Annotated in this window: 45 protein-coding genes and 3 pseudogenes (2 of these 48 cut by a window edge); 22 read left to right on the top strand and 26 right to left on the bottom strand. The window is 51.7% G+C overall.

Going from position 1 to position 57,671, the window contains the following annotated elements:
• From ACFQ2I_RS10160 to ACFQ2I_RS10145, 4 genes are all read left to right on the top strand, one after another.
• Nucleotides 1–909, top strand: the 3' portion of a protein-coding gene (locus ACFQ2I_RS10160; RefSeq protein ID WP_377564000.1) for an NAD(P)/FAD-dependent oxidoreductase. Its footprint begins 282 nt before the window's first position; only the last 909 of its 1,191 coding nucleotides appear in the window; its start codon lies off the left edge, out of view; its stop codon occupies nucleotides 907–909.
• A 226-nt stretch (nucleotides 910–1,135) separates the two neighbouring features.
• The gene (locus tag ACFQ2I_RS10155) at nucleotides 1,136–2,626 is read left to right on the top strand and encodes an ABC transporter ATP-binding protein (protein ID WP_377563997.1); all 1,491 of its coding nucleotides are present in this window, start codon (nucleotides 1,136–1,138) and stop codon (nucleotides 2,624–2,626) included.
• 229 nt (nucleotides 2,627–2,855) lie between these two features.
• Nucleotides 2,856–3,719: a VOC family protein gene (locus ACFQ2I_RS10150; RefSeq protein ID WP_377563995.1), complete on the top strand. Its 864-nt coding sequence runs from the start codon at nucleotides 2,856–2,858 to the stop codon at nucleotides 3,717–3,719.
• A gap of 26 nt (nucleotides 3,720–3,745) precedes the next feature.
• A complete protein-coding gene (locus ACFQ2I_RS10145; RefSeq protein WP_377563993.1) occupies nucleotides 3,746–4,351 on the top strand; it encodes a nitroreductase family protein in 606 nt (201 codons plus the stop codon).
• 102 nt (nucleotides 4,352–4,453) lie between these two features.
• Here ACFQ2I_RS10145 and ACFQ2I_RS10140 read toward each other — a convergent pair whose 3' ends face one another.
• Nucleotides 4,454–5,110: an SIMPL domain-containing protein gene (locus ACFQ2I_RS10140; protein WP_377563991.1), complete on the bottom strand. Its 657-nt coding sequence runs from the start codon at nucleotides 5,108–5,110 to the stop codon at nucleotides 4,454–4,456.
• 300 nt (nucleotides 5,111–5,410) lie between these two features.
• On the opposite strand from ACFQ2I_RS10140, the gene chrA reads away from it, so the two are divergent.
• Both chrA and ACFQ2I_RS10130 read left to right on the top strand, forming a co-directional pair.
• Entirely contained in the window at nucleotides 5,411–6,625 is a 1,215-nt protein-coding gene (chrA, locus tag ACFQ2I_RS10135) for a chromate efflux transporter (RefSeq protein ID WP_377563990.1), read from the top strand.
• A gap of 183 nt (nucleotides 6,626–6,808) precedes the next feature.
• Nucleotides 6,809–6,982, top strand: a complete 174-nt coding sequence (locus ACFQ2I_RS10130; protein WP_377563989.1) for a hypothetical protein — start codon at nucleotides 6,809–6,811, stop codon at nucleotides 6,980–6,982.
• A gap of 252 nt (nucleotides 6,983–7,234) precedes the next feature.
• Here ACFQ2I_RS10130 and ACFQ2I_RS10125 read toward each other — a convergent pair whose 3' ends face one another.
• From ACFQ2I_RS10125 to ACFQ2I_RS10115, 3 genes are all read right to left on the bottom strand, one after another.
• Nucleotides 7,235–7,681 carry a hypothetical protein gene (locus ACFQ2I_RS10125; RefSeq protein ID WP_377563988.1) on the bottom strand — a complete coding sequence of 149 codons (447 nt, stop codon included), beginning with the start codon at nucleotides 7,679–7,681 and terminating at the stop codon, nucleotides 7,235–7,237.
• A 79-nt stretch (nucleotides 7,682–7,760) separates the two neighbouring features.
• The gene (locus ACFQ2I_RS10120; RefSeq protein ID WP_377563987.1) at nucleotides 7,761–8,159 is read right to left on the bottom strand and encodes a bactofilin family protein; all 399 of its coding nucleotides are present in this window, start codon (nucleotides 8,157–8,159) and stop codon (nucleotides 7,761–7,763) included.
• Entirely contained in the window at nucleotides 8,146–9,162 is a 1,017-nt protein-coding gene (locus tag ACFQ2I_RS10115; RefSeq protein WP_377563986.1) for a peptidoglycan DD-metalloendopeptidase family protein, read from the bottom strand. Before ACFQ2I_RS10115 ends, ACFQ2I_RS10120 begins: the two co-directional genes overlap by 14 nt.
• A 178-nt stretch (nucleotides 9,163–9,340) precedes the next feature.
• Between ACFQ2I_RS10115 and hisJ the strand changes: the two genes are divergently transcribed.
• Nucleotides 9,341–10,168 carry a histidinol-phosphatase HisJ gene (gene hisJ / locus ACFQ2I_RS10110; protein WP_377563984.1) on the top strand — a complete coding sequence of 276 codons (828 nt, stop codon included), beginning with the start codon at nucleotides 9,341–9,343 and terminating at the stop codon, nucleotides 10,166–10,168.
• A 154-nt stretch (nucleotides 10,169–10,322) separates the two neighbouring features.
• Here hisJ and ACFQ2I_RS10105 read toward each other — a convergent pair whose 3' ends face one another.
• The 4 genes and pseudogenes from ACFQ2I_RS10105 to ACFQ2I_RS10090 form a co-directional block, all read right to left on the bottom strand.
• Nucleotides 10,323–10,454, bottom strand: coding sequence for a hypothetical protein (locus tag ACFQ2I_RS10105; RefSeq protein WP_377563982.1), 132 nt, complete (start codon nucleotides 10,452–10,454; stop codon nucleotides 10,323–10,325).
• 385 nt (nucleotides 10,455–10,839) lie between these two features.
• Nucleotides 10,840–11,407, bottom strand: a pseudogene (locus tag ACFQ2I_RS10100) (IS1595 family transposase); the annotation flags it as partial.
• A gap of 120 nt (nucleotides 11,408–11,527) precedes the next feature.
• Nucleotides 11,528–11,956, bottom strand: coding sequence for a DUF2500 domain-containing protein (locus tag ACFQ2I_RS10095; RefSeq protein ID WP_377563981.1), 429 nt, complete (start codon nucleotides 11,954–11,956; stop codon nucleotides 11,528–11,530).
• 83 nt (nucleotides 11,957–12,039) lie between these two features.
• Entirely contained in the window at nucleotides 12,040–13,860 is a 1,821-nt protein-coding gene (locus ACFQ2I_RS10090) for an ABC transporter substrate-binding protein (RefSeq protein WP_377563979.1), read from the bottom strand.
• A gap of 114 nt (nucleotides 13,861–13,974) precedes the next feature.
• On the opposite strand from ACFQ2I_RS10090, the gene ACFQ2I_RS10085 reads away from it, so the two are divergent.
• Genes ACFQ2I_RS10085 through ACFQ2I_RS10075 form a run of 3 tightly spaced genes read left to right on the top strand, consistent with a single transcriptional unit; the run spans nucleotide 13,975 to nucleotide 16,796 of the window.
• Nucleotides 13,975–15,462, top strand: coding sequence for a DUF4153 domain-containing protein (locus ACFQ2I_RS10085; RefSeq protein WP_377563978.1), 1,488 nt, complete (start codon nucleotides 13,975–13,977; stop codon nucleotides 15,460–15,462).
• Between the two features lie 49 nt (nucleotides 15,463–15,511).
• Nucleotides 15,512–16,369: a metallophosphoesterase gene (locus tag ACFQ2I_RS10080; protein WP_377563977.1), complete on the top strand. Its 858-nt coding sequence runs from the start codon at nucleotides 15,512–15,514 to the stop codon at nucleotides 16,367–16,369.
• Nucleotides 16,370–16,418: 49 nt separating this feature from the next.
• A complete protein-coding gene (locus ACFQ2I_RS10075; RefSeq protein WP_377563976.1) occupies nucleotides 16,419–16,796 on the top strand; it encodes a hypothetical protein in 378 nt (125 codons plus the stop codon).
• Nucleotides 16,797–16,959: 163 nt separating this feature from the next.
• On the opposite strand, the gene ACFQ2I_RS10070 is transcribed toward ACFQ2I_RS10075, so the two are convergent.
• Nucleotides 16,960–17,676, bottom strand: coding sequence for a DUF421 domain-containing protein (locus tag ACFQ2I_RS10070; protein WP_377563975.1), 717 nt, complete (start codon nucleotides 17,674–17,676; stop codon nucleotides 16,960–16,962).
• A 179-nt stretch (nucleotides 17,677–17,855) separates the two neighbouring features.
• Between ACFQ2I_RS10070 and ACFQ2I_RS10065 the strand changes: the two genes are divergently transcribed.
• Nucleotides 17,856–19,469, top strand: a complete 1,614-nt coding sequence (locus ACFQ2I_RS10065; RefSeq protein WP_377563974.1) for a Na/Pi cotransporter family protein — start codon at nucleotides 17,856–17,858, stop codon at nucleotides 19,467–19,469.
• A 139-nt stretch (nucleotides 19,470–19,608) separates the two neighbouring features.
• On the opposite strand, the gene ACFQ2I_RS10060 is transcribed toward ACFQ2I_RS10065, so the two are convergent.
• Nucleotides 19,609–20,814, bottom strand: coding sequence for a ParB/RepB/Spo0J family partition protein (locus tag ACFQ2I_RS10060; RefSeq protein ID WP_377563973.1), 1,206 nt, complete (start codon nucleotides 20,812–20,814; stop codon nucleotides 19,609–19,611).
• A gap of 132 nt (nucleotides 20,815–20,946) precedes the next feature.
• Complete coding sequence (locus ACFQ2I_RS10055) at nucleotides 20,947–21,465, bottom strand: TlpA family protein disulfide reductase (RefSeq protein WP_377563972.1); 519 nt, start codon at nucleotides 21,463–21,465, stop codon at nucleotides 20,947–20,949.
• A gap of 257 nt (nucleotides 21,466–21,722) precedes the next feature.
• Between ACFQ2I_RS10055 and ACFQ2I_RS10050 the strand changes: the two genes are divergently transcribed.
• Nucleotides 21,723–23,582, top strand: coding sequence for an FAD-dependent oxidoreductase (locus ACFQ2I_RS10050; RefSeq protein ID WP_377563971.1), 1,860 nt, complete (start codon nucleotides 21,723–21,725; stop codon nucleotides 23,580–23,582).
• A gap of 206 nt (nucleotides 23,583–23,788) precedes the next feature.
• Here ACFQ2I_RS10050 and ACFQ2I_RS10045 read toward each other — a convergent pair whose 3' ends face one another.
• Nucleotides 23,789–24,598 carry a WYL domain-containing protein gene (locus tag ACFQ2I_RS10045; protein ID WP_377563970.1) on the bottom strand — a complete coding sequence of 270 codons (810 nt, stop codon included), beginning with the start codon at nucleotides 24,596–24,598 and terminating at the stop codon, nucleotides 23,789–23,791.
• Nucleotides 24,585–25,904, bottom strand: a complete 1,320-nt coding sequence (locus tag ACFQ2I_RS10040) for a helix-turn-helix transcriptional regulator (protein ID WP_377563969.1) — start codon at nucleotides 25,902–25,904, stop codon at nucleotides 24,585–24,587. Before ACFQ2I_RS10040 ends, ACFQ2I_RS10045 begins: the two co-directional genes overlap by 14 nt.
• Before the next feature lie 250 nt (nucleotides 25,905–26,154).
• Between ACFQ2I_RS10040 and ACFQ2I_RS10035 the strand changes: the two are divergent.
• The 3 genes and pseudogenes from ACFQ2I_RS10035 (at nucleotide 26,155) to ACFQ2I_RS10025 (ending at nucleotide 29,333) form a co-directional block, all read left to right on the top strand.
• Nucleotides 26,155–27,580 (top strand): annotated as a pseudogene (locus tag ACFQ2I_RS10035) (RtcB family protein).
• 314 nt (nucleotides 27,581–27,894) lie between these two features.
• On the top strand, nucleotides 27,895–28,131 hold the full coding sequence (locus ACFQ2I_RS10030) for a hypothetical protein (protein ID WP_377563967.1): 237 nt from the start codon (nucleotides 27,895–27,897) through the stop codon (nucleotides 28,129–28,131).
• Between the two features lie 78 nt (nucleotides 28,132–28,209).
• A pseudogene (locus ACFQ2I_RS10025) lies at nucleotides 28,210–29,333 on the top strand (slipin family protein).
• 140 nt (nucleotides 29,334–29,473) lie between these two features.
• Here the strand turns inward: ACFQ2I_RS10025 and ACFQ2I_RS10020 are convergent.
• Together ACFQ2I_RS10020 and ACFQ2I_RS10015 are read right to left on the bottom strand one after the other, a co-directional pair.
• Nucleotides 29,474–30,127 carry a hypothetical protein gene (locus tag ACFQ2I_RS10020; RefSeq protein ID WP_377563966.1) on the bottom strand — a complete coding sequence of 218 codons (654 nt, stop codon included), beginning with the start codon at nucleotides 30,125–30,127 and terminating at the stop codon, nucleotides 29,474–29,476.
• Nucleotides 30,111–30,878: a hypothetical protein gene (locus tag ACFQ2I_RS10015; RefSeq protein ID WP_377563965.1), complete on the bottom strand. Its 768-nt coding sequence runs from the start codon at nucleotides 30,876–30,878 to the stop codon at nucleotides 30,111–30,113. Before ACFQ2I_RS10015 ends, ACFQ2I_RS10020 begins: the two co-directional genes overlap by 17 nt.
• 363 nt (nucleotides 30,879–31,241) lie before the next feature.
• Here ACFQ2I_RS10015 and ACFQ2I_RS10010 point away from each other — a divergent pair, with 363 nt between their 5' ends.
• Both ACFQ2I_RS10010 and ACFQ2I_RS10005 read left to right on the top strand, forming a co-directional pair.
• Nucleotides 31,242–31,751 carry a CYTH domain-containing protein gene (locus tag ACFQ2I_RS10010; protein WP_377563964.1) on the top strand — a complete coding sequence of 170 codons (510 nt, stop codon included), beginning with the start codon at nucleotides 31,242–31,244 and terminating at the stop codon, nucleotides 31,749–31,751.
• A gap of 107 nt (nucleotides 31,752–31,858) precedes the next feature.
• The gene (locus tag ACFQ2I_RS10005; RefSeq protein WP_377563963.1) at nucleotides 31,859–32,644 is read left to right on the top strand and encodes an AAA family ATPase; all 786 of its coding nucleotides are present in this window, start codon (nucleotides 31,859–31,861) and stop codon (nucleotides 32,642–32,644) included.
• Nucleotides 32,645–32,652: 8 nt separating this feature from the next.
• Here ACFQ2I_RS10005 and ACFQ2I_RS10000 read toward each other — a convergent pair whose 3' ends face one another.
• Nucleotides 32,653–34,062, bottom strand: coding sequence for a hypothetical protein (locus ACFQ2I_RS10000; RefSeq protein ID WP_377563962.1), 1,410 nt, complete (start codon nucleotides 34,060–34,062; stop codon nucleotides 32,653–32,655).
• A 90-nt stretch (nucleotides 34,063–34,152) separates the two neighbouring features.
• Here ACFQ2I_RS10000 and ACFQ2I_RS09995 point away from each other — a divergent pair, with 90 nt between their 5' ends.
• Nucleotides 34,153–35,136 (top strand): Gfo/Idh/MocA family protein, encoded by a 984-nt coding sequence (locus ACFQ2I_RS09995; RefSeq protein ID WP_377563961.1) that lies wholly within the window; start codon nucleotides 34,153–34,155, stop codon nucleotides 35,134–35,136.
• 895 nt (nucleotides 35,137–36,031) lie between these two features.
• On the opposite strand, the gene ACFQ2I_RS09990 is transcribed toward ACFQ2I_RS09995, so the two are convergent.
• Complete coding sequence (locus ACFQ2I_RS09990; protein ID WP_377563959.1) at nucleotides 36,032–37,006, bottom strand: aldo/keto reductase; 975 nt, start codon at nucleotides 37,004–37,006, stop codon at nucleotides 36,032–36,034.
• 188 nt (nucleotides 37,007–37,194) lie between these two features.
• Between ACFQ2I_RS09990 and ACFQ2I_RS09985 the strand changes: the two genes are divergently transcribed.
• The 3 genes from ACFQ2I_RS09985 (at nucleotide 37,195) to ACFQ2I_RS09975 (ending at nucleotide 41,012) form a co-directional block, all read left to right on the top strand.
• Nucleotides 37,195–38,184: a lipoate--protein ligase gene (locus tag ACFQ2I_RS09985; RefSeq protein WP_377563957.1), complete on the top strand. Its 990-nt coding sequence runs from the start codon at nucleotides 37,195–37,197 to the stop codon at nucleotides 38,182–38,184.
• A 159-nt stretch (nucleotides 38,185–38,343) separates the two neighbouring features.
• Nucleotides 38,344–39,546 carry an MFS transporter gene (locus ACFQ2I_RS09980; RefSeq protein WP_377563956.1) on the top strand — a complete coding sequence of 401 codons (1,203 nt, stop codon included), beginning with the start codon at nucleotides 38,344–38,346 and terminating at the stop codon, nucleotides 39,544–39,546.
• A gap of 65 nt (nucleotides 39,547–39,611) precedes the next feature.
• The gene (locus tag ACFQ2I_RS09975) at nucleotides 39,612–41,012 is read left to right on the top strand and encodes a sulfatase (protein ID WP_377563954.1); all 1,401 of its coding nucleotides are present in this window, start codon (nucleotides 39,612–39,614) and stop codon (nucleotides 41,010–41,012) included.
• Nucleotides 41,013–41,198: 186 nt separating this feature from the next.
• Here the strand turns inward: ACFQ2I_RS09975 and ACFQ2I_RS09970 are convergent, their stop codons facing one another.
• The 9 genes from ACFQ2I_RS09970 to ACFQ2I_RS09930 all read right to left on the bottom strand — a co-directional run bounded on the left by ACFQ2I_RS09970 (nucleotide 41,199) and on the right by ACFQ2I_RS09930 (nucleotide 52,951).
• Nucleotides 41,199–41,807, bottom strand: coding sequence for a Uma2 family endonuclease (locus ACFQ2I_RS09970; RefSeq protein WP_377563953.1), 609 nt, complete (start codon nucleotides 41,805–41,807; stop codon nucleotides 41,199–41,201).
• 152 nt (nucleotides 41,808–41,959) lie between these two features.
• On the bottom strand, nucleotides 41,960–43,408 hold the full coding sequence (locus tag ACFQ2I_RS09965; RefSeq protein WP_377563952.1) for an extracellular solute-binding protein: 1,449 nt from the start codon (nucleotides 43,406–43,408) through the stop codon (nucleotides 41,960–41,962).
• Between the two features lie 62 nt (nucleotides 43,409–43,470).
• The gene (locus ACFQ2I_RS09960) at nucleotides 43,471–44,511 is read right to left on the bottom strand and encodes an alpha/beta hydrolase family protein (protein ID WP_377563951.1); all 1,041 of its coding nucleotides are present in this window, start codon (nucleotides 44,509–44,511) and stop codon (nucleotides 43,471–43,473) included.
• A 4-nt stretch (nucleotides 44,512–44,515) separates the two neighbouring features.
• A complete protein-coding gene (locus tag ACFQ2I_RS09955; RefSeq protein WP_377563949.1) occupies nucleotides 44,516–46,393 on the bottom strand; it encodes a hypothetical protein in 1,878 nt (625 codons plus the stop codon).
• 19 nt (nucleotides 46,394–46,412) lie between these two features.
• A complete protein-coding gene (locus ACFQ2I_RS09950) occupies nucleotides 46,413–47,654 on the bottom strand; it encodes a DegT/DnrJ/EryC1/StrS family aminotransferase (protein WP_377563948.1) in 1,242 nt (413 codons plus the stop codon).
• Between the two features lie 22 nt (nucleotides 47,655–47,676).
• A complete protein-coding gene (locus ACFQ2I_RS09945) occupies nucleotides 47,677–49,374 on the bottom strand; it encodes a hypothetical protein (RefSeq protein WP_377563947.1) in 1,698 nt (565 codons plus the stop codon).
• 82 nt (nucleotides 49,375–49,456) lie between these two features.
• The gene (locus ACFQ2I_RS09940) at nucleotides 49,457–51,067 is read right to left on the bottom strand and encodes an extracellular solute-binding protein (protein WP_377563945.1); all 1,611 of its coding nucleotides are present in this window, start codon (nucleotides 51,065–51,067) and stop codon (nucleotides 49,457–49,459) included.
• 73 nt (nucleotides 51,068–51,140) lie between these two features.
• Nucleotides 51,141–52,019 (bottom strand): carbohydrate ABC transporter permease, encoded by an 879-nt coding sequence (locus ACFQ2I_RS09935; RefSeq protein ID WP_377563943.1) that lies wholly within the window; start codon nucleotides 52,017–52,019, stop codon nucleotides 51,141–51,143.
• 29 nt (nucleotides 52,020–52,048) lie between these two features.
• Nucleotides 52,049–52,951 carry an ABC transporter permease gene (locus tag ACFQ2I_RS09930; protein WP_377563941.1) on the bottom strand — a complete coding sequence of 301 codons (903 nt, stop codon included), beginning with the start codon at nucleotides 52,949–52,951 and terminating at the stop codon, nucleotides 52,049–52,051.
• A 228-nt stretch (nucleotides 52,952–53,179) separates the two neighbouring features.
• Between ACFQ2I_RS09930 and ACFQ2I_RS09925 the strand changes: the two genes are divergently transcribed.
• Nucleotides 53,180–57,671, top strand: partial view of an S-layer homology domain-containing protein gene (locus tag ACFQ2I_RS09925; RefSeq protein WP_377563940.1) — the 5' portion only. It continues 773 nt past the right edge of the window; 4,492 of the gene's 5,265 nt are visible here — the first part of the coding sequence; the start codon lies at nucleotides 53,180–53,182; its stop codon lies beyond the right edge, outside the window.

Raw genomic sequence — 57,671 nt, 5'->3', positions numbered from 1 at the left:
CTCGGGGTTAGCCGCTATAGATTGGATGCGGCGCTGCATCGACATGCCGTTGCGGAAGGGGCATTCCTTCTGCAAGGGGGGACCGTCACGGCCGTCGTGCCCTATGAGCACGGCTATATCCTTCATGTCAGACAAGGACGAGAGTCGACGGAGATCACAGCCCGTGCCGTAGTGGCTGCCTGGGGCGCTGGCGGACAAGGGCGTATCCTTGGGAGACATGACCATCGCGTCGATGACGGTAGCTGGCGCAAGCGGCGCTCAGGATCGGCGCATGAACGCGGTGCGATCGGGGTGAAGTCGCATTTCGCATGGAGCGCCGGCGCGAGCTCTCCAAGTGATGCGGTGGAGCTGTATTTCTTCCCGGGCGGCTACCTGGGCATTAACGGAATCGAGTGTGGACACTACAATATGGCGGCTCTGCTGGATAGCGAGGATATTCCCCGAAGCCATTCCACTGTGGAGGGGATGCTGATGGAAGCTGTCAGCCGGAATCCCGCTCTGCATAGCCGAATGGTCGACGCCCAGCCTGTACATGGAACAGAATCTGCTGTCGCTCCGGTCCATATTAGCAAGCATCCCGTGCCTTGGAGCGTCATTCCCCATATTGGAGACGCCATCGGCCGCATTCCTCCGCTATGCGGGGATGGCATGTCGATGGGGTTGCGCTCGGCGCAGTTATGCGCTGCAGATGCTCATCGCTACCTGGCGGGAGAATGGACGTATGAACAATGGCGCATCGCTTATACCCAGGCGATCTATTCGCAATTCAGCGGCCCGTTGAGGTGGGGGAAGGTCGTTGAAGGAATGCTGCGCCATCCGGCCGCTTCACGCCTCCTTCCGGGATTGGCCCGACTAAGTCCCCGGCTTGCATGCAAGTTCGTAGAAGCTACCCGGCTGCGTCCCGGTTAGCTGATGCGCCGCATACACCGTTATATCCTTTAAGCCGCCCTTTGATCTTCGTCATAACGATGATCGAAGGGCGGCTTCCTGCCGTTCCTTGTGCTGTTTGCCCAGGTATGACGAATGCCTCTGCTTAAATACGATTAGCCAATCTTAAAATAGGTATGTTACATTTTTCCAATCCATTCGGTATGATGTTGAAACACGCATGTACACGAGGGGAAGGTGATGGCTTATGACATCTATTTATTCGGTGTATCGTTGGATTATTTCGTTCTTGCAGCCCTATAAGCTGCTTGTATCGGGATTGGTAGCAGTAATGGGTGCTGCAGCTTGCGTGGAACTGGTTATTCCGAAGCTGATTCAATATTTCATTGATGACATTGTGCCGGCGAAGGACAGAAGCTCATTCCTGTGGTTAGTCATCCTGCTCGTTTTGCTGATTGTGATTTTGATCAGTCTTTCCATGGCTAGGAACTGGCTTCAGCGTCATGTGCAAGAGAAGGCTTCCCGCGATATGCAGTTGTCCATTTTTCGTCATCTTCGAACACTTGGTTTTGCTTACTATGAGCAGCATCCTGTAGGAGAGACGCTGGCTTTTCTCAATACCGAAGTGGCGTCGATTCAGAAGCTGTACCGGGAATTGTTCCCTTCCATGATTTTCAGCCTCCTATTCTCGATGATCGCTCTGGGCGCCATGGTGTCATCCAGCTGGCAGCTTACGCTCGTCGCCGTTCCGTTCTTCGCGCTATATTATTTGTATGGTCCCGCGATTGAACGAAGGGCGGCGGTTGCAGGCAAAGCGCTGGCCGGGGCCAGAATTGAAGCGAATCAGAAAGCGCATGAAAGTGTATCCGCGATTCGGGAACTGCGTTTATTCACGGCGGAGAAGTGGGATCTGAAGCGTTATCTGAATAAGGTGGACGCATGGAATGCTCAGGTGGTAAAGGCGTTTTTCCTCTCTTACTTGCGCGGAAGCGGGCGGATGTTCAGTTATTACGCAGGCGCATTGGGGCTGTTCGTCATTGGCAGCTGGCTTCTCCAGAAGAATATGCTGACGGCAGGAGAATTCATCGGCTTTCTACTGCTATACTTCGTGTCGATGCAGCAAATGACCCGCCTCATTGTAGATCTGCCTATTGGCCGGAAGCTGGCCGTGATCGGAACGAGCGGAGGAGGCAAGTCCACTTTATCTACATTGTTGGTTCGATTCTATGAGCCGGAGCAAGGAGCGATTCTGGTTAATGGGAAGCCGCTGTCTGCGTGGAAGCGGGAGGATTGGCTGCGCAAGGTCGCGCTGGTGTCTCAGGAGCCTTATTTCTTCCCGGATACGATACGGATGAACTTGATGATGGGCAATGAGGACATCTCTGAAGAGGAGATGATCGCTTATTGTCAGAAAATGCTTATTCATGATACGGTGGCGGCGTTGCCGGATGGATACGATACCGTTCTGGGGGAGCGGGGCGTCACTTTGTCAGGGGGACAGAGACAACGGCTGGCTATCGTAAGAGCGCTTCTTCGGGAGCCGGAAATTTTGCTGCTGGATGAAGCGACATCTGCCCTTGATCTGGAGACGGAGCGCGTCATTCAGCGAAATCTGGATGAGCTCCGGGCAGGGAAGACGACGATCATTATTGCGCATCGTTTGTCAACGATTCGTAACGCCGATCATGTGTATGAGGTGCAAGAAGGGAATATGGCGGAGAATGTAGTCGTTGCCTGAAAGAACGGGCTAGTATCAACTATTTAAGCGTCATTGGAGACGAAATAAGCATAATAACGTTAAGTGTCTGATCGCATGATGCGATGAGGCGCTTTTTAATATGTTCGGGCAATTAGGGAACACTTGTTAACGAGAAAGTTCGCTAACAAACTTGACGATAGTAGTTTTTGAATATATACTTAATAACAAATAGTAAGTAACATTAAAAAGTGGATTGAGGTGATGATTCGTGTCGGCTACGCTGCATCCCGGGATTGCTCTGGGCGAGGTTGAACTGCGGGTGAGTAATCTGAAGCGTTCTATCCAATTTTATAAGGACATTATCGGTCTTCAGGTGATGGAAGAAAGGGAGGACAGCGCCAGTCTGACGGCAGACGGTCAAACAACGTTAGTCGTACTGCGAGCCGTTCCAGGCGCAACAGTGACGCCTCCTAGATCGTTCAGCGGCTTGTATCACTTCGCCATATTGTTGCCAGAGAGGAAGCATCTCGGATTGATGGCTCGGCATCTGATGGAACGAGACGTAGCCATTGGTCAGGCCGATCATGCCGTTAGCGAAGCGCTGTATTTGTCCGATCCGGATCACAACGGCATTGAAATTTATCGCGATAGGCCAAGATCCGAATGGAAATATGACGCCCAAGGCGGCCTGAAGATGGGTACGGATCCGATTGAATGGGAAAGCTTACTGGAAGAAGCGGACGGTTATGAGTGGGAAGGACTTCCTTCCGGCACGACAATCGGTCATGTCCATTTCCATGTTGGCGATATGACTGAAGCGAAGCGCTACTTCTGTGATGCGCTCGGTTTCTCCGTAGAAGCGGACATGATGAGAAGTATGGGCGCCATGTTCCTTGCTGCAGGAGGTTATCATCACCATATCGGGTTGAATATATGGGCCGGACTGCACGCTCCCTCTATTCCCGATCATGCAACGGGCATGTCATCTTTTACGATTACTTTCCCGGATCATGCGGCGCTGATGGACACCGTCGAGCGGTTGCAGCGTTCAGATGTCGGAGTGAGGCAGTCAAGTAATGGCTGGGTGGCCAGTAGTCCATGGGGATTCGCGATCAAACTATCTGTACAATAATAACAACTTAGTGGAGGGATTTTGTAATGGAAAAACAAAGGGGTTTTTATGCAGCAGTAGAAGGAAGACGTTCCTTGTATGCGATCAGCAATGAGCAGGTCATCTCTGACGAGAAGCTTCATGAAATTATCAATCACGCTGTAAAACATACGCCATCTGCATTCAACTCTCAGAGCGCCCGCGTCGTGGTACTGTTGGGAGATCATCATAAAAAGCTGTGGAGCATGACGACGGATGCGCTGAAGGCGATTGTTCCGGCGGGGGATTTCGAATCGACACAGCAGAAGATGGATATGTTCGGAGCGGGATATGGCACAGTGCTGTTCTTCGAGGACGAGGACGTTATCAAGGGATTGCAGGAGCAATTCGCACTGTACGCAGACAACTTCCCGGTATGGTCGCAGCAATCTAGCGGCATGCACCAATTCGTGGTGTGGACATCTCTGGAGCTGGAGGGCTACGGCGCTACGCTGCAGCACTATAATCCGCTCATTGATGATGCGGTGAAAGCGGAGTGGAGCATACCCGCCAGCTGGAAGCTGCTCGCACAGATGCCGTTCGGCAAGCCAGTTGCGCCAGCTGGCGCGAAGGAGTTCAAGCCGCTGGAAGATCGCGTGAAGTACTTCAAGTAAATTCCAGCTAATTCAGGTTTGCATTGGCAGCTCCGCAGCTTCGCTGCAGTAAGACCCTGTCCGGGTGAAAGAGACGTTTCGTTTCTTCAACCGGGCAGGGTTTTATGCGTATACATACCATACACGAACAGCGGCATTGTAGGTCAGTTGGCCAGGTTGAATGGAGGGGCCTCCTTCCATAGCCATGCTTGCTTTGAAGACTGCGGGAGGAGCAGCGTCCGTTAGCTCTTGAATTTGGCAGGGGATAGAGGATAATGACAAACCTTGCGACTCCGCAATCGTTATGGCTTTCGCTTCTGCATTTTTCATAGCAGCTGCAAGGGCGTTTTGCTGTACTTGCTCGATATCGCGGTTGACGAACGTAATGCCGGACACAGAGTTTGCTCCATTGGTAACGGCCTCATCAATGATACGTCCTATCTGCTCCAGATCATCGATCGTAATGCGCAATAAGTGCGTCACTTTATAGCCTTTGAATATTTGTTGCCCATTCGAGTAGTCGTATTGAGGCTGAACGGAGTAAGTAACCGTCTGAATTTGATCTTGGGGTATTTGCTGTGCTTGCAATCCTTGCTGAATCGTCGCGATGGCGGCATCATTTTTCTCCTGCAGCTCTTTGAGAGATTCGCCTTCTGTGACGGTTCCTAGTTCAATGACAGCTCTATCCGGAGCTGCTGAGGCCATCCCTTCTCCCGTAACTTCAATGGTGAATGAACGATCTCTCTCAAGAGTGCGGTCTGTATGTAAGCTATTCGTCAATCTCGATCTCCCCTTCCAATTAGAGTAAAGTGAGCTGGAACGCCGGGCATCTGCCGAATAGGCTGTGTCTTCAAATCTACTTTATGCTCATTGTATCACACTCATTCTGTTCCAGCTCACCCTAAGCAGGTAATATCGTATACGGGAATAATTAGACGCTTGATCGTTTACATAAGCAATACTTTTCATGATCAGACGATTTAAGCTACAATATTTTTATAAGATGCGAAGAGACAAGGAGGGTGACCGCATGATGCGGCCATTCTCTTTAAGTATCGGGGATAAGTGGGGGATGGAGACGTGGGTAATACAGTTGGCAGGCGGTTGTTGGAGATCGCCGGAGTTTCGTTAAGGTTGGGGTTGACCTCCTTCGGAGGCCCTGTTGCCCATCTGGGCTATTTTCATGAGGAGTATGTGAAGCGCCGCAAGTGGCTGGACGAGCGGAGTTATGCCGATCTGGTGGCGCTCTGTCAATTCTTGCCCGGCCCGGCTAGCAGCCAAGTCGGCATTGGCATCGGACTTATGCGCGGAGGCATGCTAGGCGGACTTCTTGCCTTTCTCGGCTTCACACTCCCGTCCGTGGTTGCATTGGCGCTGTTCGCCTTGCTCATGGAAGGAATGGATCTTCAGCACGCAGGCTGGCTGCATGGCTTGAAGCTGGTTGCAGTCGCAATCGTAGCGCAAGCGATATGGGGAATGGGGCAGAAGCTGACGCCCGATCGAAGCCGGATGACGATAGCGGTTATGGCGGTATCCGCAGCCTTGCTGTTGCCGACTTCGGTTACCCAGATCGTCATCATTGTTGTGGCAGGACTGATCGGATTATGGCTCTACCGAGGACAGAAGGGAGTGGAAGAGGCTGCTGCTGTTGAGGCAGCTGGGTCTGCTGCTGCCCATGGGACTGCCGTCCCGGTAACGCGAACTACTGCCGTTATTGCGCTGCTGACATTCGCTCTGCTTTTAATCGTTCTTCCTTTGGCCAGAATATGGGCGCCGGACGGCGGCTGGCTGGCGATGTTCGAGAGCTTCTATCGCTCGGGCTCGCTTGTATTCGGAGGCGGTCATGTCGTCTTGCCGCTGCTGGAGCGGGAAGCGATTCCTGCCGGATGGGTGACGGAGGAGCAGTTCCTGGCCGGATATGGCGCCGCACAGGCCGTTCCCGGCCCATTATTTACATTCGCGGCTTATATCGGTGCTGTTGCCGGCGGATGGTGGGGAGTGCTTATTGCCACAGTTGCGATATTCCTTCCGGCGTTCCTGCTCGTCGTCGGCACGTTGCCATTCTGGAACGCGCTGCGAGGCTTGCCTAAGGTGCAAGGCGTGCTGAAGGGCGTGAATGCTGCAGTCGTCGGTATTTTGCTGGCGGCATTCTATGACCCGATCTGGACGAGCTCGGTGACGACACCCGCGGACTTCGTGATGGCGCTTGCGCTATTCCTGCTGTTGGTCTACTGGAAGCTGCCACCTTGGTTCGTTGTGCTGGCAGGAGCCGCGGGGGGCATGCTGATCGGCTAGCCATGCCATAAGAGAAAAAAGAAATCAGCTCGTCCTCTTGAAGGGGCGGGCAACTCGCGCACGCAGTTCTCTGCGGGGCGATGATAATAGCGGAATGCCAGTATATGATCTGACATGAAGGTATATTGTCGCCGAATTAAGACAGACTGTTGAGGAAACCATCTAAGGAAAGGAGTCATGGCGATGGAAAACACTCTTGGTCCGGATGAGGTATTGCGGCGCATTAAGCACATGCGTACGGCAGGAGGCTCGCTGAGCAAGAAATATGTCAAGCAGCACGATCCTGAGCTAATGAGAAACGCACTGTTCTACTTTCCCAGCTGGGATCATGCGTTGAAAAATGCGGAAGACTTGTAACGAAGAAAGCCGTCTCTACATAGAAGCATTGCTGTAATACGAATAACCATGACCGAGGAGAGCATTTTTGCTTCACTTGCCAGTCATGGTTTTTTTTGTTATCTATGCGTCGGGCATCCCTTCAACGCGCTAACGGTTGCTGAAATCCGGCTTCAGTTCCGACTTCCCGCCAAGTCGCTAACGGTTGTGAGCGAGCTTAATTGGCCGGAGAAAATGGGGCTAAATTCGCTCCAATAGCATCCATGGCACCCGTTAGCGAACTGCCAAATTCAGCTTGCTTAGCTTCGCCGCTTGCTCCACGGACAAGTAGACGTCGCCATTGTCGGCGATATAGAAGTCGCCGGGAATTTCATAACCGTTGCTCATGATCGCCTGCTCCCGTAGCAGCAGGGAGAACGGCATATCGTTCATGACGATATCGACAGTGTCGTTCTCATTGTTGTAAGAGATGAAGCCGTCCGTCTGCTTCATAAGCGCATCAAGCGCGATATAGGCCTGATTGTCGTGCATGCTCGTATCTTTCAGAACGATACGCTCCAGTGGCTGGACCGTCTGACGATTCGAGACTGCTTCTGCCGATTGCCTCTCCAGTGTCAGGTCAGTGGATGCGGCATCCGCTATCGGTCGGCTTATGAGAGAGCCCGTCAAGGTGAGAGCTGCCATTATGATTAACGCAATATTGCGCTGCCATCCATTCATTGTCTATACCTCCTAAGGGATATAGACCTAGTATAGACAAAGATTGTATGTGCAATGTAAGCGCGATGTTAAAAGTTGATCAACTAGCGGGTTTCTCTTGTTTAACCGCCGACGTCTCCTGCTTCGTTGCGGCAGCCATCTTGCTGCTTCCGTTGAAAGCGCCGCCTGCTTCAATAATAAGCGAACCGACGGAGATATTGCCGTTCAGCACCCCGGTAGCACATATCGTCAGCTTGCCCGTCACTTCTGCATTGCCGTCCAGCTGTCCCCCCAGCATCAGATTTCGTGCGGCGATGTTGGACTGGGCGCGGCCACTCTCTCCGATGATGACATCGCCGCTGGATACGATGTCGCCGACGACGGTGCCCTCGATGCGGATTCCCGCCTGGGACTTCAGTGTGCCCTCCAGCACGGTTCCCACACCGATTAAGGTGTCGGTCGTATCCGGATTGACTTTGCCGCTTTTATTCTTGAACATGTATATCTTCTCCTTCGCTCGCATCTTTCCTGGCGTCCTGAATATAAGGCAGTGGATTCACATGGCTGCCATTCACGATGACTTCGTAATGCAGATGGGGTCCGGTGCTTCGCCCCGTATTGCCAAGCTCTCCGATCTGCTGTCCCTTCACGACCTTGTCGCCAATCTCGACATATCTTGCGTTCAGATGAAGATAACGGGTCTCGATATCTCTGCCGTGATCGATCATAATGTTGTTGCCATGCGGATAGGTGCGCTCTGACAAAGTGACCGTTCCGTCGGCAGTGGCGTAGACGGGTTCGCCTCGACGGCCGCCGATGTCCAGGCCGTTATGCAGTGAGGATCTGCCAGAGATGGGATCTCTGCGGTAACCGAACTGCGACGTCATCTTGCGTGAATCGGCGGGCCATATCGTCGGCGTAATCTTCATCGTATGCTGGTGCTTGAGCAGAGCGTTGATGGTGGATTTTAAACTGGGGCCCAGCTCCTCGATATTGGTCTGAATATGGGAGTAGCTGTCCATAGTCCTGGCGGTCAGGGCGCCACCAGTGGACATTGGCACAGGAACAGGCACCTCTTCACCGCCTTGCCCGCTTTCCTCGGAATTGTAAGCGCTTGAAGAAATGCGCACAGCAGGTTCCTTAATGCCGGCGATTTCTTTAAGCTGAGATTCCAGCTGCTCGATTTCGAACATTTGCCTCTCGATGCTTTGCGCTTGCTGCGTCAATTGCAAGACATCACCTTGCAAGGCTGCAATGTGGACTCTCTTGGACTGAAGCTGCTGCTCGTAATCTGCTTCGGTCGATGTCAGCTGTAGGGACAGCTTCTGAACGCGATCGGATCGATCCCAGAATAAGTAGATGAATAGAGCGGAGCATATCGCAAGTAGAAGGATGCAGGATATGGTTAGGATCAGTGCCAAGCGGTTCAACCGGTAGCGTCTGACTGATTGATTGCCTTCCGGTATGATGACGAATGTGAAGTGTTTCGACATCCAGTTCATACTTTTCCTCCTTGATTAATGAGGTTCATTCAAGTTTCTTTTTAATTTGCAGCTCTTATCTATTCGACAATAAGCCGCATTTTCCTTCATATCGGTGAAATAGTAGCGGATTAATGGTACATTTGATGTAGGAATTATGCTATAGCGATAGTAATATATCGAAGGGAAGCGACAGAGCATGAAATGGGATGGGCATACGCATACGAAATTTTGTTATCATGGCAGCGACGCGGAGCAAGAATTGTATCTGGATCGCGCCATAGAGCTGGGATTCCAGCGTTATACGATCAGTGAGCATCCTCCTCTGCCGGAGGGCTGGATCGTAGACCTGCCATTATGGAAGGAGCTGGCGATGCCGGAGGATGAGCTTCCCCTTTATATGAACTATGCGAAGGCGATGAAGCAGCGCTACGAAGGGAAGCTGGAGGTTACGGTCGGCCTGGAGCTGGACTACTTGCAGGGTGGTCTTGATTACACGGAAGCGATCGTCGAGCGGTGGCAGCTTGAGCTGGAGGATGTCGTCTATTCGGTTCACTACCTGCCCGGCGTGGGCGGCATGCGATGTATAGACTTCACACCGGGGGACTTCCGCACCAATCTGCTTGCGTATTATGGCAGTATGGACAATGTGGTGAACGCGTACTACGACCATGTGGAGGAGGCGATTGCCTTCGCCGCCGGATTACCGATGAGGAAGCGGCTCGGCCATATCAACTTGATCGAGAAATTCCGCCGCGAGCTGCCGCCGATTGACGAAGCGCTCGTTCGGCAGCGCCTGGAGCGCATTCTGCCCTTGCTTGCGAAGTCGGGCGTCGGAATTGATGTGAATACGGCAGGCCTACGCGTGCCGACATGCGGGAAGCCTTATGTGCCGGAGTGGTTCCTCGCTGAGTGCCGTAAGCTGGGCATCTCTTGCGTATACGGCTCCGATTCCCACAAGCCGGAGCATGTAGGCGTCGGATGGGAATGGTATGCGGAGCAGATGGGGGAAGCTGAAGCGGAATAGTCCAGTATACAGCGCCAATGCAAGAGGCGACGGCCAGCAGCATGCTCGTCGCCTCTTTTTTTAAGGCAATGTTAATGTTGATTTTTAGCCAAATGAAAACCGCCTTGGTTGAAAGACGGTTTATTGAGCTATCATTTCTCGTTAGTGGAGGACATTATTTTTCAAGTGTTTTGGCAAATTCTCTAAGTTCCTCGGGATTATTTGTATGGAACACAATCTTTTCGGCATCAAAGATAAGGATAATCGGACGCTTTTCTTCAAGACCTAATACTTTAAACCATCCCAATTTATCGTTCTCCGAATGTATTGTCACTTCTTAAATGTACTTAAGAAGTGCTGGTTCAGAATTATGCACCCCGTTTACCTTTTAATCCCAATCTCGTGAAGCCGAAAGTATCTGCATTGTGAATTTACCTTCTTCTTTTGAAACCAACTGTTCCAGCACATCTGTCTTGCTTAAACCGCAACCAGTACAAATTAAGGCGACTATAAGCAAGAGTAGTCCTAACTTGACCTCTATAACCATATTCCACCCCTGTGCTTTTCTCACACTTTATTACGCGGATATCCAACCAGCGTTATTGAACATAACTGCCAGTTAGCTTAACAAGAACAAGCAGCAAGCCGAAGTTTGGTGTTTGTGTCGGTCACAGAAAACAGGCACGATTTTACCAACATATTTTCTTATTCGATGAGGTATTCTCATATTCTTTGCTGTCTATATAACGAAACCTAGCCAAATAATGTTACAAATATCTGGTTGTAACACTATTGAAGCGGTCCATCCATTTCTTCAAGCGGGTGTGATAGCTGTTTACGTTTTGGATATGGTACACGCCTTTAACACGTTGTTTTCCGTCGGACTTGAAACGGTAATTAGCAAACCTTTTTGAATTCGCATAGGAACTAAATGCCCTCCAGGAATCAGTGTATAGCACGTTTGAGTCAGATAGATGACCACAATCACCTCATCCAATTTTGTTGTCCGAATACGCCCACGTCCAAGTACACCAGAGTAAGTCATTTTGCTGAATGGGTTTTGTAATGGGGACAAACAAGCCCATCTTTGTGCTTCTGCTCTTGAATTTCATCAATTGCTGGAACAGGAATCGCCACACCCTTTGTTCGTGACTACAAAAAGTAGATAAGCTCTCGCTTGCCGTTATCATCTAACGTACCAGCAAGCTTTTGCAGTTCCTTAAAATCGGTTTGTAAATCATCTCCGAACAGCAATGTCATCTTCACTATAGAGCATTTGTTCGTAATTGTTCAATATAAACATTAAGCTTTAACATAGTCTTTTTTTAAATGGATGAATGGCGAGCTGTAGGCGATGTGACCTCGGTTGGAGAGCGGCACTCAATAGCCGCTCCCATTCCCGCTGCCGGGCTGTTCGCCTGCTTGCCGCTGAAATGCGATGATCCAGTCGCCCTTCACCGCCGCATAGCCGGAGTCTCCTTCGACGACCAGTCCGTACAATCCTTTCACATCAAGGTATTCCTTGCGCGAGCCGTTATCGAACTCCAGCGTAATGTAGTAATACGTTCTCGACGATGAGCCCATATGAACGTGGTCATGATGATGGTGATGGTTGCTGGAGCTTCTCACCTCCGTACGCTTCGATACGATGCGGGCGAATGTGGACTCCTGAGGCGCGCTGGCATTGCGAAAGTATTTGACCGCATTCATTACGAACATCACAATAATGACGCCGAACACGAGAAAAAACATGACCTGAAAGAGGGAGAATGCGGAGCCGAATCCCCCACCGAATGGACCGAATCCCATAGTGTGTGAACCTCCTTATTCATGGTAGTGTGTAAAAACAGTTATACGCCACATCAGTTCAAATTGTTTCATGAACCTCCTGTTTATTCCTGCTTGAACCATAAGTCGCGGAAGCGTACCCAGCTCAGCGATTCCAGGGCAATGCCGCGCACGGCGGGATGGAAGGCGGTCTTCAGTGCCTTGCGATAAAGAAAAAGAAGGCTGTGCCGCTCTTGAAGCTGCCGCTCGATCCCGATGAACAGCTTCCTTCTCTCCCTGACATCCGGCTCCGACATGATGCGCTGCAGCGACCGCTCCACGCTGCTCTTGGCCGTTGGCAGCATATGCTGCTGCATGCTCTTGTACAGATCGATGAGCCGCAGCTCGCGATGCTCGTCCAGCATGGTGGCGAACAGCAGCAAGTCCGCCTCCATCCGCGCCGCTCCCTTGAACGCGCCGACATGCACGATGGAGATCGTCACGTTGAACCCCGCCTTCTCCAGCAATCCGGCAATCAGGCTGGCATCGGCGGCATATTGCGAGATGGTCATCATCGAGATAGGCTGGCCGTCGTATGAGCTCTGCGCCAGTTCGCGCCGCAACTGCCCGATGTCGAAAGGGGCGGCTGACTCGGACTCCTCCATCCGGTTATCGCCGTCGTGCTCGCTCCAGAAGCTGGACGAGGCTTCGATCACATCGCCGGCGAGCATGTCTAGCAGAACAGGGCGATGGATGGCGCGGTTCAAGATGGCGCGCACATCAGGCGCAGCGAGCGGCCCGCGCTTAAGCTCGTTCACGGTGATGAACTTGCAGGTCGTTCCGGATTGCCTCACCTGCCGCCACTGCCCGCTATCGCCTTTCTGCAGCCGAGTATTGTGCATCACTTGGAATGTCCTCTCATGCTGTGGCTCGCTGGATTCCCATTCGACGGAGACGGAATCCGGCATCGTCCATACCTCCACCCGGTCAAGGAACGCCCTCCCCTGGAAGTAGGGAAGAAAGGCTTCCAGCGTCCATACACTCCGCTCGCTGCCCAGCAGCCGGAACGGACCGGTGCCGACCGGCTTCGAGCCGAATGCGCTGGCCTCCGCTTCACACAGATCCTCCGGAACGATGGAGGCGCGATTGGTCGTCAGGAAGGAGAGGAACGTCTCGTTCCTCCGCTTCAAACAAATGCGCACAGTCGTCTCATCCAGCGCCACCGCTTCGGCAATATCGTTATATACCCAGCTGTACAGTCCGTCGGGTGCAAGTCTCTGCAGTCGCTTCAGGGAGTAGACGACGTCGGCGCTCGTCATCTCGCGGCCGTGATGGAAGGAGACCCCCTTGCGCAGATAGAATGTCCATGTGGTTCGCTCCGTGTCGGATTCCCATGCATGCGCCAGATGAGGCATAATGCTTCTTCCTGCGGCATCCATGGCGACCAGTCCATCGAACAATTGATTGACAAGATGGGATTCCCCGATATAGTGAATGGCGGCGGGGTCCAGTGTATCGATGCTCTGGGGCAAGGGGAAGCGCAGCACGTCCAGCCGCTTCTTGCCCTCCACTTCGGAGCGGAAGCCGAATTGCCCGGAGAGCCAATCCCGGAATTGCTCCTGCTGCCGGCTTCCTGACTCGTCCAGCTCCTGGACAATTCGAAGTGCGGATGCGAGATCCTGCTTCTGCACATGCTCCTTCGCTTGCTGCAGCAGGATGGTGTCTAGCGATGCGAGGAACAGGAGCTGCGAGCGCTTGCCTCTGCCTCTGTTAGGTTGCCAGCTCAGCCAACCTTCTTCCTCCATCCGACGCAGTAAGATGACCATATTGCGCTGGGTGCATTCGACGATGGAGGCAAGCTGCCCGGTTGTCGCGTCTATCGGCTCTTGCTCCCTCACATCCGGGAAGGCACGCCTTAGCGCCGCATAATGCCTCCGAAGCTTCATCGTTTCACCATCCTCTAAAATATGAAATTTCCATTTTTTAATTTGCACTTTTTGTTCTTGTTTTCTAGGTTACAATAAAAAGAGAGAAGAATAAAGCGGCAAGGAGTGTGAATGATGCGAAATCCGGCACCGTGGCGGCAACGCTATGACGGGATGTTGTGGCTGGCTATTCTGCTTGGCCTGTTCGGCCAATACTTATTTCTAGGAAGAGCTACGGGCGTATCCGTGCCCTTGTATCTGCTCTGTATATACGGCATGTTCTTCTATGCGGCGAAAGGCCGTCTGGGCGGGTTCGAGCGATGGAGAGGACAGCTGCGATCGGGCTTGCTATTGCTGATCCCGATCTTTTTGCTGTCGATGACCTATGTCCTGTACAGCAATCCCTTCTTTCACCGATTAAATGCTATCGTGCTAATCATTCTTGTAACAGCTCAAATGATGCTGGTGACCAAAGGTGGCTCCGTCCCTTGGCATCGCCTGAAATTCTACAGAGAGATGATCCGTCAGCTGTTCGTCCAGCCCGTTCTGCACATACGTGAACCGTTCTTGATACTAGGCGGCTGGCTGCGTGCGGGCGATGAGGAGGGCAAGGAACGCAGCCACATTCTGAAAGTGCTGTCAGGGATGCTGATCGCCGCTCCATTGCTTCTGATTATAGTGGCGCTGTTGTCATCCGCGGACGGCATCTTCCAATCGTGGATCAATGCTATACCGCAGGTGCTGGAGCAAGCGGGCCTGGACGCGGTCGTGGCAAGGATGCTGGCGGCTCTTGCGATTGCAGTCTACCTCTTCTGCTTCATGTGGAGCTTACTCTTCCCCGGCAAGCCGCGACAAGCGCCTTCCGCACCTCCAGAGGAGGAGAAGGCTGCGATCGGCATGAATGCAGTGACGGCAGGAACGGTGCTGATATGCGTGAATGCCGTATACGCGCTGTTCGCGTTCCTCCAGTTCTCTTATTTATTCGGCGCGGCGGAAGGGCTTCTGCCAGAGGGTGTGGCGTATGCGGAGTATGCCAGGCAAGGATTCGCCGAATTGGTCTTGCTCAGCCTGATGAATCAGGGACTTCTGCTGATGGGACTGCACTTTATTCTGCCCGCCGGAGCGCTTGGCGAGCTGGCAAGGAGAGTGTTGCTCAGTCTGCTCCTCTGCTCCACCTTCGTCATGCTGGCGAGCGCTTATATCCGGTTGTCGCTGTATGAACAAGCTTATGGCTATACGATTGCCAGGTTGCTTGCGCACGGCTTCATGATCTTCCTCGGCTTGCTGCTTGCCGCCGCCCTGATTCGGGTATGGGTGGATCGCTTCTCGCTGGCGAAAGCGTATCTATGCGGCGCAATTGCCGCTTATGTCATCATGAACTATGTGAATCTGGATGCCAGAGTGGCGGAGAACAATGCCGAGCGATATGCTGCGTCCGGCGAGATTGATATGTCCTATCTGCTCACCTTGTCTGCAGATGCGGCGCCAGCGATGATGGAGCTGCATCGGCAGCATCCTGATCTGGCACAGCTAGAGGAGTGGCTGGAGGACCTCGCAGAAGATGCGGATGACAGGGCGCATTGGGCGTCTTGGAATTATTCTTGGCAGCGACTGAGACCGTGAAGGAGCTCCCGTCGTCTTATAGAAGTAGAAAGAGAGAGGAGGGACGCTTATGAGCAGAGGCAAACGATGGTTGTTCGTTTATATACCTGGATTTCTAATTCTGCTATGCCTGTTCTTGTACGAAGAGAACAATCATATCGGCATTACGACTTACACGGTCAGCTCAAGTGAGCTGCCGCAAGGGCTGGACGGTTATCGAATCGTTCATCTCTCGGATCTGCAGAGCAAGATGTATCCCAATGACCAATACCCGGTCGTGTCCAAAGTGAAGCGGCTGAAGCCGGATATTATCGTCATGACGGGTGATATGGTGGATGCCGGTCATTATGACGAAGAGGCGACGATGGTACTGATGCGAGGGGTTACGGAGATCGCGCCTGTCTACTTTGCTGCAGGTAATCACGAATATGCGTCTCGCACCTTCCCGGAGCTGGAGAAGAAGCTGACAGGCCTCGGCATACATGTGCTGCGCAATGAACGAGTGCGAATCAAGGCGGGCGACGGGAACATCTCCCTTATCGGGGTGGATGACCCTATCTTCAACAGGCAGGAGGACGGAGATGTCGACAAGATGACGGCTCATCTTCGGGAAGCGATAGGGGGAGAGGTAACGGAAGATTACAGCATTCTGCTGTCCCATCGGCCAGAACTGTTCCATGTCTATTCCGATCACAGTATTGATCTGAGCTTTGCCGGTCATGCGCATGGAGGACAATTCCGATTGCCGCTTATCGGCGGCGTCTACTCCCCGGGCCAAGGCATGTGGCCGGAGCTGTCGGAAGGCTTGCACGAGAGGGACGGTTCGACGCTTGTCATTAATCGGGGATTAGGCAACAGCGTATTCCCCCAGCGCCTATTCAATCGTCCGGAGATTGTGCTTGTAGAGCTGGCATCGCCGGCATTCTAGGGCAGTCTTAGAGACACCTTTGGCGGAATCCCGTGAGGGCGGATCTGCAGTGTATGCAGCCAACACTGGAGTGGCGGAATCCCGTGAGGGCGGATCTGCAGTGTATGCAGCCAACACTGGAGTGGCGGAATCCCGTGAGGGCGGATCTGCAGTGTATGCAGCCAACACTGGAGTGGTGGAATCGCGTGAGGGCGGATCTGCAGTGTATGCATCCAACACTGGAGTGGTGGAATCGCGTGAGGGCGGATCTGCAGTGTATGCATCCAACACTGGAGTGTCGGAATTCCGTGAGGGCGGATCTGCAGTGTATGCAGCCAACACTGGAGTGGTGGAATCGCGTGCGGGTGGGTCAGCAGTGTATGCATCCAACACTGGGGCGCCGAAAAGGTCATGCGGGCCGGAAGAGTATGGCCAATTGATGCCGTAAGGGATTTTCCTTGTCTAAAAAAAGGGACCCGCAGCAACGGGCTGCGGGTCAAATTTTTTATATTATTAAAAAGGGGGTCGAGTTCTAGTATAGCCCCTGAATGTTAAAGGACGATGTTCGTAATATTTCAATCACATTACAAATGATGGATTTGTGTCCACATTCAATGATAGACGGGCGGCGTATCAGGAACGTTGCCGTATTCCGTTACGGTCAGTTGACCATTTTCATCAAGCGAAGCGAAAAAAATCTCCGAGAGCTTCTTTTCTCGGAGCTCTAATTGTTTCAATAACCACTCCTGGCTGTACCCCAATTCCTTTAGCGTAATCATTTGAAGAAGTCCTTCTTTGACAACGGGATAGGCGATTCCGACTTGCTTGCCGCTCAGGCCGAGATCCTGTTTGGTAGCCGGCTGACTGCCTGCTTTTTTCAATATGCTTATGCCTCCGTTGCCCTCCAGTATCGCGAGCTCCACTGTAGCAGGATCGAATATTTCATATTCCCTGACCAGCTGTAAAATATCGTCAACCGTGTATTGTATTTTTTTTAGATTGTGGTGCATAAACTTGCCCTGGTAAATGACGATGACGGGCTCGAATGTGATCAGCTTCCCGAACTTGCGATACTTCAGCATGAAATAAGAGATCAGCTTCTGCAGCAAGCCGATGAAGATGATAGCGACTGCAGTATGGATATGTTCGATTCGAGGATCGGCAATATCGGCCCCGATAACGGAACCGAGAGATAAGATGATAATAAAGTCAAAGATAGGCAGCTGTCCGATCGAACGCCTTCCCATAAATAACGCAACGATCAACATAAGCGGAAATATGGTGTAGATGCGAATAATAACGAGCAGAGAATCTTTCACGAAGTGCATAGTTTTCCCCCATTGGCTCATGATAATAACGGGTATCCAGTTTTTACATCCTTACAATTTGCAAAATGGACGCAAATTATGCTGAATAAGATCATATTAAACATTTGTAAATTCGACTCAATCTTATATAATGGTATAGGAATTGCGAAAAACTGATTTGTGTGGCGGGAGGATTTCAGGTGGATTGGCAGGAGATTATCTTTAAATTTGTCGGGGGACTCGGCATCTTCCTGTTCGGCATCAAGTATATGTCGGACGGATTGCAGAAGACAGCAGGCGATAAGATGAGAGGATTGTTGGCCAAGTATACTTCTAACCCTTTGTTAGGCGTATTGGTCGGCATTGTCGTCACAATTCTTATCCAGACCTCTACAGGCACAACGGTTATGGCTATCGGATTGATTAATGCCGGACTCATGACCTTAAGGCAAGGGATCGGCGTTATCTTGGGCGCCAATATCGGGACGACGATGACCGCATTTATCGTAGGCATTAAAATTGAGGAGTATGCCCTTCCAATTATTGGGGTAGGGGCGTTCCTTCTGTTCTTCATCAACAAAAAGCGGATACAGTATATTGGCCAAGTCATATTCGGCTTCGGTACGCTGTTCCTGGGGCTTTCGACGATGGGGGGAGGACTGAAGCCGCTTCGATCGCTGCCTGAATTCACCGACTTTATCGTCGACCTGTCGCATTCGCCTATACTGGGAGTCATCGTTGGCACAGTATTCACGGTAATCGTGCAGAGCTCCAGCGCAACGATTGGCATCTTGCAGACAATTGCCGATGAGGGCATGATTCAGCTGAGAGGTGCATTGCCGGTATTGTTCGGCGACAACATCGGAACGACGATTACAGCGGTGCTGGCATCCATTGGTGCAAGTGTCGCGGCCAAGCGAGCAGCGCTTGTGCACGTTATTTTCAATGTGCTGGGTACCATTCTGTTCTTGCTTGCATTGGATCTTGTGTATCAAGTCGTTCTATGGATGGGCGAAGACGTCAATATACGGATGCAGATCGCTTACGCGCACGGCTTCTTCAATGTCACGAACACGTTGATCTTCCTGCCGTTCGTATCCGTACTTGCCTGGATTGTGACGAAGCTGGTTCCGATGAAGGAGCAAGAGCTGGAGTTCAGACCAAAGTATCTGGATATCAGATTGCTGGCTAACCCTTCGATCGCGCTGGGACAAGCGCAGCATGAGATTGTTCGCATGGGCAATCTGGCGCGTGAGACATTGAACGATGCGTCGAGCTTCTTCTTCAAGCGCGACAGCAAGACGGCTAACCTGGCGCTTCAGAAGGAGCAACTGGTTAACGAGCTTGACCGCAAGATTACGGATTACATGGTAAAGATTCATCAGAACGGCCTGACGGAGGGCGAGTCCGAAATTGCATCAGGCTTAATGCATACCATTAACGATATTGAACGAATCGGCGATCATGCCGAGAATATAGTGGAGCTTACGGAGTTCAGCATCAACAATAAAGTAGAATTCTCCGACGAAGCGGAGCGCGATCTGAAAATGATGCTGGAAGCGGCCGATCATACGTTGTCCAGAGCGTTGTACGCTCTGGAGCATAAAGATAAGGAGGCGGCTTCCGACACGCTCAAGGGCGAGGCGGAGCTTGACCGGATGGAGCTGGAATTCCGCAAAGCGCATATCGCTCGCCTGAATCAGAATCTGTGTACAGGCAATTCAGGCGCGATATTCCTCGACATCTTGAGTAATCTGGAGCGTGTGGGCGACCACAGCAAAAACATTGCTCAATACGTGCTTCGCGACGAGTGATGGCGGTGTAAGGCTTATGCTTATACCGCATATGCCCATATGAATGGAAAGGGGCTGTCCCAGGTCTTGCGACCTTAAGGACAGCCCTTGCTGCGTCTTGTTATGTTCATAGGCACTGGACTCAGAAGTGGTTGCTTGCTTAGTCTTGTTCGTTAGTCGCCTTGGCCAAAGCTCTCTTCCATATGCCCAGCAACAACTCCAGTTCCATCACATACTGCTCCGCTTCCAAGCTAAGCGCTCCTTGATCTGTTGGCGCAGAACCTTGCAGAATAGCGGCATATGTATCCGACAGAGCGCCATGTGCGGCTATCGTCGTCCGCATAGTCTGCAGCTCTCCTAGCAGTGTGGCTGCTCCCTTAAGCTGCGATCTATCGAACGGCTCCGCAATCTGCCGCATGTCAGCAGCACTATGCGCATGAGCACTGTGCGCATGAACACTGTGCTCCGTGAGGTTGTTTATTACGGTTGCATTTCTTTCTGTCCTCGTGTCTGGCATACGGCGAGCGTTGCCGCTTGTAGGGGACGCTGCTTCAGCGGGCTGCCCTGCAGCGGCGGAATGCTGCTCCGCGAGCTTCGCTTGTTCCTCGGCATCCCTTACTCGCTCCGCCTGCTCTTCCGCTTTCCTCGCTTTCTCTTTGCGATTCTGCTCATAGGTGGACCAAGTCTCCAGTAGACCGCTGCCTGACTTGAGCAGCAGCTTGTCTTTCGTGCCTTCGGAAATCGCCTTGTCCTTGAACAGCTTGGCGATTTTGCGAATATCGCTGACAGGCAGCTCGTCTCTGGCGGCTGTAAGCGCGAGGGTATCGCGATATTCCATTGGCAAGCTCTTCAGCGGCATCAGCTGTTCCTCCGTCAGTCTGTCCTTACGGATTTCTGTACCGCTGACGATGAGTTTTTTGACGGCGTTGCTGAACTGAAGCAGATCGCACTTGTTTTTAATATAGTTCTCCGGCTTGCCGAGCTTAGCCGACAGAAATTTGATCGAGCTGCGGAACTTGGAATCATTGAGCAGTTTGTTGAACGCTTCCGCTTCCTCGATAGGGGAGAAGTTCTCCCGTGTCAAGTTCTCCGCAATTTGCTCCAGATAGATTTCCATCTCATCCGTCGCGCTAGAGACGATGCATGGGATAGCGGCTAGTCCCAGGAGTTTGCTTGCTTTGTAACGGCGATTGCCGTAAATGATCTTATAACGCCCGTTCTCCAGTTTTCTTACCTTGATCGGGGACAGAAGCCCAATCTCCTGTATGCTGTTCATCAGCTCTTGCAGCGCATCTTCTTGGAACTGATATCTGGGCTGATCCTTGTCCTCGTCGATTTGATTCATATCGATATGTATAATATTCACGGCTGAAATCCCTCCTGTAGCTAGGTAAGAACCATATCTCTACATTATAACAAAATACGAGATTACGAGGCTTCCATGGTCGGGAGAAGATATGTGATGCTATCGGTTCTTCGGTACTAAGAAGACATGAAGCTATCCGTTCTTCGCCAACTTGTTGAAAGCTTCCTCAATCGTATCCAGCTCGCTGCTCCCAATAATCACATCGATCACTTGGCCTTTCCGGTCGATGAAGTAAAGCGTCGGAAAGCCTCTTCCGTTATATTGCCTGAACACGTCTCCATTCGTGTCCAGCAGGACGGGATAAGGAATTTCATGGCGCTCCACATATTTTGATACTTCTTTACGCTGATCCCTGTCGATCAAATTCACACCAAATACGTTCACTTTATTCTTATATTTCTCATGAAGCTCTACCACCTTCGGAGCATCTCTATTGCAATAGGTGCACCAGGAGGTGAAGAAGGAGAGGACAGTCGGTTTGTCGGCATAGTTGACATCCACCGCCTTGCTGTCTTTCAGGCTGTTCAATGTGATCCCATTGAAGGAGCTGCTGCTAAGCTTGGGCTCTTCAGCAGAGTTGTTAATGATGATTAATATGCAGGCTACTAAAGCTAATCCGATTATGATGCCGCTCCAGATTTTTTTATTCATCTGATCAGTATTCATCCCATTCAACTGTCACAGTATTATCATTATACTGGAAAAACTGTGTAAGAAATACCTGTTGGAAGGCTGTTTCTAGTTATTCTGGCCTTTTCTGAATTTATGGAATTTCGGCAGGGAAATATACCGATGTAAGGAAAATCGCAGACGATGCGGCCTCGGTTGGAGGCAGGTAAGTGCATGGATGTGGAGCTGTAGGCGATGTGGCGAGTCGGAAGATCATGGGCTGGGAGGTTGATGGAAGCATGAAGTTTAGAAAGGTGACAGTTGGATGTGTGTTAGCGGGGCTTCTCTTCATGTTGCTTGCTCCAGTGACTCCCGTTAATGCGCAGTCCTATCAGAAACGCTATGACGTTATCGTGGCGGGAACGGATCCGGAAGGGATAGCGGCGGCCGTATCTGCGGCGAGGAATGGGCTGAAGGTGCTGTTGGTGGACGGTAAGGGACGTGAACAGCTAGGAGGGCTCATTACGCTAGGCTGGTTGAACTCGCTGGATTTGAACTATTCTCCAGCGAAGAAGCAAGGACAAAACGGGCAACGTTTTCTGAACAGAGGGATCTTTCAGGAATGGTATGATCGTCTGGAGGGTACATCGATTGATGTAGTCTCCGCAGGACGAGCATTCCGCCAGTTGGTGGAGCAAGAGGAGAATATTATAGTCAAGTTGAAGTTGCAGGATTGGGAGCCGATTGTGCGCAAGGGGAAGCTGGAGGGGCTGAAGCTAGTGGATGCGGCGGGGAGAGCGGAGCAGGTCCATGCTTCCGTGGTCATTGATGCGACACAGGATGCGGATATTGCTGCGATGGCGGGCGTGCCTTATACGGTGGGACGCGAGGATCTGGGCGACCCATCATCCAGAATGGCCGTTACTCTCGTCTTCAAGATGCGTGGCATCACTGACGAAGGCTGGAAGGCGATCGGCCGGCGCAAGGATACGGGGCGAGACGACAGAAGCGCATGGGGATTCCCCGAGGCGAGCCGTTATGTCTCGTCGCGTCCGAAGCGGGTAGCGCTGCGCGGGCTGAACATCGGACGGCAAAATGATGGCACTGTCCTGATCAATGCGATGCATCTATTCGGTATTGACCCGTTGGATGTCTCATCGCGGGCAGAGGGGATGCGGATTGGGCGCGAGGAAGCACCCAAAATCGCTGCCTATTTGAAGCGAACCTTCAAAGAATTGAAGCAACTTGACTATGCGGGAACCGCTCCCGAGCTATACGTTCGGGAGTCGAGGCACATACAGGGAGAATACCGGCTCACAATGGCGGATGTGATGGAGAATCGCGATCATTGGGATGCCATCGCTTATGGCTCTTATGCGGTGGACATTCAACGGCTGGATCGTGGCGATAACGGCGCGGTCATGATGGCGCCGCTACAATATGGCGTGCCGTACCGCACTTTGGTGCCGCTTAAGGTCGATAATCTGCTCGTCGTGGGCCGCTCTGCCAGCTTCGATTCCTTGCCGCATGGAAGTGCACGTGTCATTCCATTGGGCATGGCAACGGGGCAAGCGGCGGGAGCCGCCGCGAAGCTGGCGCTGGAGCGGGGGATGTCCGTCCGCGAGCTGTCACGGTCGAAGGAGGCCATCCGTACGCTGCAGGAGCGGCTTGTCTCGCAAGGGATGGAGCTTGTCATGCAGAAGTTGGCTGAGCCTGCGTACCGGCAGCATCCGGCATATCCCGGCTTGCTCGCCGCAGTTAGCATGAACCTGACGACGGGCGGTTACGGGAACGATCGTTGGAACTTGGACGGGACTGCCGGTACGCGTCGTTTTCAAGAGATGTTAGGGAAGCTGGCGATCATACATCCGCCCTATTTCCGAAGACTGTCTGATGGCGTGAAGGGCGAGGGGATTCGGGAGGCATCGGCTATAGGCACAGGGGAGGCGCTGAGCTTGCAGGAGGCAGCCTATGTCATGTGCTTGGCAGCAGGGGTGAAGACGGATCGGGAACATGCGCTTGATGTGCTGCAGGATAAGGGGTGGCTCAGCCGCGAGCGAGTGGCATCATTGAGTAATCAATCTGCATTAACGAATGGCGAAGCGTTCCTGCTCATCAGAGATGTGCTTGAGCATTATGCCGGCGTGGTATATGAGTAGAGTGGGTTGAGGGGACGCGGCAAGTGTGTTGCGTAGCGGCGTTCGTGCTCGTCTAGATAGCTTCGCCCACCAAGAGTGCCTCGTCCGTCGCAAAGTCGCTCTCTATCGCTCAAAATGGTCACATAGCCGCACCAAACGTACGCTGACCGCCCACACTTACCATTGTGGGGGCGGACCATCGGCATAGGATATTGTCGACGAACCCCTCATGACTCCCTCTCCTCACTATATCGTTCCATGACCCACTCTACCGTCTGGCGCATCCGCTGAATGAGCCGATCATTCTGAATCACCTGCACCCGCTTGCCGAGGAAGCGCAGCTTCGACAGCACATATTCCAGTTCATCTTTGGCGAAATAGAGCGTAATCCGGTATTCGCCGGCTTCCTCGTCGTAATCAATATCGCGTTCAAAAGGTGAAAAAGCGTACAGAATGCGCGACAGCTCCTCATTATATTCCGGCACGATGCGGATAACAGCCGATGTCTGCTTGCCTGCCAACCGCTTCTTGACGGTGGCAAGCAGCTCCGCATATTGTTCTTGCGGGCATTCCGTCTCGCGGAACGCCACTATTTTGCTAAGCCGGGTGCTCATCATCATGCGCAGACGTACGTGAAGCCAGAGCAAGTACCATTCTCGCTTCACCATGGAATATTCCAGCTTGTAAGGGAGGGCGGCAACATGCTCATGGCATCGCCCATCCTTCACGCCGTAGTCCAGCTGCAGCAAGCATCCCTTCAGCATCGCTCTTCGCAGCGGGCGAATAAGCGGGTGATAGACTTGCGTCTCCCGCCCTGCCGCTTTCATGAGCAGATGCCGATCCCAATCCGGCATGGCCTCCTCCGCCAAGTGCCGCTTCAGCTTGTCCAGTGTATCCGGCAGCAAGGCTTCGTCCGCCGCTTCGTGCTCCAGCATCCCCTTCAGCCAGCTCCGCTCATGAGATGTCGTCATGAAGGTGCCGTTGTCATGCAGCCGCGACAGAATTTGATAGTTGAATATTTTCTCAAAGAGGCTCATAGTATGCTCCGATCTCCTTCCACTCCTGGGTCAGCTCCTGCCGCAGCCAAGCCGGTTCCAACACCTCGCAACTGGAGCCGAAGCTTCTGATCCATGGCTTGATCTCGGTCGTTCCGTTCACTTCAATCTCGTAGATGAATCCCTCTTCCTGCTCCTCGGTAATCGTTCCCCACTGGCCTTGATGCCGCACCCGGTCCTTCACGAAGTTCGGGATAGACGGTCCCGGATTGTAAAATTTCAGGCGAATGAGCACCTTGCGGCCCGTATCGATTAACCAGCTATGCTTCACGCGCCGTTCCAGCAGCTCCAGCTTCTCCAAATATTCGTCCTCCGGCACGACATCCGCGACAGCCAGCTGCGTGATGCCCTCCATCCGGAACTTCTGCACGTTCAGTCCGCGGCTGAAGCCTAGCAGATACCATCTGCCGTACTGATGGTCATAGACAATCTTCAACGGGAGAAGCGACACTTGCTTGCCCATGTTATCCCGCTCGTAGAGCGGATTCGTATTGCGGGAGGCGTAGCTTGTCTCGCGCTTCGGGGTGAAGTACAGGAAAGAGACGCGGCGCCGCTCCTCGATCGCTTGCAGCAGGCTGAACAGATGAGCTTCGTCCAGAATGCGGGAGTAGAAATGGTATTTGTACAACGCGGCTTCAAGCCCGTCGTGATCATCCTTGAAGCCGTCCCGAAGCAGTTGCTTCTTCAGACTGTCCCGAAGCAGATAGCCCTGCACGGAGGGGAGCTGGGTGTTGGCCATAATGTCGACGAAATCGTACAGGTCCAGCAGCTCGTCCGCAGTCAGCTCGCTGATCCAGTCGTTGCGCAGCTGATAGCGATACGGACGCGAGCTTCCCAGCTTCTGAATAACACCGACACCCTCCAGATACTTCAGGTCGCCGCGAATCGTCTTCTCGTCCGGTAAGGAAAGAACTTCATCCATTCCCTCGCAGCAGATGTCCAGCAGCTGGAGCGCAGTCTGCGGGCTGTCCTGCATGGCCGTAAGCAGAAGAGACAAGCGCTGGCTTTCGGATTCCTTCAACGATTTCCCCCGGAACAGGAACAGCAGCATGGGATCCGCGGAATCGGGATAGCTGTAGCGCAGCATATCGCCGAAGTCCTTGTCGGCCTTATCCGGTCCCGCTTGCTGAACGGTGCTTGCGATCTCCTTCAGACGCCGGGCCATCTTGTCGTATGTATGCACAGAGATGCCGAGGCGCTCCGCATACTGCTGGCGGTTGTATGCGCCGCTAGTGAGCGCCAGCATGCGCAAGTATTGAATCTCTCTATCGAAGCTTTCTCTGGCCATCCGCCTACATCGCTCCTTTCCAGACTATTGTAGCAGGAGAAGAAGAAGGGAGTAAATGCGTGCAGAAATTTGCCAAGTCGTAATACTTTCACCATGTTCGCAGGAGGAGAATTCAGGCATCATAGAGGCAACAGGAAGCGGCAAGCGGGGAAGAGCGAGCGGCGGGCGGCTGGCAAAGATAAGAAGCTGGCTGTGTAATGCATACGCCACCCCAGATGACCGCGGGAGTGTAACGGGAGGAATCAACACGATGAACCATCAATATAAATACCACGGCAATAATCACTACGAATGGGAACTAAACAATGGCAAGCTGCATGTCTTCGCTAACGAGGAAGTGTTCGGTACGTTCGAGGGCAAAGTGTACGAGATGGCGGACAATAACCTGCGCATTCCGCGCAACCAATATATCAGCTATACGCCGGACGCTCATGTGGGCGTCGGAACGTGCATAGGCACGACGGCGGTATGGCGAATGAAGGATGGCTGCGTATCGCCATCGATCGTCGGCTCCGATATCGGCTGCGGCATGAGGGTCCACCTTACCCCGCTGCATAAGCGGGATCTGATGGATAAGAGCTTGCGCAGAGCGATCATGAACGCGATTGAGCAATACGTCCCGACGAATGAGCGGACAAATACAAATTACGCAGATATCGACATTATGGAGGTAGTCCGCCACGGGCTGAAGGGACTGCCGGAGAAATATGTGCCGAACGAGCGCTGGCTGACGCATGTCGAGCATGCAGCCTTTGCATACGATCAGCAGTATCTGGAGCAGCTGCCGCCCAAAATCCGCAAGCATGCCCACGGGCAACTGGGCTCGCTTGCGGATTTTGGGCGGCAATCACTTCATCGAGCTGCAAGCGTTGGAAATACCGGAAGGTATGCGGCAGCTTGCAGAGCAATGGGGCATGTTCGACGGGCAGGTTGTCGTCATGATTCATTCCGGCTCTCGAGCATGGGGCGCGATGGTGGGCCGCGAGCATAATAAAGAGATCAAGGCGGCTATGGACGCTTGGGGCATTACGAATCCTGACCCGCAATTGATCTATGCCCCTGTCGCAAGCGCGGAAGGCAAGCGGTATCTGAATCTGATGTACTCCGCACTGAACTTCGCCGTCAGCAACCGGCATATGATCGCTTTCGGCGTGCAGCAGGCGTTCCGCGATGTGCTGGATGCGAAGATGGAGCTGCCGGTGCTGTACGATCTGATGCATAATTATGCACTGCAGGAATTTCACCGCAAGGAGCTTATGCTGGTGCATCGCAAGGGAGCGACGCGCGCACTGCCGCCGGGACACTTCCTGAACACGCCGGCTTACAAGACGACGGGCCATCCAGCTCTCATACCGGGCTCCATGGGCACCGCCTCGTATATTATGGTCGGCCGGGAGGAAGGCGCGAAGAACTTTTACTCCATCTGCCATGGCGCCGGCCGTATCCGATCCCGCCGGGCGACGAAGGAGCTAGTCACGGTGGATGAATTCCGTCAATCCATGAAGGTGGGCACCGAGGAAGAAGTACTGGTCAACCACCGCACGCTGGAGACGATACTGGATGAATGTCCGCAGGCTTACAAGGATGTCGATCAGATCATTGACAGCGTCACGGGCGCTATGCTCGCGGATGTTGTGGCGAAGTGTAAGCCGTTAGCGGTAGTGAAGGGTGTTTAGGCGATAAAACCAACCATTTCCGAAGCGAGTTTTGATTATGAAGGAATGAACAATCTCCAGAAGAGATTTTCATGATAGATTTCGGTTAGCAGTCTGTCAGCGGCATACCCGGGCAGGAACATCACTAGGTTCCGCAGTGCAGGCGCACTCTGTGCGCTTGTATGCTGTATGGATTGCGGGGCGCTAACCTCCAATATGTGGGATATTGGTCTCGGGTTCGATTCCCGGTCGCATTCAGGGCGATACACTCATGGTAGAGTACTCGACTTTCAATCGAGAACAATGAATGGATGATGAAGAGACTTTGCGCGGAAATGATCAGGATAGCGGCCATGCCGCTGTCCACTGCCGAGCGGGCTTCGCAATCGGTGGATACCGGGGAAGAGAAGCGTCTTCCGGCAAGCTGTCACGGACACAGATGGGTTAAGAACCGAAGTCGGGCTTCGAGGGCCGTCAGTCTACGGGGCAGTCAATGGGATGCCGCTCTCCCCCTTAAACCGTATTCCGCCTTGCAAGGCAGGATCATTCCCGCAGCGCGGTCGACCAGATGACGATTTTGCTGAATAGGGCTATTCCAGCCTTGAAATGATATTTTGCTATCAATGAAATTGAAAAGGGGTGCAAGCATTATGTTGAAAAAAGTGACGATCGGCCGAGATGAGAGAGGGCTGCTGTTCAAAAACGGGAGTTATGTGAAGCATGTGGGGCCGGGCACATACCGGTTCACCAAATGGTCGGAACAGTCTATGCTCGCCATGAACATGGCGCAGCCGTTCCTCGTACCTGGCAAGGAGCTGGATGTCTTCCTCCAGGATACCGAGCTGATGCAGGAGCTTGAGGTAGTCGAGGTGCAGGATCATGAGTATGTGCTGCATGATGAGGACGGGCGGTTCGCCAGGCTGTTGACGCCGGGCGTGTATGCATTTTGGAACACGATGAAGAAGCATCACTTCGTTGCAGTAGACACCCGTAAGCCGGAAATAGGCGCCGATATGAACAAGGCGATATTGCCCCGATTGACCCGTTATGTGCAATCGTTCGAGGTGGGAAGCCATGAGACGGGTCTGCTGTTCTACGACAATGTGCTGCAGCGGGAGCTGGCGCCGGGGAGATACTGCTTCTGGAAGGGGCCTGTGCAAGTGGCCGTCCGCACCGCCGATCTGCGTATTCAGCAGCTGGACATGACCGGACAAGAACTGATGACGGAGGACAAAGTGACGCTAAGGCTCAATTTTGTCTGCCAATATCGGGTCGTCAATCCGCTCCAGGCACTGGAAGTGAAGCATCTAGAGGATCAGGTGTACATCTTGTTGCAGCTTATTCTGCGGGAGTATGTGGGGACGATGAAGCTGGACGATATGCTGCGGATGAAGCAGGAGATCGGCGCGTTCGTGCTGGAGCGCTTGGAGAAGAAGAGCGGCGATTACGGCATCCAGTTTCTGTCGGCTGGGCTGAAGGATATCATATTGCCCGGCGAGGTGAAGGATATTCTGAACACGGTGCTGCTGGCGGAGAAGCGAGCGCAGGCGAATCTGATTACTCGCAGGGAGGAGACGGCTTCCACCCGCAGCTTGCTGAATACGGCGAAGTTGATGGACGAGAACGAGACGCTGTGTTCCGGCTGAAGGAGCTGGAGTTCCTGGAGAAAATATGCGACAAGATCGGCCACATCTCCTTGACTGGCGGCGGCAACCTGCTGGAGCAGCTGAATTCGCTGCTGAGCGCCAAGACTTCAAGAGGCACAGGGGCGTGATGGACAGAGCAAGACGTTATGGGCAAAGCTAAAGAACAGTCAAGATGTCTGTGACTGCTCTTTGGCTATTGTCTATTGAGTTGAACAAAAATGGCTGGTCCTATCATGTAAATGACAGGGCCAGCCCATGTTTATGGCCTTTATGAATGAAGTGTTTTCTTTGCGGGACGTGGGGAATTGCTCTGAATCTGCAATAAGTATTCCATTTTTCCAACATTGGTTGTTGTCAGCACGTTTAAGCGCAAATTGCTTTTGTCTTTACCTTCCCACATCACATGCTTTCCTTCCTGCGCAGCTGAAGCGGCTTCATCGAGTAGGCTCAAGTCATTTGAAATTGGCGCTTCCAACGATGATGATAATAGGATCTTTAGCTCTTTAGAGAGGGCTGTAAACCGCTCTTTGTCAGCTACAGAAAAGAGATACTCACCGGATACAAGCTGATCGTCTTCAAAGTTGTATATCACTAATTGATTGAAAGATTCATCCAAAGGAAATTCTCCTTTGGCTATTAACCTATCTTTCCCGTTAACATCTGCTTGATTGAAGCCCTTTGCCTTCATAACATCTTCTTTGGATGTCATCCAGGCTTGGTCCTCAAATACGTAATTCCCATCGCTATGAATATTAACAACAACTTGATCCAATTGATTGGTAGAGGTTTGTTCCTTAGAAGGTTTGTTACTAGAAGCACACCCCGCAATTAGTATCGCCACTAGTAAAGCAAGTAGACTAACACTAAATAATGATCTATTTTTTCTAATACGTACCAGCTCTTTTCTATTTTGAATAAACATAATAACTCCTGTCATCGGTGCGCGTGTTTCCGTTAACTGAATAAGTAAGACTCAGATAAATGAGGCCCCCATGATTGAAATAGTCAGTTAACAATACAACACGGTCAAACGGCATGGTGTTATTGCCATCAATGTATACGTTGTCTTTTGTCGGATTCGATTTTACAATACTGCTTTTCTTGTAATAATAGTCCTGCACTTTCGTCGAACTGAGCGATCCATCGATGCAGTCAGGATAACGATACAGTTCTCCGGCGGTTTCATAATTGACGGTCATACTCGATACGCTGACTGTCGAGTTATTGGAAGACCACCAAGCTTCAATTCCTGCATGACGATAAAAATTTGAAACATTTGTCAAAGAAAAATAATGTGCGTAATATGTCTTAACAGTGAGAGTCACATCAACGAACGTTGTCGGAACGGTTGATTCGGCCATTGGTCGGATGACGTCATTCTGCTCAGCTAAGTATTCAAAACTGTTTATCAAATTGTCATTTTCATCAACTTTGTAGGGAATAATTGTCGTCAAAGAGGTCTCGTCATTGGAATTTTTAGTTTCAATCTGAACGCCATATCCCTGATCTAATTCCACAATTTGAGGTTCATCATCACTGGAAAAAGATAACGGTTGAACCTGATCCGCCAATAGCCCTTCCATAATTTCCTTGACAATAAGATCGGCATTGGCTGGGAGGTCAGGTGTTGTTTCTGTTGCTGAAGCTGGTGGCAAAGAAAAAGTAAGTAGCATGGAGAAGGTGATAACGACAACGAGAAATGTCCTCCAAAATCACAACTTTTCTTTGAACCCTACTCATCTGTAAAATGAATTTATGTAATCAACTCCTTCCTCTGCAGATTCACGCTTTTTTACAATAGCGTGAAAGAAATACACTCAGTCTGCTTGATACAATATAGAGGTGTAAGTAACCCCTCTATTGAGTAAAACACTCGTATTAGTGACTAGGTAGCAGTTTACAAGTGGATTATTTGGAATTTTTTTGGATTCAACTATGTCTATCTAAAAGTTGCTTCCCAGATTGTCATTTGGTACATTCAATTCATAAACCTTAGCAGTGAGAGTAATAAGTCATTATGAGCAGGAGTGGATGAGATGGGAATGGAGATAGAGAAAAAGTACTTGCTGCCGCAGCAGTCACTGGACAAGCTGGATTCCGGGGAGCTTGCGCTGGTGTCGGAGCAGCGGATTGAACAAACTTATATCGCGATAGACGAGCAGCAGGAGCTGAGAGTCCGCCGCATTACGGATATGGGTACAGGAGAAGTGACCTACACCCATACGTTCAAGCGTGGCAACGGACTTGTACGTGAAGAAGTGGAATACGACATATCGGAAGGCATCTATGAGCAGGTGATGAACGCCTTCGGCTATACGCCTCTGACGAAAAACCGCCTAACCGCGCAGTGGAACGGGAGAACGGTGGAAATGGATATGTACGACCAGATTCAACTGGCTGTGCTGGAGGTGGAATTCGACTCTGTAGAGGAGGCGGAGGCGTTCGTCGCGCCGGAATGGTTCGGCGAGGATATCAGTTCGCAGAAGCAATACAGCAACAAAACCGTGTGGAAGCAGCTGCAAGGGGAGAAGTGGAGCGGGAATTAGCGAACTCCGAATAATAGAGATATGCAATGGTAGACAACCGGATAAAAGCAGGTTTGATAGCGGGTATTGGATTGGATTGGTTTGTATGACAGTGATGTGAAAGCGAGATGGAGGTCGGTGTAGAGGTGTCTCTGTATGAGTTGGGTCATTACTTGCGGAAGGTCTATCTGCTACGGGAACAGGTTCCTTCCTTCGAGTCGTATCCGTTCAGCCTGGATGCTGTACGGCATCTCGACGAGCTTGCGTTCCATCCCAAGGTGACGTTCATCGTCGGAGAGAACGGAGCGGGCAAGTCGACCTTGATCGAAGCGATCGCCGTGGCGCTGGGGTTCAATGCGGAAGGGGGAACGATGAACTTCACCTTCGAGACAGCGGCGACCCATTCCCCGCTGCATGAATACTTACGTACAGTGAAAGGGCCAAGAAGACCGAGAGACGGCTTCTTCTTCCGTGCGGAGAGCTATTACAATCTGGCGACCAGTATCGATGAGATGGACCGGGAACACTCCTTCGGTCCGCCCATCATTGAATCGTACGGCGGCAAGTCGCTGCACGAGCAGTCGCATGGGGAGTCGTTCTTCGCGACATTCCTGCATCGGTTCAGCGGGAACGGCCTGTACATTCTGGACGAGCCGGAGGCAGCGTTATCCCCCTCCCGCCAGATGGCGATGCTCGCCCGCATGCATCAGCTTGTGGAGGGCAACTCTCAATTCATTATCGCTACGCACTCGCCGATTCTAATGGCGTATCCCGACGCAATTATCTATCAACTGAACGAGGATGCGATAGACGAAGTCAGCTGGGAGGAGACGGAGCATGTGGCGATCACGAGACAATTCATGAACAATCCGCAACGTCTGCTCCGCGATCTGCTGGTCAGCGACGAGGAGTGAGCGGCAGTTCAATCGATTTCTGTTGAACTATCCGTCATCCGCATGCGCTCCCGAAGCTCTTCGTAGAGCTGATTCGTCGCTTCGGGGTCTTCTTCGTTGTATACAATATGCAGCTCGTCCAGCTTCATGACGATGAATGGCGGAGCCTTCTTGAATACGTACAGCTTGGCCTTGCCCAGCTCGCTCAGCTTGAAGTTGCCTCTGGCGTAGGCGGAAGTAGCGATGCCGTCGGATTTGAAGCCGCTTGGCATCTTGTCTTCCAGATGAATCTCTATCACATCATCAAGCTGGAATGTATAAGGATAGCTGGTATCCTGTATCGTTACCGTTCCGTTTGCGTCTATTGCAAGCGCAGGAGCCGATGTATCAGCTCGCACAATCATGGCTGTGACGGGAATGAGAATGGCAAGCATGAGCAACGGTACGCCGTAGAAGGTCATTCTGCCTCCAGCGGTTGCCATATTGACGGTATAGCCTGTGCCTATCCGCTTCTTAGTCCACACTTTGCTGTCAGCCTTGTTATAATAATGAATGCCGTAGCGCCAATGCTCGTCATTGTCCGCCTGGTAGCTGATTCCGTCCGTATTGGCATAGCGGTACTGCAGGTTGCGAATGAGATTATGCACGTAGTAGATAGCCATGATCGGTACGAGCGAGATGACGAATACCCCGCCCATCCACAGTTCGGGACTTGTCGAGTTACCTTGCGACAGCACATAATAGGCGATAAATGCGTTCGCCGCTTCGAAGATGGCCATGCCCAGCCACAGTATGGACCAGTAACGTCTGGCGGCATGGTGAATGGCGATATTGGCTGTGGGATTAAGGCTGTATGCGCGCGGTCTGCTGTCTGTGAACGCCCTGTTAATGGCGAAGACAACGCCGGTCATGGTCAGAGAAGCGACTCCGGTCATGCGGAGCAGGAAGTTATCATTGCCGAGCGACAACACAATCAATAGGATCGACATCGCTGCCGGAATGAGGAACCAATAGAAGGATAGCGGAGTCATGGCTGTATAGCGTTGAATATCGCCGGCGATGTTGATCGTCCGGGATTTGCCTACGAACCACTTGTTGTTGCGCTTGAGCAGAATAGCCCGGTGGTGAATGCGCTTGAACGCGGATGTGGAAGTGTAGAGAAGGCTGACGGTCCATAGCAGCAAGTAAATGAAGGCAAGCGAAAAGAAGCCGCCAAGCAGAAAAATCGGCAGCAGCGTTACGAATGCAGTGATACTGTACATGGTAATAGATTTGCGGTATTCTTGCTGCAATCGTGACAACTGTTCATCGGCCAGCGCCTTCTTCGGCCAAGTAACGCCGAACCATAGATTGTCCTTCGGCTTGCTGGAGCCGATAAGAACGGTCCATAACGCGATATGAAACAGGATTCCGATAATAAATAAGATGAGAGAATCCAAGAGTTGTCCCCCCTGATGATAACAATAGTTGTACTAGCTTCCCAATATATACTAGAAGATTGATGCTTGTCAAAGAAGGAGATGTCAGCAATGATACGATTTGGCGTAATCGGAACCAATTGGATAACGGACCGCTTCATTGCGGGAGCTCGGCTGCATGAGGAGTTCAGGCTGCAGGCGGTCTATTCGCGCAAGGAGGAGACGGGGAGAGCGTTCGCGGACAAGCACGGCATTCCGCATGTTTTCACGAATATGGAGGAGATGTTCGGCAGCGGGGAGATCGATGCGCTCTATATCGCCAGTCCTAATAGCTTCCATGCGGCGCAAGCGATGGATGCCATGAAGCATGGCTTGCATGTGCTGTGCGAGAAGCCGGTTGCCTCCAATGCGCGCGAGTTCGCAGAGATGATCGCCGTCGCGAAGGAGAACGGTGTCCTGCTGATGGAGGCGGTAAAGTCTACGTTCATGCCGGGATTTGGAGCTCTGAGGGAGAATCTTGGGCGAATTGGCCAGGTGCGCCGATATTTCGCAAGCTTCTGCCAATATTCCTCCAGATACGATGCCTACAAGGCGGGCAATGTGATGAATGCGTTCAAGCCGGAGCTGTCTAACGGTGCATTAGTAGACATCGGCATTTACTGTATCTATCCAGCCGTGGTGCTATTCGGCAAGCCGAAGGCGGTGAAGGCGACAGGGTATATGCTGGAGAGTGGCGTCGACGGCGAGGGCAGCATTTTGCTGGAATATGAGCATATGGATGCGGTGTTGATGTATTCCAAGATCACGCATTCGTCGCTGCCAGCGGAAATTCAAGGGGAGGACGCCAGTCTCATCATTAACAAGATTAGCGAACCGACGGGGATTACGCTCGCTTATCGCGATGGACGCACGGAGGAGCTGTCGAAGCCGACGGTGGAGCACAATATGTACTACGAAGTGGCGGAGTTCATCTCCCTGATCAAGGAAGGACGCATGGAATCTGCGGTGAACACACATGAAGTATCCATGCTCACCTTGGAGATTATGGATGAAGCGAGACGGCAATTGGGACTGGTGTATCCGGCAGACAGGTAAGAGGGACTGATGTGTCCGGCAGAACGGTAAGGTGAGCGGTAAGAGGGACTGATATGTCCAGTAGAACGGTAAGGTGAGCGGTAATAGGGACTGAAGTGTCCAGCAGAATGGTATGGGGATGCGGTAAGAGGGACTGATATGTCCAGTAGAACGGTAAGGTGAGCGGTAAGAGGGACTGATATGTCCAGTAGAACGGTAAGGTGAGCGGTAATAGGGACTGAAGTGTCCATTAGAATGGTATCGGGATGCGGTAATAGGGACTGATATGTCCGGCAGAATGGTATGGGGATGCGGTAATAGGGACTGAAGTGTCCAGCAGAATGATATGGGGATGCGGTAATAGGGACTGAAGTGTCCAGCAGAATGATATGGGGATGCGGTTATTAGACTAACTGGATTTATAGTAGTTAATATGACGAATTATAGGTGATTCTGTCTGACTAACTGGATTTCATGTCATTAATGAAGTCTTGAAGTTCACTTCAAGACTTCATTGCCCAAACTAGCTGTACTTTTTCCATTAAATCGTTTATGTCTGAACTTTGGATCGTCAATAACTGCATGAAATCCATTTAAATGCCATGGGGTATGCAGCAGCACTGACAGTGCACAAGCCGCGCCGCCTGAGCGCAATCAGCAGCACTGACAGTGCACAAGCCGCGCCGCCTGAGCGCGATTAGCAGCACTGACAGCGTACAAGCCGCGCCGCCTGGAGCGCGATCAGCTGCACTGACAGTGCACAAGCCGCGCCGCCTGTAGCGCGATCAGCAGCACTGACAGCGCACAAGCCGCGCCGCCTGAGCGCGATCAGCAGCACTGACAGCGCACAAGCCGCGCCGCCTGGAGCGCGATCAGCTGCACTGTCAACGCACTTGCCCTGCCGCCGGTGCCTCCTCTACGTCAGCCTGTAGACCGCGAACGGCTCGCCGCTGCGGAAGGTGGCGCTCACACGGTCAAGCTCGGCCAGCACATCGTCGTTCAGCTTCAGCGATACACTGGCTAGGCTATCCTGCAACTGGCTGGTGCGCGTCGCACCGACGATAACTGTGGAGACGGCAGGCTGAGCCATCAGCCAGGCGAGCGATAATGCGCCGGGCGTCGTGCCGACGGCTGTCGCCAGCCGTCCCACCGCATCTCCCAGGGCCATTACGTCCTCGCTGAGGAAGCGCCGGAAGTTCGGGTCTGTATCCGCCCGTGAGCCTGCCGGAACTTCGGCTTCGGTACGATACTTCCCTGTGAGGATGCCTCCCGCGAGCGGGAAGTACGGGATGATGCCGACCCCCTGATCCAGACAGAGGGGCACCAGCTCGCGCTCCGGAGTTCGGTCGGCGAGCGAGTAGCAGGTCTGGATGGAGGCGTAGCGGTTCAGACCGAGCCGATCGCTAATGCCGAGAGCTTTCATAAGCTCCCACGCGTAGTAATTGGACGCTCCGATATAGCGGACCTTGCCCGATGCGACCATATCCTCCAGTGTCCTTAACGTTTCCTCCAGCGGCGTGTCCGGATCAAACGTGTGGATCTGATATAGATCCAGGTAATCTGTTCGAAGCCGCTTCAGGCTTTTCTCCAGCTCCCCCATAAGATGCCTCCTGGAAGACCCCTTGTCGTATGGTCCTGAACCTGTCGGCAGACCCGCCTTCGTCGTCAAGATGACTTCATGCCGCACTCCCTGCAGCGCCTCACCGATGATTTCCTCCGATTGCGTACCCGCATAGATGTTGGCAGTGTCGATGAACGTTATTCCCTGATCGATTGCATAACGGATCATGTCGATTGAGGCCTGACGGTCGGCTCTCTTGCCGAATGCGTTCGTGCCAAGCCCGAGCTTGGACACCTTCAAGCCGCTGCTTCCCAGATGACGGTATTCCATCTCGCAACTCTCCTTTCAACTATACCTGTAAATGACTGATCAATCTTATCTGTACCATCCCTGTGCGTTCTTCCTTTGTTCACCAGTATAGGACAAGTTGAAGCGGATTGCGAGAGGGGCTATAATGCAGATGACATGAATAATTAGCCATGAACGACTCAGATATGTGGCTATTGGAGGAACAACCTATGCGATTCGTAAGCAACAACGGGAATACGGACCCGGCGCTGAATCTGGCGCTGGAGGAATATATATTGCGGTCGTTGCCGGATGACGACTACTTGCTCTTCTACATCAATGAGCCGTCCATTATTATCGGAAAAAATCAGAATACGGTCGAGGAAATCAATGCGGAGTATGTGAAGGAGAACAACATTCACGTTGTACGACGCTTGTCCGGCGGAGGAGCCGTCTACCACGACCTTGGCAATCTGAACTTCAGCTTCATTATGCGCGACGACGGCGCCTCATTCCATAACTTCAAGAAGTTCACGGAGCCGGTCGTGAAGGCGCTGCAGGGCATGGGTGTCGACGCCGAGCTGACGGGGCGTAACGACTTGCAAGTCGGCGAACGGAAAATATCCGGCAACGCGCAGTTCCACTCCAAGGGCAGAATGTTCAGCCACGGCACGCTCTTGTTCGATTCCGAGATCGAGAATGTTATCTCCGCGCTGAAGGTGAATGCAGAGAAATATGTGTCGAAATCGACAAAATCGATCCGAAGCCGTGTCGCCAATATTTCAGAATTTCTGCAGGAGCCGATGGCGATAGAACAGTTCCGGCAGGCGCTACTGGCCTCTATATTCGAAGGATTGGATGAAGTTCCAACCTATGAGTTGATGGATCAAGACTGGGAAAATGTGCAAAAATTAGCGAATGAGCGCTATCGCAGCTGGGAGTGGACATATGGCCGTTCCCCGGCGTTCAACATGCAGCAGCGCAAACGGATTGAAGGCGTCGGCACGTTCGATGTACGTCTGCAGGTAGAAGACGGCATCATTGTGGGTGCCGCTATATTCGGCGATTACTTCGGACGGGGCGAGAGCAGCGAGGTGGCTGCGGGGCTTATTGGCAAGCGGTACGATGCGGATGAACTGCAGAAGTGGAGCGACCAGCTGGACTTGCCGTATTACTTCGGGCCTATTACTAAGGAACAGTGGCTTGGGCTGCTGATGTAGTCATATAATGTAAGAAAAGCGTAATGGAAAGGAGCGATTCCATGAGAGCGGCAAGACCTCCTTGTTAATATGGCGATGATGCAGCTTCACGCGATCCTCCGTTCTTCAAAGCTTGGCGTAGTCCAACCTTAGAATGAATGAGAGAGGATTGTGAGAAGCATGGCATCCAACGTTTACAAGCTTTATGCCATACGTTTTTTTCACAGTTTGATTCCTGCATATGTAATTGAACGGCTATTCTGGGAAGAGCGGGGCATGACGATTCCGCTCGTTGTCTATACGGAGATCATCTTCGCTGTAATCGTACTGCTGGCGGAGCTTCCGACCGGGATACTCGCTGACAAATGGGGACGCAAGCCGATGCTTGTTCTGTCGGCGATCATCGGATGTCTGGAGTTCCTGCTGCTGGTGTTCGCGACGGAATTCTGGCACTTCGCGCTCGTCATCGCCCTGACGGCGGTAGGAAGAGCGTCCGCCAGCGGAGCGGAGCATGCGCTGCTCTATGAATCGCTGCAGCTGGCAGGCAAGAAGTCCAGCTTCGAGAAGGTGCTGGGACGGCTGGCCGCTCTTGATATTGCCGGCACGATGGTAGCCGCACTATGCGGCAGTCTGCTAGCGGCTTCATTCGGCTTCGAGCTCAATTACTGGCTGTCGTTCTCCAGTATGGCGGTATGTCTTGCTGTGACGCTCATGCTCGCAGAGTCCGATAGCAGCGCTATCGATTCGGAAGGAGAGAAAGCCGGTCAAGCCGCACAGACGGAACCTGGAACGATGAAGCAATATATAGCCGCTTCGCTCCAATTCTTCCGTGCCCATCCCGGGGCTGCGCTTGTCGTGCTATCGGGCATGCTTATTGGAGCGGCTATCAATTTTATCGATGAGTTCTGGCAGCTTTACTTGGATCGGTTAGGCATTCCGCTGTTGGCGTTCGGACTATTCTCGTCGATCATCTTTCTGATCCGGTTGCCGGGCAGCTTGCTAGCTTACAAGCTGAAGAACCGCTTCAGCTATCGGACGTTGATAACGGTGTCATTGCTCGTCTCCGCTGCCGGTTACATCTTCCTGGGAGCGATCCGTCATGAGAGCGGCATCTTCGCTATCGTGCTCATCTGCCTGTTCGCAGGCATGATCGAACCGCTTGCGACGGGGTATTTGCATCACCGGATCGGCTCCTCTTCCATGAGGGCGACGATCGATTCCTTTCAATCGCTGGCGTTGAATGCGGCAATGGCAGCGACGGGGCTTGGCTTTGGCTACTTTTCGTCCCTTCTGGACATCTTCGGGGGATTCGGATTTCTGGGCGTCGTCTGCGCGATATATACGGGGTGGTACCTGATCGTCTCCAGACGGATTAGCGATTGAAGTAACTGAACACGGATTGGTGTGCTTATGCACGCAGACATTCATTGGAGAAAAGGGAGAGGTTCATGATGCGTACGGCACCGAATATCCTGTTTATACTGATTGATGATATGGGCTGGAAGGACCTGCAATGCTACGGAAGCGACTATTATGAGACGCCGAATCTGGACCGGATGGCGCAGGAGGGCATCCGCTTCACAGATGGCTATGCTGCATGCCCGGTCTGCTCGCCTACACGGGCGAGTGCCTTGACGGGCAAGTATCCTGCGACGGTAGGCGTGACGGATTGGATCGACGATACGGGCAATTATCATCCGTGCCGAGGCAAGCTGGTCGACGTGCCTTATGTGAAGCAGCTTCCGCTGCAAGAGCGGACGATTGCGACGGAGCTGAAGGAGGCGGGCTACCGGACCTGGCATGTCGGCAAGTGGCATCTGGGCGGAGAAGGCTATGAGCCGGAGCGGCACGGATTCGATGTCAATATCGGCGGCAGCAGCTGGGGCTGTCCGAAGAAGGGCTACTTCAGCCCATACGGCCTGGCGGCACTGAAGGACGGGCCGGAGGGAGAATACTTGACCGACCGGATTACAGACGAGGCGATTGCGCTCATCCGGCAGAAGGATGAACGTCCATTCTTCCTGAATCTGTGGCATTATGCCGTCCATACGCCGATTCAAGCGAAGGAGGAGGACATTGCGCGCTTCAGGAAGAAAGCGGGGGAGATGGGACTGGATAAGATCCAGCCGTTCGAAGTGGGAGAAGCCTTCCCTACGGAGCAGAAGCGGCATCTGCAGGTGACGCGCAGACGGGTGCAATCCGATCCCGTCTATGCAGCGATGGTCTATAATCTGGACTGGAACATTGGCCGGCTACTGGATGCGCTGGAGGAAGCGGGAGAAGCGGACAATACGCTTATCGTCTTCACTTCCGACAACGGCGGCCTGTCTACGGCGGAAGGCTCTCCGACCTGCAATGCTCCGCTGAGCGAAGGCAAGGGCTGGATGTACGAGGGCGGCGTGCGCGAGCCCTTCATCATGCGATGGCCCAGCGTCATTGCATCCGGACGGGTGTCGGAGGAGCCCATTACGACACCGGATCTGTATCCTACCTTCATGGAAGCCGCGGGTCTGGGGGCGAAGCCGTCTCATGCGATCGACGGAACGAGCCTCATGCCGTTGCTTAGCGGCGCAGGGCCGCTGGAGAGAGAAGCGATATTCTGGCATTATCCGCATTACGGCAATCAAGGCGGAACGCCGGGCTCATCGGTTCGGATGGGCGATTACAAGCTGATCGAATTCTATGAGGACGGACGTCTGGAGCTCTATCATCTGCGCGAGGATATCGAGGAGAGTCGCAATCTGGTCGAGACAGAGCCGGAGCTGGCGGAGCGGATGAAGCGGAAGTTGGATGAATGGCGGCATTCAGTCGAGGCGAAAATTCCTCAGCCTAATGAGGCGTATAGCTGAAGAAGCCGAGCTCATAATTGCTCCTGCGGCTAATGCGTGCCGAGACATAATAGCAGAGCCACAAAATACTAGGGATACCTATGTTTTGTGGCTTTTTTAACATAGGAGGTAAATGTTATGAATAAGTTGCAGTTTCAACTAAGCGAAGATGACCGCGTGACGTTGACGGCGTATCTAATGAGTGTCTCAACCGCGAACTTCCCGGAAAATCTCGCTTACGGAGAATGAGACGCACGGCAGCTTGTCCGAATAAACCCGATCGTCTCCTTCGAACAGGTTAATCAGCTCATATTGCCCGCCATCGATCAGCCTGTATTGCTCCAGCGTGAGTGAATCCGCATCAATAACCCAATATTCGGGAACGTCATGTCGGGCGTAAAGCCTCAGTTTCGTGATGCGATCCCTGCTGCGTGAGCCGGGCGAGACGATCTCCACGACAAGATCAGGAGCCCCCTCGATTCCTCGCTTCGTGATGATCTGCAGGCGACTGCGATGAATCATTAGCACATCGGGCTGAACGACATTCCTGTCGCTTAAAATGACATCAATAGGCGCATCATAAATGAGATAGTCGTTCCTGCAGCTCTGCATCAATATAAATTCCAGTTCTCTATTTACATCTTGATGCCTTGGCGAAGGCCCTGGAGACATCATCTCCAATATTCCGTCGAAAATCTCATATCGTTGCCCGTCGTCCGGCAGCTCGGCATACATCTCGTACGTGATCGACTGTTCCCGGATCTTATCCTTATTTTTAGCGAGATTTGCATCTTCATCGTTTTTGTTGCGATTCATATCAATCAACATCCCCCTCAATATGAACAGCACCCCTAAAGAAGAAACACACAGGTGTCTCGTATCTTCAGAGGTGCTTCCTCAAGCAATTATTGCTTTCATTATGACCGGTTGGCCGAGGGTTGTCAATTGATGCAGCGTTCATAAGAGGTTCAGCCTCTGGTCTTCGCATATCGGCCGGCAGCACGCTGTTCATGGATAAGTCTTGCAATCCGGGGACAAGCATCGCGAGGGCTCTCCATATTCATCCACATTAACTGGAGTTCATTTCGCATCATATTGATCTCGCTATGGGACAGTCCCAGTTTTAGCAGCGGAACCGCATAGGGCATCATTTCTTTGAAAATATTATAATCCCTGGGATGAATTTGCGGATTTAACAGCTTATCGTTTTCCGCAATTTCCTTGCGGGCCGGTATCGTGCAACCACGCTTTTTCAACAGCGTTTGTGCTTCCGCGCTGACCATATAGTCGATAAAGCTTTGGGCCAGCTTGCGCCGAGGACTTTTCTTGTTCAGCGCCAGTCCGCCGCCAAGCAGGAGTGTGCCTTCCGTTTTTTGCTTGGGCAGCAGCCTCACGTTCCAGGGAATCGAGCTACCTCTGAACTCGTTCATAAAGTAATACGTGCTCAGAATCATCGCTACCCGTTCTTTCGCGAACAGCGATTCAGCCAAAAACTCGCTGCCGTGCGAATAAATCGGGGACACATGCTCCTTATACATCAAATCAAGGCAGAACTGCAATGATTCAATCGTATTGGCATTGCCCCTATTGCTTTCCTCGTTGTCCGATAGTAAAGTCCCTTCATTTTGCAGCATGAAGACGGGCCATCTATGCGGTGATGAAGAGAAGCAAAAGCCATAGTGATTAATACGCTCGTCGTCTTCTGAATAAATCGTACTCATCTTGGCTGTTTCCAGCAATGTATCCCAATTGGCAAATGCCTGCTTCTCATGAACGCTTGCGGGATCAATTAAATTCTCGTTGTAGCAGATGACAACCGGAGAGAACAGGAACGGTGTGATGATGGCCTGTCCTTCATGTTCAAACAGGTTGAATACACTTGGATAGCTGTCCGTTTCCGGGTGCATGTCAGCTGATAGGTAGGGATGGAAAAGGTGCGTTTTCTCCATATCCACCCATTCACGAAATTGACTGTCGGAAATCATGAATACGTCTGGCCCATCATCATTCTCAATGAGCTGAGTCAGCGTTTCCACATATCCTGATTCAGGAATGATCGTCAAATCAATATTGGCGAATGGCTGAGAGCGCTCATATTGCTGTATAATCTCACGAACAATATCTATTTCATACGAGGTAGAGAACCAGGATAGTTTTATCGTTTCCTTGCTTTCCAATCCTTTAGCCGGAACTGTGACTCGGTTGCCTTTTCCGGAAATTTTCTCAATGAGCCCTTCTTCGACGAGCTCCGCCAATACTTTGCGGACAGAGACACGACTAAGCTGATAACGTTCGCTTAATGTGTTTTCCGGCAATATAAATTCGTTTGGTTTAATCGTTCCGCTTACTATCTCTCCTCGGAGATCATTTTTGAATTTTTCATACCGCCTTGCAAAATCATCTTTTCTCCGTAGCACAATCCATCCGCTCCTAAATCTAAATCAGCTTTTATCCATTATATGGACTAATGATATATACATTATACATCATAATTCCTTAACCAGTGATCAAGAAATTGATAGCTTACGGGTCGAATATGCTTGGGGAAATCATGACCTTCACAGCCCATTAAAGAGATGTAAGCGTCTGCTCGTCCCATCCATTGATATAAGCGGTGAATGTCCATTGAAGCAAATGCGGCGGCGTGCCAGTTCGGAAATATTTTGTCTTGTTGAGCAAACCAGTTGAATATAGGTGTCGGCGCCATTAGTGCCATTATTTCATGGAATTCGAACGGAATCCGGTCTTCTTGAATAGCATTGGTTAACCTAGGGAAATGAGAGAACCAGTCGCGCTGTCCCCAACGATTCGGATCGGGATCATACAGGAATGGGCAAAATCCACAGCTGGATACGACAGCTTTTATTCTGTCATCCATGGCCGCCAGGAAATAAGCGTTATATGCTCCGAGTGAGTGACCGATGGCGCCGATCCGGTCCGGGTCCACATAAGGGAGCGACTGCAGCAGGTCAATGCCTTGTTTATGGTCATGAATCATTTTACCTACTGCGGTGCTTTCTGGAAATTGTTCATAGAACGGTGCAGTCTGAAACGCTGCCGTACCCGGATAGATGCGCTCTCCCGCCGCGATGGTGTCAGGGGCCAGCACGACATATCCCCGGGTTACAAGCTCAAGCGCATACTGACGTCCCTCTCTCCCCGTACTTAACGCGATATCGGCCTTGCCTCTGCTATCGGTCGGATGAAGCGCCAATACAGCCGGATACCGCTGTGATTCCGTCGACTCGCTTGCTGCGTTCTTGATAGGAATTAGCAAATAGGCGTAGACGAGATCGCGATAAGCAGTCTCATAGGATAGATGAATGCGGATATGATCCCCTTCCCTATGCTCGGAATGAACCGTATAAGAGGAAGGCACGCGATCAGGCATCCATCCGATGTATTGGCGCCATACTTCGGCAATGCGGTCTCGCTTCGCTTCCCATGCGGTCGGGTCAGCAATACCATTGAGAAGATGTGGGAAGGTCTCTTCGGAAAGCTGTGATAGCTGATAGCTCATTATGTCACCTCTTTGGCAATGTGTATCTCCATAAATGGGTGGAGATTGCAAAATACAACTCCGTGTTATGCTTGACGAAGCCCGCTGTAACATGGCCTGGAGGGATGGCTATTCGTTCGGGCTTCATGCTGCTAAGCGGGATGCGGAATAGAGCCTGGCTGAGCGCCCCGTATATGCAATCGTCCTCTTCGCTCATCTCCCAGCCTTGTCTGACAACAGTCCCCCATGCCGACAGGTCTTCCTCGCACACAATGGATTCATGCACGGGGTCCCACACATAATAAGTGGAGCAAGAGGTCAGGATATGCAGCCTGCCTCTTGCATCCATCAGAAGATGGGAATATTCGCGAATCCGGTCATGAAGCTTCCAGATCCGCATCACGTCACGTTCCTTCCAATTAAGCATATATAGGCGCGCTGTCGGCGATAGTGGCTCCGCTCCGCCCGGCGTCTCAACGCTCGTGCCGCCAATTAGAATGCCGGGAGCTGTCTCGACAAGAGAGACTGTGCTCTGATTGGGAACCAGCTCCGTATGCAGCAGAAGATGATCCTTGCCAGTAGGCAGATGGTAGACGCATAGTGCTCCGCCGACCATGCCGTAGCCCGGAAATCCGCCATAAGCGATATGTTCACCGTCCTGCAGCGCAATGGCGCATCTGGGACGATGAATTTCGATATGCTCGGTGACGAGTCGCGGGTTGTGCAAGCCATCAAGCGTACCGTTCGGCTCGGCATTCGCCGAATGCAATGGCTTCGATGTGTCGAAGAGATACAGCCCTCCGCCAGGGTACGCAGCGCCTGCGAGAATATTCCTCTGCACGGCATAAGCGGCCAGATTGCCGCCCTTTACGATTCTAGGCCCCAGATTGTGCAGTCTGGAAGAATCTCCGGCTTGGGAATCGTGTGAGGATTCTCCAGTAGGGTCAACCAGTTGATAGGTGAAGAAATGCAGCGGATGGTTAGACGTGCCGTACAAGCAGCCATCCGCTCCGGCGACAATCGGCGACAGCGCCGCTCCCTCCGATGAATAGCGGAGCTCTATCCGCCTTGCTTGCCCGGTATGGCGGTGACGCAATAGCAGTTCCCTATTCGATAGACTGTGGCTAATGAGCTCCCAGTCTCCGGGAAGCTGGCGATGGAACTTCGCGAAGCTGGCTCCGTTGTATGAGGAGGCGGGGACCTCCTCATCGCGCACATGCCCGACGATCCCCCCTTGCTCCAGCAGCACCCATTGCTCGCCTAATTGAGCGTATACCCGATTGCAGGGCGCCTGAGGCGCACCGGCTTGTCTGACGACGCCGATGCCGATCGTTCTGAGCTCATCTGGAAGCAGGGATCGAGGAGTCGAGCTGTCTGCAGGGTGATAGGCGACAATGTTTTTTTTGGTTGTACCCGTACCTATATAAACCCAGCCGTAGGCATCAACAGCCATGTGCGAAGGGTATTTTTGCTCTGGATCCATACTGCCCATACAGACGAAGTCCCGTTCAATGGGTCGATAACGGTAAAGCTTGCTCTGCGGGTAAGAAGTCATGTAGATATGTCCTTCTTCATTCTCCGCGTAGCTGAAGCCGCAGAGCTCGTTCTCATCGTCAGCGAACAGCGTGTCTATATAGTGGAGCCGGAAGGGATCGAAGACGTAAAATCTGTTGCCGGCTCCCACATAAAGCATGCCGCATCGGCTGCTGAAAGTGTCGTATGGATATTCGGAATGATGGTCGGGGAAGAACAACTGCCGGCAATCCCCCGATACGGGGTCCGCTACGAGCAAGAAGCCTTTTGCAGCTATGACGATGCGGCTGTCGCCTGCGGAGTTCACGCATACGGCCCCGGTTCTCGATTCCACCGCATCTACAGGAATGCCCAGATCAGTAAAGCTCATTGAACCGCTCTCCCTTTTCTCACAGTTTCTGAAAGTATAAGGTTACTTTGCGTATGGCCGCAATAACTTCCGCAATATCTTCTTTCGTGTAAAATTCACTAATCGGCACTTGCACTGCCGTTTGCAAAATCGCTTCCGCAACCGGGCAATCGCCTCTCTTATAAGTCGTGTCAGTCAAGTCGAAAGGAAACTGGCTGTTCAAATAAGCTTGCTTGTTTTGAAACATGGGCTGCATATAGACGACGTCAGGGATATAGCCCATGCGATTCGTAATGCCTTCCGCATGCAGGGCGTCGCAGAATTGCTCGCGGGTACAGTTTAGATTTTCTTCGTTCAGCCGGAACATGTAGAACCAATAAGTACAAGTATTATCTGCTGCCACCTGCATGGGGGTCAACCCTTTCAAGCCTTGCAGACCTTCATTAATGGCATTGCCGAATCGGGTTCTTTGTTCACATATCCATTCCATTTTTGTTAGCTGCGCGATGCCAACTGCGCCTTGCAGTTCTGTCATCCGATAATTGGGCGCGAGGCTCTCAGGCATTCGGTTCAGATCATTGCCCAGACGTTTATAGTTTTTATCGGCGAAAGCATGCGTAAGGTGGTAATCTGCCTCATCTCCCGAATTGACGGTTACAATGCCGCCGTCTCCTGTCGAGATATGCTTGAAATCATTCGTGCTGAAGCAGCCATAATCACCGATCGTACCGACGAGTCTGCCTTTATATTTGGTCAAGTATGCCTGCGCACAGTCTTCGATTACTTTTACATTATATTTTCTGGCAATTTCCATAATGGGGTCCATATCGCATGGGTTGCCCGCCAGATGGACAACGACGATCGCCTTCGTTCGCGGAGTGATGCACGCCTCAATGGATTTGGGATCCAGGTTAAATGAATAGGGCTCCAGATCAGCGAATACAGGAACGGCGTTTTGATACAAAATGCCAATAACTGTGCCTTGATCCGTAATCGGACTTGTAATCACCTCATCCCCTACAGACACTCCGGCAGCGCCAAGCGCTACGTGTAAAGCGGCTGTCCCTGACGAGGTGGCAACGCTATATGGAACACTGTACATGGTATTGAAGTCGGACAAAAATTGTTTTACCTTGCTTCCGAAATGATAGAATAATGTGTTTTGCTCCAAAGCTTCTAATAACTGCTGCGCTTCCTCAGCACCGAATCGTTTTCCGGTGCCGAAAGGATTTTTCTTTGTTTTTTCTCCACCATGAATGGCGAGTTTATGCGAAAGCTTCACTTGGACTTCACCTCATCTGCGTTTATTCGATTATCGATTTCCTGCAAGGCAAGCCGAATTTCAATTGAACATGATCAGGCTCGAGCCGTGCCGCATCTTCCGCAAGAAGCGGGGTCCATACAACAGCGCCGCTGATGCTCGCGGGGTTATCATACAGCATATTTCCGCACTTATCTATGCCTTCGAAGCGAAGCTGTCGTCTTGCGCGGACCCAATGATTGATTTGACGTCCAGTCCAAAATTGGAAGTCGCGACGCTTCGATTCTGTTATCACTTTCATGATGGCTTCGCGAACCTTGGGCTGCTCCAAAATATGCGTTTGATGAAACAAGAAATGTGCGACCCCGCTCACCTTGCTGACCCCTTCCAGGAATGGCGCAATGACACTGCTGTCGGCCAACGTGCTATGGTCCAGATCCTGGGTGAGGAAGCCGATCTCCAATACATCGTACATGCGATTCTGTTGATCGGACCAGGCGATAGGGAAGTAAGGATGGCATGTTCCGAATGTAAAACCGATATTTCCTTTTTTGCTGGGCCCCCTTGATTGATCGGATGCAATGCCGTGTTTCTCGCACCAGTCGAACAGCTCGCCCCAGCCTTCAAAGCGTGTATAATGATTTTTATTGGATTCGGACTGCGGGACATCTGCAGCAGACAGGAACCATTCCAACTGCCTGACGAATTCCTGTTCGTCCCAGAAGCCATTGTCTTTCTCCAGCGCGTTGTAATGCAAAGCAAGCTCATGACCGTCTGCTTTGATCTGATCATAGAGATGCGGGGAGAACCCCGGTTCGATCATGCACCATGTACTCTGCACATCGTGTTCCTTCAACACTTGCAGCGTAATCTCCGCCGCCTCGTCGATATTAAGGTCGCTGTCATGCGAGATCATAGCGATGCGATCGACACCGTCTGGCCAGTAATCGACGAATGGCAGAATGAGACCCTGTTCGGCAGCGACTGTGATCAAATGTCCGGCGATGACTTGCTTCCATAAGTCGGCATAAGGATGAGCGAAGTACGCCATTCCCGTCTCGGTAGACAGGCGATCGTATTCCCAGTCCTGCTGCACATCGTCGTCGGCTTTCAGAATCCAGTCATTTACAGCGCCTGTTCCATCCGGCGCCGGAAGACCATCTGATACGATCGGCATGCTGCCCTGCTGTAGTCTTACTACAGTTGCGGGAATATCAACAGCCCAGCGCTCCAGTCTACCCTCGCCGACTTGGAAGCTTTGCAGCAGCATACCGCAGCGCAATCCTTCGGGATGATCCTGACGAAGCGTCCCGATCTGTGAGACCGAAGCATCAGTGGCATCTGCCAGTTCCCAAGGTCGGCTATCAAAGCAACGTAGAGGAACGTCCTCATACCAGCCAGTGTGCAGCTCGGCGTAGCCGACAGGCAGCGGCCTCATCGGCGTGCAAGATAATTCGGCGGCAAGCGGGGTCATTCCTGCGTAAGATATTACGGTGCCTCCTTCCAGCATGAATTGCTTGAGAAGCGTCATATCTTCTTCTCGCTCGCTAACCAATGCGGCAATGACAATATCCGCTTCCTGACGAGTGATTTGTTCTGCACTTTCCAGAACGGTATAGGTGAACCCGGAGTGAGAGAGCATTTCTCGAATATTATTTTGAAAGACGTTGACGCCATATCGGTGTCTATGCTTTTGTGTTTCCTTATCAATCCATACGGCTAATCGAGCTGCTGCAGGCATCATTGTCACAACCTTTTGTTGAAGTAATGGAGATAGTGGATAAAAAATATGTTGGGCTTTTGTAGAGCCCAACATATTGGTCCTATTTCCAAATTCGATCGCTATAACCTCTTGCTTTGATCTCGGCGTTGTACTCTTCAATGATTTTTTTGCCGCCGCGATCCATATATTCTGTTACCATCGCATCCCAATCCGAGATAGGACGATTGCCTGTAATCATTTTGGTTTGCTCATTCATTAACATTTGCGTCAATTCAGGACCGAACTCAATCTCGGCAGGCGAGATGATGCCGACATGCGGCGGGTAGTATAGTTTGTACTTTTTATTAATGTCAACAAGCTGCTGAGTAGCTTCAATTAGCTTAGGCTCCGAATAGGCACGCGGGTATTCCGCATCGTCATCGGCGGAGATCCATGCTGTACTGTCTAGGAAGTATAAGAACGGCTCAACCCCGGCAGCAGGTTCGTTCAATGGAACGCGTGTGTTGTTCTTGTCAAGCGTATAGCCGGTACCTTCATTGCCGTAGAACCAGTCGAAATCTTCATTGTCGGAAGAGTTTTTGGAAGCTTGATAATAGTTGCGCGAGAAGCCGTGAATTTCCAGCATTTTGCGCACTTTGTCCGGATTGTCGGCCAGCTTCGCATTAAGGGCAAGCATTCTTCCATAACCCTGTCCTGCGGAGAAGCCTTGTGAGCCGTCTGGCGCTGCGAACGGTTCCAGCACGACAAATTCTGCGCCCGGATTAATTTCAAGCAATGTCTTCATATAATCTTGCGACATTCCACGGACTGCGATCAGGAACGCTCCCGCTTTGCCGGAGTAGAATTCATTGTTGGTGTCGGCCCAGTTGACGACGGCAAAATCGCTTGTCAACGCTTTCTCTGCGTAAAGGTCGCTAAAAAATTGAATGAGTTCTTTTCTGCCATCGGAGATCAAGCCTGGAAGAAAGTTGCCTTCCGCATCCTGATGGTACCAGGTATCATGCTGCCAATATGGCCCCATGGAGAAAGTAGGGTTAATGTTCTGTCCGATAGCCAGACCGTAAGTATCGTTCTGACCGTTCTTGTCGGGATCACCATTGGTGAAGGCGATCGCCACTTCCTTCAATTCCTCATAGCTTGTCGGGACTTCAAGGCCGAGATTGTCCAGCCAGTCCTTGCGCACCATGAACGATTGCGACTCGACAGGAGACCAGGTTGGAATACCATAGATTTTGCCGTCCACGGTGAATGGAAGCCATAGCTCATCAGGAATTTCTTTCAAGTAGTCGAATTCCTCAATGTAGTCGTTCAGCGGCAAGAAGGCGTTCTGCTTGGCCCAGCGATTGAACAGGTCGATATTGGCCGCGCGGAAGCTGATTTGATCCGGCATATTGCCGCCTGCAACCATAGCCGTTATTTTCTCGACGAAATTGTCATTCGGGATTTTCTCCGCGAAGTAGTCAACATTGAACTTCTCATTCAGCATTTGTTGACCGCGGCCGTCTTTCGGTGGCGGGTTGCCGAATATATAAGTCGCTCCTGTAATTTTGTACGTTTCTTCCGGCTTTTCGGTGGCCGCAGCGGTCGGCTCTGCAGTTGCTCCGCCCGCGGGTTTTTCTGTTCCAGTCGGCGGCGTGTTATTGTTGGAGCATGCCGTTACTGCCATCGTGAGTGCTAACAGGACAAGTGACTTTTTAACGTACCTGTGCATGGAAATGATCCCCTCCGAATCGTGATTTGTTGTTCTCTTCAAACGCGATACATGTACTTGAATTCCGAAGCTTCTAGCCTTTCACGGAGCCAATCATCACCCCCTTGGCGAAATGCTTCTGCAAGAATGGATAGACAAGTAGAATCGGCAAGGTCGCCACTAATATGGCAGCCATCTGAATGGTAGCCGGCGGGGGCTGGTTCTCGAACTGCAGCATGACATCAGCGCCCAGGGTCGAGGTTGCTTCGTTCATAATGACGATCTGTCGCAATACGACTTGCACGGGCCATTTGGCTGCATCGTTCAAGTAAAGAATGCCCTCAAAGTATTTGTTCCAATGACCTACGGCATAGAACAAGCCGAATGTGGCCAGTGCCGGTTTGGACAACGGCAGGATGATGGACCAGAACGTCTTCATCTCACTGGCGCCGTCGATTAGGGCAGCTTCTGTCAGTTCGCTTGGAATACTGAGGAAGAACTGTCTGATGACGATGAGGTTGAAGGAACTGATCGCACTGGGGATAATGAGCGCCCATAGCGTATTCATCAATCCAGTTTCCTTTACGATGAGATAGACAGGAATCATGCCTGCATTGAACAAAATCGTGAAAATGACTAGAAGCAACACCACTCGCTGTCCAATGACATTGCGAGTAAGCCCGTAAGCCATCGTGGACGTCAAGAACAAGCTGACTGCCGTCCCGATAACCGTAATATAGATGGTGACTAGTATAGAACGGATGAAGGAATTGGATGCGAAAATTGCTTGGTATGACTCAATAGCCCAGTTCGTAGGCCATAGAATAAAGTCCTTCTGAAGCACATCCTGCAAGGATGAGAACGAAACTGCAAAAATATGAACGAACGGCAAGAGCATGAATCCGGCTGCAATCGTAAGAAGAATAATATTGATCCAATCGACAGCCCGATCTAGTGGTGTTCTTTTTATCATAAAAGTTGTCGCCTTCTTCCTGATCCAGGTTAATAAAGTCCCTCTTCTCCAAACCGTTTGGCCAATTTATTGGCTCCCAGTACGAGCACAAGACCGACCAACCCCTTGAACATTCCGACCGCAGTTGCAAATCCGATATTGCCTTGCTGTATGCCTTTAAAATAAACATAAGTATCAAGCACATTGCCCGCATCCATATTGAAGGGATTGAGCATGAGGAAGATTTGTTCAAATCCGGTATCCATGACGTTACCGAGACGAAGGATGAACAAAATAACGATTACGCTGCGAATGGCCGGCAAGGTAACATGCCACAGCTGCCGCCAGCGATTGGCGCCGTCGATGACGGCAGCCTCGTACAAGGAAGGATTGACGCCTGATAACGCTGCCAAAAATATAATCGTGCCCCATCCAGCTTCCTTCCAAATCACCTGAATAATAATAATGGGTTTAAAGTAGGACGGATCTGTTAGAAAAGGAATCGCTTCCAATCCAAAGCTTGCAAGAAGTGAGTTGACCAGCCCTTCGCCACGCAAGAAAACGACGAAGATGCCAACAACGACTACCCAAGACAAGAAGTGAGGCAAGTAAATCATGGATTGAATAAAACGTTTGTACAATTCGTTGCGCATTTCGTTAAGCATGAGAGCCAGTATGATGGATACCGGAAACGCGACAAAGATTTGCAGCAATGAGATTTGTATGGTGTTCACCAATACTTGAATGACTTCGCTGCTCTCAAACATTCGGGTAAAGTGACTGAGTCCAATCCACTCACTGCCTTTGAAGCCGGCGAACGGATTATAATCCTGAAATGCGATAATTAAGCCGGCCATCGGCACATAACGATATAGAATAAAATACAAAACTCCCGGAAGAAGCAGTAAGTAAATATATCGCTCGCGTTTCATTCTGTTTAGTAGTTTGCTCATATTGCCTGCGAAAGCCTCCCTTTTACCAACTTCAATACCTGTATTTTACCTGTATATAAGTTAATCCATATTTCATGGACTGTCAATATTTTCGGTAAAATTATTTGGGAGAAAGTTGATAGAAAATAAAGCTTGACTTCCAATTGCGCATACATGTAATATACATGTCTGTAAAGGTATGTTCACTATTTTTTCAAGGCAAACATTATTTTGAAGGGAGAGAGGATTGTGCGCTTTACAGGTAGGGGGAAGTCGTTTATTGTCTTTTTATGTATGGTTATGGTAGCGCTTTCTATGGCTGGAACACCGCAAGCTGCGGTGCGGGCGGAATTGGCCCAACCTCCGGTTATACAAGAGGAGCTGTTTAATTTCGGGTTTGAGGAGGGAGAGGTAGACGGAGCAATACCGGGCTGGACGCAAAACTTTGGCGTAGGTAAAAATGGATCGGTTACCGTCGATTCCACGAATGTACTTGAAGGAAATTGGAGTCTGAAAATAACCGATAACGACAATACGTCACTATTTGGCATGGACAGCGACAAGTTCGCTGTTGAAAAAGGAAAATTATACACCGTAACCTCTTCTGTCTATATTGGCAGCGGTTCTAATATTCAATTGCAAATCCGTTATTATGGAGAAAACGATGTGCTCTTGCAACCGATTAAAACACATAATGACAACTATCAAAATGCGCCGACGAACGTATGGCAAACGATAACGGTCAGCGATATCGCCCCGGCAGAAGCTGTGAGCGCTTCCGTTGTTGTGGTTAACGCGAAATCTTCAAGAGGCGTGAGCTATTGGGACAATATGGTGGTCACGAAGCAAGCAGTCCCTGAAGAACCGGAACCGGAGCCTTCCGATCCTGTGCGCTTCCTTGCTAATGCAAGCTTTGAGGAAAGCGGCGCCGACAGCATGATCCCCAATTGGACAATCAAGTCGGGAACGCCGACGGTCAGCTCCGAGCAGGCGGCTGTCGGTAACAACAGTCTGAAGCTGCACTTGGTGGAGAACCAGGGCCAAAGCGCGATCAACATTGAATCTGATCTGATGGATGTGGAGGAGAATGCGACTTATGTGTTCTCGGCGCAAGTGTTGCTTGAGCTTGGCGGGATTCAAGGTTTCTACGTGTATGTGTACGACAAGAACGGTGAGCTGGTGAAAAGCGCGGATAACAAAGACTTCCATATGTACGCAGCGGAGACAAAACCCGATGGCAAATGGAAATATATTCAGCAAGCGTTCACAGTGCAGCCGGGCGGTGCGAAGCTTAAGGTTGCGCTTATAACCGGAGCCAAACGCTCCTTCACCTTCTATGTGGATGAAGTGAGCGTCCTGAAGCAAGTGGTCAACGGTAATTTCGAACAACCGGTATCAGATGGCGTCATTCCTGGCTGGAGCAAGACGAAGCCGGCTGATGCTGACTCGTTCACACTGTCAAGTGAGTACAAGGATGAAGGAGAATACAGTCTCCATATTAAGAATACGCCGGGACAATACATCAATGTAATCAGTGATCTCATTCCCGTCGAAGCCGGGGCGACCTACACCGCAGTATCGCGCAGCCTGGTCGAGACGCGCTCGGCGGATATGTACTTACGCTTCTTCGATGAGAACGGTGCGTATATGAATAAACAAAGCTGGAACATTGCAGGCGAGCCATTCGGCGAATGGTTCGATCAGTATATTGTAGCTGAAGCGCCGGAGGGAGCGCATTATGCCGCGATTCTGTTCGCCGGCAGTGATCGTAGAACGTATTCCTATTATATCGATAATATTCAGCTGATGCGCGGCAATCACGAGATGAAAGAAGAGCCGCTTCCGGAAGATTCCATCACGATCCTCGGAGAAAATCTGGGACCGCAAATTCGCAAGGCGACCATGATGCGCGGCGCTGTCGGCAAGGATGGAGAGGGAAGAGATGTGGTCTACTCCGTTGTGGCGGGGGCTCCGTCCATATTCACTATGATCGATATTGAGACCGAGCAAGTTGTCAAGAGCATTCCGATGCCTGATACATCCGGCGCATGGTCGGTTACGATGTCAAGTGACGGTTCGGTATATATGGGCGCCTATAATCTGGGCTTGCTATATCGCTATATTCCGTCAACGGACGAACTGGTTAATCTGGGACATCCTCTCTCTACGAAGGATTCCGTGCTTTATCCGATGGCGGCAGGGAAGGACGGCGTCATGTACGGCAGTACGTATCCGACTGCGCATCTGTATGCGTACGATCCTTCGACGAATGCCTATACCGATTACGGAACGATGTCGACACTTACGAGCGGTGAACGCTGGACGCGAGTGACCGTGTACGATGAGGAGACACATAAGATCTACGCCGGTGTAGGCAATGTACCCCGGCTGCTGGAGTACGATTTGGCGACAGGGGCCAAGCGCGACCTGCTTCCCGCTGGCTTCGAAAACATTGTATCCGTCTATGATCTTAATCTTGCCGATGGCCGATTGTTCGCACGCAAGGAAGCGAACAACGGCAACGAAACATTCGTTGTCGATATTGCGAGCGGCGACCTGGTCGAGGTGACGAACGCCGATACAGGCGAGAAGTCGACGACGTTCATTAATTTCTCGCGCGGCATGTCGCCGGTGTCTCCGGTTGCGAACAAGCTTTACTTCGCCGGGGCTGGCGGTGAATTGTTCGAATATGATCTGGATACGAATAGCTATCGTTCGACAGGCGCTTCCATTGAAGGCGCGGCAATCGGCTATGCGTTCGTGGAGCTGAATGAAGCGGGCTTCCCGGGTTATAGTCTTGTCGGCTTATCCGGCAATTCAGGGAAGATGTTCAAGTACAACCTGGAGACGGGAGCGGTCAGGCTGACCGATATTCAAGTGCCGGCAGAACCTGTCAACATCCATGAGATTGTGAAAGGACCGGATGGAAAAATCTATACAGCCGGTTACTTGCAAGGCAATCTCGGCGTATATACCCCTTCCACGGGCGACAGTATGTATTATGAAGGCATCGGCCAGGGCGAAGGCATGACCGTTATTCATAACAAGCTCTATCTTGGCGTATATCCCGGCGCGTCGATTATGGAATACGATCTGGCGCAGCCATGGAACCGCACGAACGCCGACAAGCTGAATCCGAATCGCCTCTTCACACTTGGCGACTTGAATCAGGATCGGCCATTCGGAATGGCGGGCGCGGAAGATTACAACAAGCTATTCGTCGGTACAGTGCCGAAGAACGGCATGCTGGGCGGAGCGTTGGCGGTCTATGATCTGAAAGAGCGCGGCGAGCCTGAAGTATACGAGAATATAATACCGAACCAGAGCGTTCTCTCCTTGGTATACAAGGATGGGCTTCTGTATGGCGGCACGTCCATTCATGGCGGACAGGGCGGTGTGCCGACAGCGACTGAAGCGAGACTGTTCGTATGGGATGTGCTGAATAAGGAGATTGTGTTCGAGACGGTGCCTGCGCCGGGCAGACAAGCAATTACCGCTCTGCATCTCGGACCGGACGGCAATGTATGGGGGCTGGCTAACGGTGAGTTGTTCATCTTCGATACTGTGACGAGACAAGTCATTCATAGCCAGAACGCATTCCCGGGAGCGGTCGGCCGTTGGATCGACGGTTCGATGGAGACGGGCACGGACGGCAATGTATATGCCACAGTCGCCGGGAAGTTCTTTAAGGTAGATGCTGCGACGAAGGAAGTTACCGTATTGGCTTCCGGAGTGCGCAAGCTTGCACAAGATGACTTCGGCAGCTTCTATATGTATACCGATCCGGAGTCTCCTAATTTATATAAGTACACTATTGATGAGCTGATCTTGAAGCTGACAGGCGCAGAGCTGTCGATTGAAGCGGCTGAGCTTGAGGTAGGCGAGACGACCAAGATTGAATTGCTCGGTCTGCTGGAGAAGGATCGCACGACGAAGGACTTGTCCGGCGCGGAGATTAGCTATACAGTCGGCAATCCGGTAGTGGCAAGTATAGACGGTGAGGGCGTCGTTACGGCCATGCAAGCGGGCTCAACCGAACTCTTCGCTACCGTGAAGTTGAATGGCATGTCGGTGGAGTCGAATACGATTCAGCTTACGGTTACAACTAAGGAAGGGGGGCGCGGCGGATCGTCTTCGACTGGAGGAACGCTTGGGGAGACGATTGAAGTCACCGTTGGTGCCGATGGCGAACAGGATGAACGTCCAGGCGTGAAGCTGAGCATTATACGGACGAAGCAATCGAACGGGACAATACAAGATGAGCTTCATCTGGATGAGCAGAAGACAAAAGAAATAATCGAACGACTTGACAGTGCCGGAGGTGGTTCTAAAGTCGCGGTTATACCGATGCCTGACGAAGAAGATGAAGTCGGCGAATGGCTATTCAACATCGATCAGGAAGCGGCGCAGCTGCTATCTGAAGCGGATGTCGAGCTTGTACTTGCCAATGGCAATGTGAAGGTGGTTATTCCGGCAGCTTCGTTGCAGCAGTTGAATGAGGGCATCTACTTCCGAATTACGCCGCTGCGCTCGGATGACGAGAAAATGGCTATTGAGAGCAGAGCCAATACTGATGAGGCAATTGCAGAGGTTGAACGGAATGAAGGGATTGAAGCAATTGGCCGTCCCATCAGAATCGAGACCAATCTGCAGGGCAAGCTTGTTATGTTAACGTTGCCTATTGACCCGGATGTGTACGATGAAGCGGAATGGGGACAACTAGGCGTATATATTGAGCATA

The sequence above is a fragment of the Paenibacillus chungangensis genome (genome assembly GCF_042675905.1).
GTDB classification, from domain to species: Bacteria; Bacillota; Bacilli; order Paenibacillales; family Paenibacillaceae; genus Pristimantibacillus; species Pristimantibacillus chungangensis.
This window is presented reverse-complemented; position numbering and strand designations above follow the sequence as displayed.

Coding starts and splice junctions, on each gene's coding strand:
- ACFQ2I_RS10155 (WP_377563997.1), top strand. CDS start 1,136: ATGACATCTATTTATTCGGTGTATCGTTGGATTATTTCGTTCTTGCAG.
- ACFQ2I_RS10145 (WP_377563993.1), top strand. CDS start 3,746: ATGGAAAAACAAAGGGGTTTTTATGCAGCAGTAGAAGGAAGACGTTCC.
- ACFQ2I_RS10130 (WP_377563989.1), top strand. CDS start 6,809: ATGGAAAACACTCTTGGTCCGGATGAGGTATTGCGGCGCATTAAGCAC.
- ACFQ2I_RS10125 (WP_377563988.1), bottom strand. CDS start 7,681: ATGAATGGATGGCAGCGCAATATTGCGTTAATCATAATGGCAGCTCTC.
- ACFQ2I_RS10120 (WP_377563987.1), bottom strand. CDS start 8,159: ATGTTCAAGAATAAAAGCGGCAAAGTCAATCCGGATACGACCGACACC.
- ACFQ2I_RS10115 (WP_377563986.1), bottom strand. CDS start 9,162: ATGAACTGGATGTCGAAACACTTCACATTCGTCATCATACCGGAAGGC.
- hisJ (WP_377563984.1), top strand. CDS start 9,341: ATGAAATGGGATGGGCATACGCATACGAAATTTTGTTATCATGGCAGC.
- ACFQ2I_RS10095 (WP_377563981.1), bottom strand. CDS start 11,956: ATGGGATTCGGTCCATTCGGTGGGGGATTCGGCTCCGCATTCTCCCTC.
- ACFQ2I_RS10090 (WP_377563979.1), bottom strand. CDS start 13,860: ATGAAGCTTCGGAGGCATTATGCGGCGCTAAGGCGTGCCTTCCCGGAT.
- ACFQ2I_RS10085 (WP_377563978.1), top strand. CDS start 13,975: ATGCGAAATCCGGCACCGTGGCGGCAACGCTATGACGGGATGTTGTGG.
- ACFQ2I_RS10080 (WP_377563977.1), top strand. CDS start 15,512: ATGAGCAGAGGCAAACGATGGTTGTTCGTTTATATACCTGGATTTCTA.
- ACFQ2I_RS10070 (WP_377563975.1), bottom strand. CDS start 17,676: ATGCACTTCGTGAAAGATTCTCTGCTCGTTATTATTCGCATCTACACC.
- ACFQ2I_RS10055 (WP_377563972.1), bottom strand. CDS start 21,465: ATGAATAAAAAAATCTGGAGCGGCATCATAATCGGATTAGCTTTAGTA.
- ACFQ2I_RS10050 (WP_377563971.1), top strand. CDS start 21,723: ATGAAGTTTAGAAAGGTGACAGTTGGATGTGTGTTAGCGGGGCTTCTC.
- ACFQ2I_RS10045 (WP_377563970.1), bottom strand. CDS start 24,598: ATGAGCCTCTTTGAGAAAATATTCAACTATCAAATTCTGTCGCGGCTG.
- ACFQ2I_RS10040 (WP_377563969.1), bottom strand. CDS start 25,904: ATGGCCAGAGAAAGCTTCGATAGAGAGATTCAATACTTGCGCATGCTG.
- ACFQ2I_RS10030 (WP_377563967.1), top strand. CDS start 27,895: ATGATCAGGATAGCGGCCATGCCGCTGTCCACTGCCGAGCGGGCTTCG.
- ACFQ2I_RS10020 (WP_377563966.1), bottom strand. CDS start 30,127: ATGTTTATTCAAAATAGAAAAGAGCTGGTACGTATTAGAAAAAATAGA.
- ACFQ2I_RS10015 (WP_377563965.1), bottom strand. CDS start 30,878: ATGCTACTTACTTTTTCTTTGCCACCAGCTTCAGCAACAGAAACAACA.
- ACFQ2I_RS10010 (WP_377563964.1), top strand. CDS start 31,242: ATGGGAATGGAGATAGAGAAAAAGTACTTGCTGCCGCAGCAGTCACTG.
- ACFQ2I_RS10005 (WP_377563963.1), top strand. CDS start 31,859: ATGGAGGTCGGTGTAGAGGTGTCTCTGTATGAGTTGGGTCATTACTTG.
- ACFQ2I_RS09995 (WP_377563961.1), top strand. CDS start 34,153: ATGATACGATTTGGCGTAATCGGAACCAATTGGATAACGGACCGCTTC.
- ACFQ2I_RS09990 (WP_377563959.1), bottom strand. CDS start 37,006: ATGGAATACCGTCATCTGGGAAGCAGCGGCTTGAAGGTGTCCAAGCTC.
- ACFQ2I_RS09985 (WP_377563957.1), top strand. CDS start 37,195: ATGCGATTCGTAAGCAACAACGGGAATACGGACCCGGCGCTGAATCTG.
- ACFQ2I_RS09980 (WP_377563956.1), top strand. CDS start 38,344: ATGGCATCCAACGTTTACAAGCTTTATGCCATACGTTTTTTTCACAGT.
- ACFQ2I_RS09975 (WP_377563954.1), top strand. CDS start 39,612: ATGATGCGTACGGCACCGAATATCCTGTTTATACTGATTGATGATATG.
- ACFQ2I_RS09970 (WP_377563953.1), bottom strand. CDS start 41,807: ATGAATCGCAACAAAAACGATGAAGATGCAAATCTCGCTAAAAATAAG.
- ACFQ2I_RS09960 (WP_377563951.1), bottom strand. CDS start 44,511: ATGAGCTATCAGCTATCACAGCTTTCCGAAGAGACCTTCCCACATCTT.
- ACFQ2I_RS09955 (WP_377563949.1), bottom strand. CDS start 46,393: ATGAGCTTTACTGATCTGGGCATTCCTGTAGATGCGGTGGAATCGAGA.
- ACFQ2I_RS09945 (WP_377563947.1), bottom strand. CDS start 49,374: ATGCCTGCAGCAGCTCGATTAGCCGTATGGATTGATAAGGAAACACAA.
- ACFQ2I_RS09940 (WP_377563945.1), bottom strand. CDS start 51,067: ATGCACAGGTACGTTAAAAAGTCACTTGTCCTGTTAGCACTCACGATG.
- ACFQ2I_RS09935 (WP_377563943.1), bottom strand. CDS start 52,019: ATGATAAAAAGAACACCACTAGATCGGGCTGTCGATTGGATCAATATT.
- ACFQ2I_RS09930 (WP_377563941.1), bottom strand. CDS start 52,951: ATGAGCAAACTACTAAACAGAATGAAACGCGAGCGATATATTTACTTA.